Annotated in this window: 55 protein-coding genes; 41 read left to right on the forward strand and 14 right to left on the reverse strand. The window is 43.6% G+C overall.

The window, feature by feature from the left end:
- Window positions 1-189 precede the first annotated feature (189 nt).
- Both JOC95_RS19430 and JOC95_RS19435 read right to left on the reverse strand, forming a co-directional pair.
- Window positions 190-1,545 (reverse strand): MFS transporter, encoded by a 1,356-nt coding sequence (locus JOC95_RS19430; RefSeq protein WP_204419555.1) that lies wholly within the window; start codon window positions 1,543-1,545, stop codon window positions 190-192.
- Window positions 1,546-1,564: 19 nt separating this feature from the next.
- Window positions 1,565-2,410 (reverse strand): patatin-like phospholipase family protein, encoded by an 846-nt coding sequence (locus JOC95_RS19435; RefSeq protein ID WP_204419403.1) that lies wholly within the window; start codon window positions 2,408-2,410, stop codon window positions 1,565-1,567.
- Between the two features lie 189 nt (window positions 2,411-2,599).
- Between JOC95_RS19435 and ilvA the strand changes: the two genes are divergently transcribed.
- The 11 genes from ilvA to JOC95_RS19490 all read left to right on the forward strand — a co-directional run bounded on the left by ilvA (window position 2,600) and on the right by JOC95_RS19490 (window position 15,951).
- On the forward strand, window positions 2,600-3,859 hold the full coding sequence (gene ilvA, locus JOC95_RS19440) for a threonine ammonia-lyase IlvA (RefSeq protein ID WP_204419405.1): 1,260 nt from the start codon (window positions 2,600-2,602) through the stop codon (window positions 3,857-3,859).
- Between the two features lie 529 nt (window positions 3,860-4,388).
- Window positions 4,389-5,333 (forward strand): branched-chain-amino-acid transaminase, encoded by a 945-nt coding sequence (gene ilvE, locus JOC95_RS19445; protein ID WP_204419407.1) that lies wholly within the window; start codon window positions 4,389-4,391, stop codon window positions 5,331-5,333.
- Between the two features lie 55 nt (window positions 5,334-5,388).
- Entirely contained in the window at window positions 5,389-7,056 is a 1,668-nt protein-coding gene (ilvD, locus tag JOC95_RS19450; protein ID WP_204419409.1) for a dihydroxy-acid dehydratase, read from the forward strand.
- 21 nt (window positions 7,057-7,077) lie between these two features.
- Window positions 7,078-8,793 (forward strand): biosynthetic-type acetolactate synthase large subunit, encoded by a 1,716-nt coding sequence (gene ilvB, locus JOC95_RS19455; RefSeq protein WP_204419412.1) that lies wholly within the window; start codon window positions 7,078-7,080, stop codon window positions 8,791-8,793.
- Complete coding sequence (gene ilvN / locus JOC95_RS19460; protein WP_204419415.1) at window positions 8,790-9,047, forward strand: acetolactate synthase small subunit; 258 nt, start codon at window positions 8,790-8,792, stop codon at window positions 9,045-9,047. Before ilvB ends, ilvN begins: the two co-directional genes overlap by 4 nt.
- Before the next feature lie 29 nt (window positions 9,048-9,076).
- Window positions 9,077-10,102: a ketol-acid reductoisomerase gene (gene ilvC, locus JOC95_RS19465; RefSeq protein WP_204419417.1), complete on the forward strand. Its 1,026-nt coding sequence runs from the start codon at window positions 9,077-9,079 to the stop codon at window positions 10,100-10,102.
- The gene (locus JOC95_RS19470; RefSeq protein WP_204419419.1) at window positions 10,089-11,639 is read left to right on the forward strand and encodes a 2-isopropylmalate synthase; all 1,551 of its coding nucleotides are present in this window, start codon (window positions 10,089-10,091) and stop codon (window positions 11,637-11,639) included. Before ilvC ends, JOC95_RS19470 begins: the two co-directional genes overlap by 14 nt.
- Window positions 11,636-12,727 (forward strand): 3-isopropylmalate dehydrogenase, encoded by a 1,092-nt coding sequence (gene leuB / locus JOC95_RS19475; protein ID WP_204419421.1) that lies wholly within the window; start codon window positions 11,636-11,638, stop codon window positions 12,725-12,727. Before JOC95_RS19470 ends, leuB begins: the two co-directional genes overlap by 4 nt.
- 37 nt (window positions 12,728-12,764) lie before the next feature.
- Window positions 12,765-14,186 (forward strand): 3-isopropylmalate dehydratase large subunit, encoded by a 1,422-nt coding sequence (leuC, locus tag JOC95_RS19480; protein WP_204419423.1) that lies wholly within the window; start codon window positions 12,765-12,767, stop codon window positions 14,184-14,186.
- Window positions 14,186-14,797 (forward strand): 3-isopropylmalate dehydratase small subunit, encoded by a 612-nt coding sequence (gene leuD, locus JOC95_RS19485; protein WP_204419425.1) that lies wholly within the window; start codon window positions 14,186-14,188, stop codon window positions 14,795-14,797. Before leuC ends, leuD begins: the two co-directional genes overlap by 1 nt.
- Window positions 14,798-15,015: 218 nt before the next feature.
- Entirely contained in the window at window positions 15,016-15,951 is a 936-nt protein-coding gene (locus tag JOC95_RS19490) for a DUF6612 family protein (protein ID WP_204419427.1), read from the forward strand.
- 46 nt (window positions 15,952-15,997) lie between these two features.
- Here JOC95_RS19490 and JOC95_RS19495 read toward each other — a convergent pair whose 3' ends face one another.
- Window positions 15,998-16,552: a hypothetical protein gene (locus tag JOC95_RS19495; protein ID WP_204419429.1), complete on the reverse strand. Its 555-nt coding sequence runs from the start codon at window positions 16,550-16,552 to the stop codon at window positions 15,998-16,000.
- A gap of 115 nt (window positions 16,553-16,667) precedes the next feature.
- Between JOC95_RS19495 and JOC95_RS19500 the strand changes: the two genes are divergently transcribed.
- From JOC95_RS19500 to JOC95_RS19510, 3 genes are all read left to right on the forward strand, one after another.
- Window positions 16,668-17,588: a phosphatidate cytidylyltransferase gene (locus JOC95_RS19500; RefSeq protein ID WP_204419431.1), complete on the forward strand. Its 921-nt coding sequence runs from the start codon at window positions 16,668-16,670 to the stop codon at window positions 17,586-17,588.
- A gap of 53 nt (window positions 17,589-17,641) precedes the next feature.
- On the forward strand, window positions 17,642-18,205 hold the full coding sequence (locus tag JOC95_RS19505) for a maltose acetyltransferase domain-containing protein (protein WP_204419433.1): 564 nt from the start codon (window positions 17,642-17,644) through the stop codon (window positions 18,203-18,205).
- A 136-nt stretch (window positions 18,206-18,341) separates the two neighbouring features.
- A complete protein-coding gene (locus tag JOC95_RS19510; RefSeq protein ID WP_204419435.1) occupies window positions 18,342-18,740 on the forward strand; it encodes a hypothetical protein in 399 nt (132 codons plus the stop codon).
- A gap of 62 nt (window positions 18,741-18,802) precedes the next feature.
- On the opposite strand, the gene JOC95_RS19515 is transcribed toward JOC95_RS19510, so the two are convergent.
- Together JOC95_RS19515 and JOC95_RS19520 are read right to left on the reverse strand one after the other, a co-directional pair.
- Window positions 18,803-19,945: a glycosyltransferase family 2 protein gene (locus tag JOC95_RS19515; protein ID WP_204419438.1), complete on the reverse strand. Its 1,143-nt coding sequence runs from the start codon at window positions 19,943-19,945 to the stop codon at window positions 18,803-18,805.
- Between the two features lie 366 nt (window positions 19,946-20,311).
- Window positions 20,312-20,749 carry a cell wall hydrolase gene (locus JOC95_RS19520; RefSeq protein WP_204419440.1) on the reverse strand — a complete coding sequence of 146 codons (438 nt, stop codon included), beginning with the start codon at window positions 20,747-20,749 and terminating at the stop codon, window positions 20,312-20,314.
- Between the two features lie 197 nt (window positions 20,750-20,946).
- On the opposite strand from JOC95_RS19520, the gene JOC95_RS19525 reads away from it, so the two are divergent.
- The 9 genes from JOC95_RS19525 to JOC95_RS19565 all read left to right on the forward strand — a co-directional run bounded on the left by JOC95_RS19525 (window position 20,947) and on the right by JOC95_RS19565 (window position 28,778).
- On the forward strand, window positions 20,947-21,864 hold the full coding sequence (locus tag JOC95_RS19525) for an ABC transporter permease subunit (RefSeq protein ID WP_204419442.1): 918 nt from the start codon (window positions 20,947-20,949) through the stop codon (window positions 21,862-21,864).
- Window positions 21,865-21,867: 3 nt separating this feature from the next.
- Entirely contained in the window at window positions 21,868-22,764 is an 897-nt protein-coding gene (locus JOC95_RS19530) for an ABC transporter permease (RefSeq protein WP_239583032.1), read from the forward strand.
- A 142-nt stretch (window positions 22,765-22,906) separates the two neighbouring features.
- Window positions 22,907-23,551 (forward strand): SDR family oxidoreductase, encoded by a 645-nt coding sequence (locus tag JOC95_RS19535; protein ID WP_204419444.1) that lies wholly within the window; start codon window positions 22,907-22,909, stop codon window positions 23,549-23,551.
- 67 nt (window positions 23,552-23,618) lie between these two features.
- Complete coding sequence (locus JOC95_RS19540) at window positions 23,619-24,194, forward strand: YdcF family protein (RefSeq protein ID WP_204419445.1); 576 nt, start codon at window positions 23,619-23,621, stop codon at window positions 24,192-24,194.
- An 87-nt stretch (window positions 24,195-24,281) separates the two neighbouring features.
- Window positions 24,282-24,794 carry a threonine/serine exporter family protein gene (locus JOC95_RS19545; RefSeq protein ID WP_275580594.1) on the forward strand — a complete coding sequence of 171 codons (513 nt, stop codon included), beginning with the start codon at window positions 24,282-24,284 and terminating at the stop codon, window positions 24,792-24,794.
- On the forward strand, window positions 24,791-25,543 hold the full coding sequence (locus tag JOC95_RS19550; RefSeq protein ID WP_204419450.1) for a threonine/serine exporter family protein: 753 nt from the start codon (window positions 24,791-24,793) through the stop codon (window positions 25,541-25,543). Before JOC95_RS19545 ends, JOC95_RS19550 begins: the two co-directional genes overlap by 4 nt.
- A gap of 305 nt (window positions 25,544-25,848) precedes the next feature.
- Window positions 25,849-26,805, forward strand: coding sequence for a nuclease-related domain-containing protein (locus JOC95_RS19555; protein WP_204419452.1), 957 nt, complete (start codon window positions 25,849-25,851; stop codon window positions 26,803-26,805).
- Between the two features lie 131 nt (window positions 26,806-26,936).
- Complete coding sequence (safA, locus tag JOC95_RS19560; RefSeq protein WP_204419453.1) at window positions 26,937-27,557, forward strand: SafA/ExsA family spore coat assembly protein; 621 nt, start codon at window positions 26,937-26,939, stop codon at window positions 27,555-27,557.
- A gap of 225 nt (window positions 27,558-27,782) precedes the next feature.
- Window positions 27,783-28,778 carry a phosphotransferase enzyme family protein gene (locus tag JOC95_RS19565; RefSeq protein ID WP_204419455.1) on the forward strand — a complete coding sequence of 332 codons (996 nt, stop codon included), beginning with the start codon at window positions 27,783-27,785 and terminating at the stop codon, window positions 28,776-28,778.
- A 52-nt stretch (window positions 28,779-28,830) separates the two neighbouring features.
- Here the strand turns inward: JOC95_RS19565 and phnF are convergent, their stop codons facing one another.
- From phnF to nagA, 3 genes are read right to left on the reverse strand one after another with little or no spacing between them, the layout of a single operon-like run.
- Window positions 28,831-29,553: a phosphonate metabolism transcriptional regulator PhnF gene (phnF, locus tag JOC95_RS19570; protein WP_338083127.1), complete on the reverse strand. Its 723-nt coding sequence runs from the start codon at window positions 29,551-29,553 to the stop codon at window positions 28,831-28,833.
- Window positions 29,554-29,569: 16 nt separating this feature from the next.
- Entirely contained in the window at window positions 29,570-30,307 is a 738-nt protein-coding gene (gene nagB, locus JOC95_RS19575; protein WP_204419461.1) for a glucosamine-6-phosphate deaminase, read from the reverse strand.
- A complete protein-coding gene (nagA, locus tag JOC95_RS19580) occupies window positions 30,298-31,488 on the reverse strand; it encodes an N-acetylglucosamine-6-phosphate deacetylase (RefSeq protein WP_204419470.1) in 1,191 nt (396 codons plus the stop codon). Before nagA ends, nagB begins: the two co-directional genes overlap by 10 nt.
- A 168-nt stretch (window positions 31,489-31,656) precedes the next feature.
- Between nagA and JOC95_RS19585 the strand changes: the two genes are divergently transcribed.
- From JOC95_RS19585 to JOC95_RS19595, 3 genes are read left to right on the forward strand one after another with little or no spacing between them, the layout of a single operon-like run.
- Complete coding sequence (locus JOC95_RS19585; protein ID WP_204419474.1) at window positions 31,657-32,166, forward strand: GNAT family N-acetyltransferase; 510 nt, start codon at window positions 31,657-31,659, stop codon at window positions 32,164-32,166.
- A gap of 17 nt (window positions 32,167-32,183) precedes the next feature.
- Window positions 32,184-32,522, forward strand: a complete 339-nt coding sequence (locus JOC95_RS19590; protein ID WP_204419476.1) for a hypothetical protein — start codon at window positions 32,184-32,186, stop codon at window positions 32,520-32,522.
- 10 nt (window positions 32,523-32,532) lie between these two features.
- Entirely contained in the window at window positions 32,533-33,084 is a 552-nt protein-coding gene (locus tag JOC95_RS19595) for a GNAT family N-acetyltransferase (RefSeq protein ID WP_204419478.1), read from the forward strand.
- Window positions 33,085-33,175: 91 nt separating this feature from the next.
- Here JOC95_RS19595 and map read toward each other — a convergent pair whose 3' ends face one another.
- Entirely contained in the window at window positions 33,176-33,928 is a 753-nt protein-coding gene (gene map, locus JOC95_RS19600; protein ID WP_204419480.1) for a type I methionyl aminopeptidase, read from the reverse strand.
- 159 nt (window positions 33,929-34,087) lie between these two features.
- Here map and JOC95_RS19605 point away from each other — a divergent pair, with 159 nt between their 5' ends.
- From JOC95_RS19605 to JOC95_RS19640, 8 genes are all read left to right on the forward strand, one after another.
- Window positions 34,088-34,711 (forward strand): TetR/AcrR family transcriptional regulator, encoded by a 624-nt coding sequence (locus JOC95_RS19605; RefSeq protein WP_204419483.1) that lies wholly within the window; start codon window positions 34,088-34,090, stop codon window positions 34,709-34,711.
- Between the two features lie 284 nt (window positions 34,712-34,995).
- Entirely contained in the window at window positions 34,996-35,886 is an 891-nt protein-coding gene (locus tag JOC95_RS19610) for a GNAT family N-acetyltransferase (RefSeq protein WP_204419485.1), read from the forward strand.
- Between the two features lies 1 nt (window position 35,887).
- Entirely contained in the window at window positions 35,888-37,135 is a 1,248-nt protein-coding gene (locus tag JOC95_RS21640) for a GNAT family N-acetyltransferase (protein WP_204419487.1), read from the forward strand.
- A gap of 16 nt (window positions 37,136-37,151) precedes the next feature.
- The gene (locus tag JOC95_RS19620) at window positions 37,152-38,744 is read left to right on the forward strand and encodes a M2 family metallopeptidase (protein ID WP_204419489.1); all 1,593 of its coding nucleotides are present in this window, start codon (window positions 37,152-37,154) and stop codon (window positions 38,742-38,744) included.
- 208 nt (window positions 38,745-38,952) lie between these two features.
- Window positions 38,953-40,197: a D-alanyl-D-alanine carboxypeptidase family protein gene (locus JOC95_RS19625; protein WP_204419491.1), complete on the forward strand. Its 1,245-nt coding sequence runs from the start codon at window positions 38,953-38,955 to the stop codon at window positions 40,195-40,197.
- A 350-nt stretch (window positions 40,198-40,547) separates the two neighbouring features.
- A complete protein-coding gene (locus JOC95_RS19630) occupies window positions 40,548-40,994 on the forward strand; it encodes a PNPOx family protein (RefSeq protein ID WP_204419494.1) in 447 nt (148 codons plus the stop codon).
- A 141-nt stretch (window positions 40,995-41,135) separates the two neighbouring features.
- Window positions 41,136-41,996, forward strand: coding sequence for a GNAT family N-acetyltransferase (locus JOC95_RS19635; RefSeq protein ID WP_204419497.1), 861 nt, complete (start codon window positions 41,136-41,138; stop codon window positions 41,994-41,996).
- Between the two features lie 42 nt (window positions 41,997-42,038).
- Window positions 42,039-42,797 carry a hypothetical protein gene (locus tag JOC95_RS19640; RefSeq protein WP_204419499.1) on the forward strand — a complete coding sequence of 253 codons (759 nt, stop codon included), beginning with the start codon at window positions 42,039-42,041 and terminating at the stop codon, window positions 42,795-42,797.
- Window positions 42,798-42,876: 79 nt separating this feature from the next.
- On the opposite strand, the gene JOC95_RS19645 is transcribed toward JOC95_RS19640, so the two are convergent.
- The 5 genes from JOC95_RS19645 to JOC95_RS19665 form a co-directional block, all read right to left on the reverse strand.
- Window positions 42,877-43,830 (reverse strand): ABC transporter ATP-binding protein, encoded by a 954-nt coding sequence (locus JOC95_RS19645; RefSeq protein WP_204419507.1) that lies wholly within the window; start codon window positions 43,828-43,830, stop codon window positions 42,877-42,879.
- 11 nt (window positions 43,831-43,841) lie between these two features.
- Window positions 43,842-44,840: an ABC transporter ATP-binding protein gene (locus JOC95_RS19650; RefSeq protein ID WP_204419510.1), complete on the reverse strand. Its 999-nt coding sequence runs from the start codon at window positions 44,838-44,840 to the stop codon at window positions 43,842-43,844.
- Between the two features lie 14 nt (window positions 44,841-44,854).
- Window positions 44,855-45,754 (reverse strand): ABC transporter permease, encoded by a 900-nt coding sequence (locus JOC95_RS19655; RefSeq protein ID WP_239583035.1) that lies wholly within the window; start codon window positions 45,752-45,754, stop codon window positions 44,855-44,857.
- A gap of 35 nt (window positions 45,755-45,789) precedes the next feature.
- Window positions 45,790-46,722 carry an ABC transporter permease gene (locus tag JOC95_RS19660; RefSeq protein WP_204419514.1) on the reverse strand — a complete coding sequence of 311 codons (933 nt, stop codon included), beginning with the start codon at window positions 46,720-46,722 and terminating at the stop codon, window positions 45,790-45,792.
- Between the two features lie 80 nt (window positions 46,723-46,802).
- Entirely contained in the window at window positions 46,803-48,491 is a 1,689-nt protein-coding gene (locus tag JOC95_RS19665) for a peptide ABC transporter substrate-binding protein (protein WP_338083126.1), read from the reverse strand.
- A gap of 270 nt (window positions 48,492-48,761) precedes the next feature.
- Between JOC95_RS19665 and JOC95_RS19670 the strand changes: the two genes are divergently transcribed.
- The 7 genes from JOC95_RS19670 (at window position 48,762) to JOC95_RS19700 (ending at window position 57,005) form a co-directional block, all read left to right on the forward strand.
- The gene (locus JOC95_RS19670) at window positions 48,762-49,928 is read left to right on the forward strand and encodes an acyl-CoA dehydrogenase family protein (protein ID WP_204419516.1); all 1,167 of its coding nucleotides are present in this window, start codon (window positions 48,762-48,764) and stop codon (window positions 49,926-49,928) included.
- Between the two features lie 29 nt (window positions 49,929-49,957).
- Complete coding sequence (locus tag JOC95_RS21645; RefSeq protein WP_204419524.1) at window positions 49,958-51,070, forward strand: diguanylate cyclase; 1,113 nt, start codon at window positions 49,958-49,960, stop codon at window positions 51,068-51,070.
- Window positions 51,057-51,350, forward strand: a complete 294-nt coding sequence (locus JOC95_RS19680) for a YhdT family protein (RefSeq protein WP_204419526.1) — start codon at window positions 51,057-51,059, stop codon at window positions 51,348-51,350. Before JOC95_RS21645 ends, JOC95_RS19680 begins: the two co-directional genes overlap by 14 nt.
- Window positions 51,347-52,810, forward strand: coding sequence for a sodium/pantothenate symporter (panF, locus tag JOC95_RS19685; RefSeq protein WP_204419528.1), 1,464 nt, complete (start codon window positions 51,347-51,349; stop codon window positions 52,808-52,810). Before JOC95_RS19680 ends, panF begins: the two co-directional genes overlap by 4 nt.
- Before the next feature lie 34 nt (window positions 52,811-52,844).
- On the forward strand, window positions 52,845-55,067 hold the full coding sequence (locus JOC95_RS19690) for an alpha/beta hydrolase family protein (RefSeq protein WP_204419530.1): 2,223 nt from the start codon (window positions 52,845-52,847) through the stop codon (window positions 55,065-55,067).
- Window positions 55,068-55,157: 90 nt separating this feature from the next.
- Window positions 55,158-56,447, forward strand: coding sequence for an MBL fold metallo-hydrolase (locus JOC95_RS19695; protein WP_204419532.1), 1,290 nt, complete (start codon window positions 55,158-55,160; stop codon window positions 56,445-56,447).
- Between the two features lie 78 nt (window positions 56,448-56,525).
- Window positions 56,526-57,005, forward strand: coding sequence for a hypothetical protein (locus JOC95_RS19700; protein ID WP_204419534.1), 480 nt, complete (start codon window positions 56,526-56,528; stop codon window positions 57,003-57,005).
- Window positions 57,006-57,671: the final 666 nt, after the last annotated feature.

The raw sequence follows: 57,671 nt of genomic DNA on the forward strand, positions 1-57,671 counted from the left end.
TAATGGCTTTTTTGAACGATTCCTCCAATGAAAAAGCCAATAGCGGCGTGCTAATGGCTTTTATAAACGATTCCTCCAATGAAAAGGCCAATAGCAGCATACTAAGCTAAGGTCTTTCTATCACATTCTCCCTAATAGAAAGGCCACTAGCCTCATGCTAATGGCTTTTCAAACAAGTTACCTTTTCCATTAAATACCTTTGCTTTTCCTATAGTGCCAAAATACAGCAAGGGTAGCCGATAATAGGACGGTCAGTCCAATGAAGATGTTGCGGTATGCTGCATCCACCGATATACCGGATTGCCATACTAGAAGCAGCCCGGTTAATGCGACCCCGAATGCCCCTCCGAAAAACTGGACAAGCTGGGCGATACCCATTCCTGCACCAAGTTGCTTTTTGTCGAGGATCCTCGAGATTTCATTGGAAATGCTTGAGGTCAATGCCGAAAATCCGGTGCTCATGAACATATAGGTAAATAAAATGGCGTAAGGAGACAGTCCCCCGAAAAACGCAAAGGACACTGTTGCAACAATCAAAAATCCCTCACCAAACAATATCAGCGGTATATTCCCGAATCGATCGATCAATCTCCCTATGAATTGAGCCGCAATTGCTGACAGGATTGCACCTGGGAATATTAATAATCCGATGGTGGCCGGCTCTTTTTCAAAAAGGACCGAAAGCATGATCGGCATCAGGAAGAGTGATGAGAAATGGGTGACAAAAGCGCCGAACCCGATAAAGAGAAGCTTTGTAAATTGCCTGTTCTTTAAAAGTGCCGGTTGTATGAAAGGCATTGGAATCCGGTGGATATGCAACCAGAGCCAACCAAGTATCAATATGCTACCAATTAAAATGGGAAGGGAAAAGCTCGATAGATAGAGGAGAAGGCCTGTCACACCAAGTCCGATCAAGATGCTGCCGAGTATATCGAATTTTCCTTTCTGTACCTCCTCATATGGCAATAACCGCCTGAATATTGGAAGTAGGAGCAATACAAAGCCTGTCACCATGAAAAGGTAGTGCCATCCTAAATATTGCGTAATAAGCCCGCCGATAACGGGACCAAGGCCAAAGCCCAAGCTTGCTGCAGAAGAAATGAAAGCCATCGCCTTCCCTCTGCGGGAGATGGGGATATATCTACCCGCAAGCACCATTGCAAGGCCAGGTACTGCCCCCGCACCTCCAGCCTGCAAAAGCCTTGCAGCCAAAAGCATATAAAAATTAGACGAGATAAATCCAATGATAGAGGAAATCGCCAATAAGCTTAATCCGATAGTCAATAGCCGCCTGATAGGGATGAAGTCGGATAACCGGCTATAAGTCAAGGTTGCAATCGCAAATACAATTGAATAACCTGACACTATCCAGGAAGCAGTGGAAGAGGAAAGTGACAACTCCTTAAGTACACTTGGAAGTGCAACATTGAACATTGTTGTATTCATGACCACCAGCCAGACGGTGATGCTCCAGAAGATGATCACTTTGCTTTCTTGAAGTACAGGCTCTTCTACTGCCTGTGTATGGGCCGAATCCATCGACATTGCGATCACCAAGTTTCTCTTATTTTTCTATAAAAGCGAGAAGCTGCTCATAATTGTTTTTTGCATCCTGCCATCCAAGCTCATATAGGTCTATCAGCCTCTGCTGATTCTTTTCAATCCGGCTCACCTGAAGCGTCTTGCTTGGTTGGATCAGAAAAGTGGTACCTTGATCTTTTTCTTTTTCAATATAGTCCAGGGTGTCGTTATAAAGCTGATAACGAGTCTGCAGCTTTTCAGAAATGATCGGATATTGCTTGTATTTGAAAAGAGAGGAAAAGCGGCTTGCTTTCTTTTTATAGCCAACGGGCTTGGTCATGATGACAACATTCTTTTGGAAACCATCCAGTTGCGCTTTTCTTATGGGGATGGGATCGATGATTCCTCCATCGAGCAAAAATTTATCCTGATAGGCCACAGTTGGTGCCACAAAAGGGAGTGAGCTGGATGCACGGATCAATTGCAGCATGTTTTCCCCATGCTCATCCATATGATAATAAATGGGCTCCCCTGTCATGCAATCCGTTGTCACCACGACAAATTGCTCGGTTCTTTGCAGGAATGTTTCATAATCATACGGCACAAGCTTGTTGGGAATCTCATCAAAAACGAAATCCATATCGAAAAGCTGTTTCTTCTTCCAATAGTTTCGATAGGATAAGTAACGCGGATCTTTCACGAAATCGATATTCACTTGTCTGTTCCGGCCTTTTTGCCTTGAAAGGTAAGAGGCTGCCATACAAGCGCCGGCTGATACGCCTATCACATATGGAAAATAAAGATCCTTTTCCATGAAGTATTCCAGAACGCCTGCAGTATATACGCCTCTCATTCCGCCGCCTTCCAATACAAGTCCACTATTCAGCATATGATACCCCTCTTTTTTTAATAAGTGTTATTGTACCAAAACATGTTCCGACTTGTCAGAATGGATGCTCGAAAATTTTTTTGCCGTTTCAAAAGGTGGATTTTGAAAATTCGGGTAGTGACAGCAACCTTCAAGCTGTTGTACAATGATTCACAATATTCCGATAGGCTTGAAAGGAGAGTGCAAGTTATGAAAGTGCTACATAATGGGGTACGGGTAGAAGGTATTGAACATGCCAGGGAGGTGTTGCGGGATGTTGTGGTACGGACTCCCCTGCAGTTGGATCCCATTTTATCCGAGCGTTATCAGTGCAAGGTCTATTTGAAAAGGGAGGATCTTCAGGTTGTGCGTTCTTTTAAAATCAGGGGAGCCTATTATCTTGTTCAGAGCCTCACGGATGAACAAAGGGCAAGGGGCGTTGTTTGTGCGAGCGCGGGAAATCATGCACAAGGTGTGGCTTATGCATGTAAAAAGCTTGGCATCAAGGGGAAAATCTATATGCCGACAACCACACCGCGGCAAAAGGTTTCACGGGTTGAGTTTTTTGGCGGTGAGTTTACGGAAGTCGTCCTGACTGGGGACACATATGATGACTCCTACCAAAAAGCCTGGGAGGTCTGTGAACGGGAAGGCATGAAATTCGTGCATCCATTTGATGACCCTCTCACCATAACCGGACAAGGAACGGTTGGTCTGGAAGTGATGGAGCAGCTTGACGAGGAATGTTCCCATGTGTTCATGGGGATCGGGGGTGGCGGCTTGGTATCCGGAGTTGGATCCTATTTTAAAAGTGTTGCCCCCCAAACAAAAATCATCGGGGTAGAACCGATGGGTGCGCCCGGAATGAAACAATCCATCACCATGAATGAAGTGGTCATCCTAGAGGAAATTGACAGCTTTGTGGACGGTGCTGCAGTAAAACAGGTAGGGCAGCTCTCTTTTGAAATGGCAAAAGAAATTGTGGATGATATCATCCTTGTTCCGGAAGGGAAGGTATGTACCACGATCCTTAACCTATATAACGAAAATGCGATCATAGCAGAACCAGCCGGAGCCCTTTCAATTGCCGCACTTGATTTCTACAAAGAGGAAATCAGGGGAAAGGCGGTTGTCTGTGTGGTGAGCGGAGGGAACAATGACTTGGATCGGATGCAGGAAATGAAGGAGCGATCCCTTATCTATGAGGGATTGAAGCACTATTTTATCGTCAATTTCCCTCAAAGGGCGGGTGCGTTGCGTGAATTCATGGAGGACGTCCTTGGAGAGACAGATGATATTACCCGTTTTGAATATACAAAAAAGAATAACAGGGACAAAGGTCCTGTTCTCGTTGGGGTGGAGCTCAGGGTGCCACAAGATTATTTCTCCCTGATCGAACGGATGAAAAAGAAAGGTTTCACTTATCTGGAAATCAATAAGGATAAGCAGCTATTTAATTTATTGATATAATTTGAACGGGGGAATGAAAAGGACGGGATATCCCGTTCTTTTTTCTGTTTATACACAAGAAAAAGAGGGTATGTAAATTTTTTTTACAAGGTTTTTGTAACCGTTTTCTTTGTTGATGGGACAAAAATGAAAGCGCTTTAAAATAGTCAGTAAAATTAGAATTATCTGAATTTAGGTGTTGACCTAGTGTATGGACGGTATTAAAATAACAACAACTCAAACAAACATTGAGTAAGGATATAACAATTCCCTTATCAGGAGGGTATCTAGGGTTCCGGTGTTTTCAGGAAAATAAAGTGGTAAAAAAACGAAACAATATCTCGTTTTTACAACTGGATTTCTTGAGGCATGACTGGTCCAAGCGATACCAGCATCATCTTGTACGATGGTGTACACCGTGAGGAAAAAAGCCTCTACGGATAGGTTCTGATTGACGCACAACGTTTATTCAACCTGTCTAAGGGGCAACTTTTTAACATTTATTTATCAGAATATTCCAATAATAAAACAAAGAAAGAGGAGATTAGCTATGTGTAGATACATCTATATGAATGGCCAATTAGTAGAAAAAGAGAAGGCAGTTGTATCTGTATATGATCACGGGTTCCTATATGGAGATGGTATCTTTGAAGGAATCCGAATGTACGACGGAAATGTTTTCCGCCTTCGTGAACATCTTGAAAGACTTTATGACTCTGCAAGATCCATTCTCTTAAACATCCCCTATACCATGTCTGAGCTAGAGGATATTATCGTCGAGACCCTGAGGAAGAACAAGCTGTATGACACAGCCTACATTCGATTGGTCGTTTCCAGGGGAGTCGGCGATCTCGGTTTAGATCCCACAAAATGCAAAACTCCAAATCTGATTGTCATTGCCGAACAGTTGGCATTATTCCCAAAAGAACTGTATGACGTTGGTATCAGCATGGTTACCGTCCCAACCAGACGTAACCGACCTGATATCCTGAGTCCAAAAGTGAAATCCCTCAATTATTTAAATAACATCATGGTAAAAGCAGAAGCCAACATGGCAGGCGCGAATGAAGCCCTGACCTTGAATACGGAAGGCTATGTTGCAGAGGGATCAGGACAGAACATCTTTATCGTGAAAGGGAAAAAGCTTCTGACTCCACCAAGCTATGTGGGAGCGCTGGAGGGAATCACCCGAAACGCCATCATCGACCTAGCGAGGGACCTTGGCTATGATGTTCGCGAGGAGCCGTTCACAAGACATGACGTATATGTGGCTGACGAAGTATTCCTGACAGGTACTGCAGCGGAGGTCATTCCTGTAGTGAGCCTGGACGCCCGGATGATTGCAGATGGAAAACCGGGAAAAGAAACACACAATCTACTAAATCATTTCCGGAAACTAGTAGTGGAAGATGGACTGAAAGTATATCCGGAAAAAAACCAGGTTGGATGGGAAATCAGCGGAGGCGTTTTGTTAGGTGAAGCGCTGAATCACTAAAGAGGGGCCTGACCCCAATCTTACAAAGCAGCAATGAAGGAGGTAATCGACTACCATGAGAAGTAACACTATCAAAAGAGGAATCGACCGTGCCCCGCACCGCAGCTTGCTGCGGGCGGCAGGAGTGAAGGATGAAGATATGGATAAGCCGTTCATCGGCGTTTGCAATTCCTATGTGGATATCATCCCGGGACATATGCACTTGAATAAATTTGCAGAAGTGGTGAAAGAGGCGATCCGGGATGCCGGAGGGGTGCCTTTTGAATTTAATACTATCGGAGTGGATGACGGAATCGCGATGGGGCATATCGGAATGCGTTACTCGCTTCCGAGCAGGGAGTTGATTGCAGATTCTGCAGAAACGGTAATCAATGCCCACTGGTTTGATGGGGTATTCTATATTCCCAACTGTGACAAAATCACTCCTGGAATGCTGATGGCGGCAGCGAGAACCAATGTACCGGCCGTTTTCGTATCCGGAGGTCCGATGGAGGCTGGCCGGACAAAGGATGGTGCCCCATTGTCCCTTGTGTCTGTATTTGAAGGGGTCGGAAGCGTGCTTTCCGGTAAAATGAGCCGTGAAGAGCTTCTGGAAATCGAATCAAGCGCATGTCCGACCTGTGGCTCCTGCTCAGGGATGTTTACGGCAAATTCGATGAATACCTTGATGGAAATGCTGGGAGTGGCACTCCCTGGGAACGGTACCATGGTCGCCACTTCAGAAGGCAGACACGAGCTGATCAGGGATGCTGCCAAGCACCTGATGAGACAAATCGAAGAAGATGTGAGGCCGCGCGACATTATTACAAAAGAAGCAATCGATGATGCTTTTGCTTTGGATATGGCAATGGGGGGCTCAACGAATACTGTCCTACATACACTTGCCATTGCCCATGAGGCTGGGATTGATTATAGGCTCGAAGACATCAATAAAATCGCAGAGCGAGTGCCTTACCTTTGCAAAGTCAGTCCCGCTTCAGACTATAGCATGGAAGACGTCCATGAAGCAGGCGGGGTCAGTGCCATCATCAAGGAGCTTTGCCAGATTGAAGGAGCCATCCATCCAGGGCGCTTGACGATTTCAGGACAAAGCATCCAGGAAGTAGTCGACCATGCCCAGATAGTCAATGACAGGGTGATCAGAAGGAAAGACAATCCATACAGTCCGGTTGGCGGGCTTAGCATACTATTTGGGAATTTGGCCCCAAATGGAGGGGTAATCAAGGTTGGAGCAGTGGATCCTTCCATCAAGACCTTTACCGGGGAAGCGATCATCTATGAATCCCAGGAAGAGGCACAAAAGGGAATCGATAGTGGCCAGGTCAGGGAAGGGCATGTCGTAGTCATCCGTTATGAGGGGCCAAAAGGCGGGCCGGGAATGCCCGAGATGCTGGCACCGACATCATCCATTGCCGGCAGAGGACTATCAACAAAGGTAGCATTGATCACGGATGGAAGGTTTTCAGGAGCTACAAGGGGGATATCTATTGGTCACATTTCTCCCGAAGCTGCAGAAGGAGGACCCATTGCATTTGTAGAGAATGGGGATACCATTCAGATAGATTTAGAGAAACGCACCATTTACCTGCTTGTGGAAAAAGAAGAGCTGGCAGCCCGAAAAAGCAATTGGCAGCCTCCTGAGCCGAAAGTGAAAAGCGGATATTTGGCAAGATATGCAGCACTCGTCACTTCTGCCAATACAGGCGGTGTATTGAAAGTATAAAAATAAGGAGGTGGAGAACAAATGAGTACAGCAGAAACTACTGGCACAAAGGTTGCGCAAAAGATACTGACAGGATCCCGCATGATAGTGGAGGCCTTGAAGGAAGAGAAGGTGGAGGTGATCTTCGGCTATCCTGGGGGTGCAGTGCTTAATATTTATGACGCATTATATGATGGAGGCATTCCTCATCTTTTGACAAGGCATGAGCAGGGAGCGATACATGCAGCAGAAGGATATGCCCGCATTACAGGCAAGCCCGGGGTTGTGATCGCAACCTCTGGCCCAGGCGCCACGAATATCGTAACTGGCCTTGCGGATGCAATGATAGATTCGTTGCCGCTTGTAGTCATTACGGGTCAGGTCAATTCCCAGGTTCTTGGATCGGATGCTTTCCAGGAGGCACCGATTCTTGGGATTTCCATGCCGATCACCAAACATAATTTCCAGGTCCAGGATGTAAAGGAATTGCCTCGAATCTTTAAGGAAGCTTTCCATATTGCATCAACTGGCAGGCCTGGACCGGTGCTGATCGACGTCCCAAAAGACATAACTGCTACCTCGGGAATCTATGATTATTCCAAACAGGTCCATCTGCCTGGATACAAATTACAGACAGATCCAGATCCCGACGCGATCAAAAAGGTGGCGCAGGCCATCCAAAAAGCCAACAAGCCTGTCATTCTTGCCGGCGCAGGAGTTCTCCACAGTAAAGCAAGCAATCTGCTAAAAGAACTGGTTGCCAAAACGACCATTCCTGTGGCCAATACCTTGCTCGGACTGGGAAGTTTCCCGCACAATCATCCGCTTTTCCTCGGAATGGCAGGGATGCATGGAACCTATACGGCTAATATGGCTCTATATGAAGCCGATCTGATCATCAATATCGGGGCAAGATTTGACGACAGGCTGACAGGCAACCTGCAGGAGTTTGCCAAGTTTGCAAAAGTGGTCCATTTTGATATCGATCCATCGGAAATCGGAAAAAATGTCCCGACAGATTATCCGGTAGTAGGGGATGCCTCAAAATCTCTTAAACTCTTATTGAATGAAGCATTGGAAACTGGTGATAAAGGGGAATGGTTGGAACGCTTGCTTCAATCAAAGGAAGAATTTCCACTATGGTATGTGGAAGATGGAGCGACATTCAAACCTCAGCGATTATTGGAACTGGTACATGAGTTATCCAAAGGGGAAGCAATCATCACAACTGATGTAGGACAGCATCAAATGTGGACTGCACAGTTCCATGGTTTCACACAGCCCGACAAATGGGTGACTTCCGGCGGGTTGGGGACGATGGGATTTGGCTTGCCAGCGGCAATTGGTGCCCAAGTAGCCGATAAGGATGCAGCAGTCATAGCAGTCCTTGGGGATGCAGGATTCCAGATGACTCTTCAGGAGCTGGCAGTTTTGAAGGAATATAAGCTCCCGGTTAAAGTGGTGCTTGTCAATAATCAATCGATGGGAATGGTACGCCAGTGGCAGCAACTTTTCTATCAGGAAAGATATTCAGAATCCCTTTTGCCAAATCAGCCGGATTATGTAAAACTATCGGATGCTTTTGGAATCAAAGCGGCCGTAGTAGAGAACGAAGAGGAGTTCCGGGCGGCTTTTACAGAAGCACTTGCAACGGACGAACCTTATCTCTTGGACTGCCGGGTGACACAGGCGGAAAACGTCTATCCGATGATTGCCCCTGGAAAAGGAATTCAACAAATGGAAGGTGTGAAGCCATGAAGCGGACGCTCTCACTGCTTGTAAACAATCAACTTGGCGTATTGAACAGATTGACCAACCTCTTTTTACGAAAAGGATTGAATATTGAAAGCCTGGCGGTTGCACCTGTCAATGAGTCTTCCATCTCCCTTATGACCATTGTCGTCAATGTGGTGGAGGAGCAGGAAGTCGAAAGGATAAAACTCCAGCTGGATAAGCAGATCGATGTTATTCAAATTACAGACATTTCCGAGCAGATTGCTCTTTCTAATTAACTGAATTTTACAAAAAAGGAGGAAGTAAGATGACAGCTAAAATGTATTATAACGATGACATTTCACAAACGGCATTAAACGGGAAAACAGTAGCAGTGGTGGGGTATGGTTCCCAAGGTCATGCACATGCCCAGAATCTAAGGGACAGCGGAGTGGAAGTGGTAGTGGGTGTCCGACCCGGGGGATCCTGGCAAAAGGCCCAGGAGGATGGTTTTCAAGTATCTTCTGTAGCCGAGGCAGTGGCTAAGGCGGATGTCGTGATGGTCCTGCTCCCGGATGAAAGGCAGCCGGAAGTGTTCAAACAGGAAATCGAGCCACACCTGACTGCAGGAAAGGCGTTGGCATTTGCACATGGGTTCAATGTCCATTTCCATCAGGTTGTACCGCCGAATGATGTCGATGTATTCTTGGTCGCACCTAAGGGACCGGGCCATCTGGTAAGACGTGTTTTTGAAGAAGGTGGAGGAGTACCAGCCCTTTTTGCGGTCCATCAGGATGCATCAGGTGAAGCAAAGGAAGTTGCATTGGCATATAGCAAAGCGGTTGGAGCCGGCAGAGCGGCAGTCATGGAAACGACGTTTAAGGAAGAAACGGAAACAGACCTATTCGGTGAACAGGCTGTACTTTGCGGCGGGACGACTGCGCTCGTGAAAGCAGGTTTCGAGACACTCGTGGAAGCGGGATACCAGCCGGAAGTCGCATATTTTGAGTGTTTGCACGAGCTGAAGTTGATCGTGGATCTATTATATGAGTCCGGTTTGGAAGGCATGAGATACAGCATCTCAGACACTGCTCAATGGGGCGACTTTACAGCAGGGCCCCGTGTAGTAAATGATGGGACAAAAGAAGAAATGAGAAAGATCCTATCCGAAATCCAATCCGGTCAGTTCGCAAAAGGCTGGGTGCTCGAGAACCAGGCAAACCGTCCGATGTTCCACGCAATCAATGAACAGGAAAAACATCACCCACTCGAAGTGGTAGGAAGGGAGCTCCGCGCTAAGATGCCATTCATCCAATCGAAGAAGAAGGGAGTGGTCGGCAGTGCGAAAGGTTGACATTTTTGATACCACATTAAGGGACGGGGAACAGTCAGCAGGAGTGAATCTTCATCCCCATGAAAAGCTTGAGATCGCCCTTCAATTGGAAAGGTATGGCGTAGATGTGATGGAGGCAGGTTTTCCTGCTTCCTCCTATGGGGATTTCCAGGCTGTCCAGAGAATAGCCAGAACAATAAAGAAAGCTACAGTGGTTGGACTGGCAAGGGCAGTAAAGTCTGATATTGATGCAGTCTATGAAGCAGTGAAAGATGCAGCTAAACCTGGGATACATGTTTTCCTGGCAACGTCCCCCATTCATATGGAATATAAGCTGAAGAAAAAGCCGAAGGAAGTGGTGGAAGCAGCTGTTCAGGCAGTGGAATATGCTTCCCGATTTTTTTCACATGTGCAATGGTCGGCAGAGGATGCAACGAGGAGTGAATGGCCATTTTTGGCACATATCATTGAAAAGGTCATTGATGCAGGGGCGACTGTCATCAATCTTCCGGACACGGTTGGCTATACAACTCCAGTTGAATATGCTCAGTTAATCACATACATTAAAGATCATGTTCCCAACATCAGTAAAGTGAAACTCTCGGCTCATTGCCATGATGACCTGGGGATGGCCGTCTCCAACTCCTTATCTGCCATTCAAAGTGGTGTCGATCAGATCGAAGGGACCATAAATGGGATCGGAGAGAGGGCCGGCAACGCTTCCCTGGAGGAAATCATCGTTGCACTGCAAATCAGAAAAGATGTCTACAGAGTGGAAACGAATATAGATCTGACCCAGACAGTCAGAACAAGTAATCTTGTCAGTAAACTTACAGGAATGATTGTTCCGCAAAATAAAGCGGTAGTGGGGGCCAATGCATTCGCTCATGAATCCGGAATCCACCAGGATGGAGTCTTGAAAAACAAGAGTACCTATGAAGTGATCAATCCTGAGATGGTAGGTCTCCACTCAAACAAGATGGTCTTAGGTAAACACTCCGGAAGCCATGCCTTCAAGCAAAGGTGCGAGGAACTTGGTCTCTATTTAAATGAAGAAGAAGGCAAGAAACTATTCAAGGCGTTCAAGGATCTGACGTTAAAAAAGAAAGAAGTCACAGAGGACGACATATTCGCCCTTATGATGGATTCTTCAGTAAAGGGCTTGTTTCCGCACTATCGAATGGAAACCCTGCAGATCTCCTATGGTTCGAATATCATTCCTACCACCACCATTGTCATCCAGACGGAAGAAGGAGAAGTCCTGCAGGAATCGGCTACCGGAAAAGGGAGCGTCGAATCGGTCTATAACACGATTTCCAGAATCCTTCAAAAAGATATATCCTTACTGGATTACCGGATCCAATCTACAACATATGGCAGCGATGCCCTCGCTGAAGTATACGTGAAAATAAAATGTGATGGCGAAGTGAGCAGCGGGAGAGGCATCGAACATGATGTGTTGGAAGCATCCGCAAAAGCATATTTGGATGCAGTGAACCGGCTCTCCATCAAAGAAAAGTTTGCAAGGTATTCAGCCAAAGGAGTGGAGGTCAGTTGAGCAACTATAAAATTGCCGTGTTACCTGGTGACGGAATCGGTCCTGATGTGGTCAAGGAAGCAGTCCAGTTACTTGAAGAAATCGGAAATCAATATAATCATCAGTTTGAATTTGTGTATGGGAAAATAGGAGGAGTTGCCGTGGATGAAGCGGGAACTCCTCTTCCTGAAAAAACGGTTGAAATTTGTAAGGAAAGTGATGCAGTTCTTTTGGGAGCGGTTGGTGGTCCGAAGTGGGACAATGAATCACCGGAACTAAAGCCGGAGACCGGATTGCTTGGCATCAGGAAAGCTTTACAGCTATATGCCAACCTGCGACCTGTTACCCTATTTTCCTCCTTGATCCACAGCTCCCCCCTCAAAAGGGAGGTAGTCCTGGACACTGATATCTTGATAGTCCGTGAGCTTACTGGCGGAATCTACTTCGGGTCTCCGAGAGAGCGAAGAGTCGGGGAAAAGGGAGTGGAAGTGATAGATACACTCTTTTATACGGAAGCGGAAATGGAACGCATAATCCGGAAAGGCTTTGAACTGGCACAAACCCGTAAAAGGAAGCTCACTTCTGTGGATAAAGCGAATGTATTGGAAAGCAGCAGGCTCTGGAGGGAAGTGGCGAACCGGGTTTCCTGTGATTATCCGGACGTCGCCCTGACACATATGCTTGTCGATAATGCAGCGATGCAACTGATCCGCAATCCAAGGCAATTTGATGTCATTGTGACGGAAAACATGTTTGGTGACATCTTGAGCGACGAAGCATCGATGCTGACAGGGTCACTTGGCATGCTGCCCTCAGCAAGTCTGGGAGTGGAAGGTCCGGGTCTTTATGAACCTATTCATGGTTCGGCACCTGATATTGCAGGAAAGGATGTGGCCAATCCACTTGCCACCATATTATCGGCAGCCTTGCTTTTAAGGCATTCACTGGGACTCTCAGAGGAAGCGTATGCGGTGGAAAAAGCCGTGGAACAAGCCCTCGAACAGGGATTTCGGACGCATGACATAGGCGGGGAATGGGAGAGGGTGCTGAGTACCACGCAAATGGGGGAAGTGGTGAGAGGCAATCTGAAGGCACCCATCATTAGCTGATTGAAGAAATGAGAATATAATGCGGAAGGTGAGTGACATGCAGCCGAGAACATTATTCGAAAAGATTTGGGACCAGCATACGGTCGTGAAAGAAGATAATAAGCCCAACTTAATATATATTGATCTGCATCTCGTGCATGAGGTAACATCTCCTCAGGCATTTGAAGGATTACGATTGAACGGCAGAAAGGTCAGGCAGCCGGAACTGACTTTTGCCACCATGGACCATAATGTGCCGACGATTGATCCTTTTGATGTTAAGGATGAGATTGCTGCGAAACAGATGAGTACTTTAGAAAAAAACTGCAAGGAATTCGGGATCCGATTGGCTGACCTGAAAAGTGCCGATCAGGGGATTGTCCATGTAATCGGCCCCGAATTGGGTCTGACCCTTCCCGGGAAAACGATTGTTTGCGGTGATAGCCATACCTCTACACATGGGGCATTCGGTGCATTGGCTTTTGGAATCGGCACAAGCGAAGTGGAGCATGTCCTTGCAACGCAATGCCTATGGCAATCCAAACCGAAGACGTTGAAGATCGATTTCCAAGGACTCCGGCCACTAGGGGTTGCAGCAAAAGATATTATCCTGGCTGTAATCGCAAAATACGGGACGTCTTTCGGAACAGGATACGTCCTCGAATTTACAGGAAAAGTCATCGAAGACATGAGCATGGAGGAAAGGATGACATTATGCAATATGGCAATTGAAGCTGGCGCACGGGCAGGTCTTGTTGCCCCGGATGAAACAACCTTCTCCTATCTGAAAGGAAGAAAATATGCACCTGTCGGGGAAGAACGGGACCGTGCCGAGGTGGAATGGTTCAATTTAAGGTCTGATGCAGGTGCAGTGTATGATAAAGTGATTGAATTCGATATCACCAACCTGGAACCACAGGTGACATGGGGGACCAATCCTTCGATGGGGACGTCTATCAGTGGGTTGGTGCCAAATCCTGCTGACATACAAAATGAAACAGAGAAAAAATCTGTTGCACAGGCAATTGAATATATGGGCTTGCAGCCTGGAATGAAAATAACAGATATCACGATAGATTATGTATTTATAGGCTCATGCACCAATTCACGTATAGAAGACCTGCGCCAGGCAGCTGAAGTTGTCAATGGAAGAAAGGTTTCTCCAAACGTGACAGCACTGGTGGTTCCAGGGTCTAAAAAGGTTAAATTGCAAGCCGAGGCAGAAGGCTTACATGAAGTGTTTTTAAGTGCAGGATTTGAGTGGAGAGAAGCAGGATGCAGTATGTGTCTCAGCATGAATCCGGATGTTGTTCCAGCCGGAAAACGTTGTGCCTCCACCTCTAACAGGAATTTTGAAGGCAGGCAGGGCAGGGGTGCCCGCACGCATCTTGTCAGTCCTGCCATGGCGGCCGCTGCGGCAATAAAAGGACGCTTTGTTCATTTGAATGAGTCAACGTTCGAAAAAGAGGGGGTTGTGTAATGGAGCCACTTGTCACTCATACAGGAAAAGTCATCCCCTTGGATAAAGCGAATGTCGACACCGATCAGATCATCCCGAAACAGTTTTTAAAAAGAATTGAACGTACAGGCTTTGGGCAATTCCTATTCTACGATTGGAGATTTGACGAAAAGGGACAGCCGAATAAAGGTTTTGTGATGAATCAAGCAGCATACGCCGGGGCATCCATCCTGATGGCACGCAACAATTTTGGCTGCGGATCCTCCAGGGAGCATGCTCCATGGGCCTTATTGGATTACGGGATCAAAGTGGTGATTGCCCCGTCATTTGCAGATATCTTCTATAATAACTGTTTTAAAAATGGGATATTGCCTATCTGTTTATCTGAAGAGCAGGTAGAGGAACTTTTTAATAATGCAGAAACAGGCAACATGAACCTTACAGTAGATTTAGAGTTTCAAGAACTTACCACAAGTGAAGGTAATACCTACTCCTTTGAAACAGATCCTTATCGAAAAAAGTTGTTGCTAAAAGGTCTTGATGATATCGGCTTGACGGAGATGTATGCCGATCGGATTGCTGAGTATGAAAATAAGAGACCATCAAATAGATTTGTGGAAATCAGAAACTGAACGTTATCTATTAAATTATGTATTGTTAAAATGACCCTGAAATCGTAACAGGGTCATTTTTTTCTGTGAAAAATAAATAATAGATGAAACTTTTAGGCAAGTAAGGCGTAAATAAACTGTCGGCTAATAGTGGTATATTGAAAAAATGTTATATTTACCCTATTTCAGGGTAAGAAGTAGGGTGGACACAAAAGTAAACGGGAACAGGAGAGGATCTAGTGAGAGTATTGAAAATGTGGATGATTGGAATTCTGGCAGTACTGATGTTGGCTGCGTGTGGAAATTCAACGACCGGAAACGGTGAAGACGGTAACAGCAATAAAGAGGCCAACAATGAAGCAGATGCACAAGAGCAGGATGATTCTGAAAACGGATCCATGACAGCCGATGATGTTCTACAAAAATCAATAGCAGCAATGTCAGCATTAAAGAGCTATAGCATGGAAATGACTTCAGATCAGCAAATCACGATGGCAGGGGAAGAACCAATCAATATGGTCACCTCCACAAAAACGGACATGACACTCGATCCTATGGCAATGTATCAAGTAACCTCTATGGAAGATGCAGAAAATATGATGGAGGGCATGGAGTCGGAATCTTACTTTACTGAAGACGGATTTTTCATCTTTGACCAGATGGCAGGGCAATGGTTTAAGATGCCAGATGAGTTTGTTTCAGATCTGAGCTCCTTGTCTGACATGCAGGCAGATCCATCCCAGCAGCTTGAGATGCTGAAGGGCTATTCAGAAGAAATGAAACTGACCGAAGAGGGGGATGTGTATATTCTTAACTTCTCTGGCTCCGGTGAGCAATACAATGATATGATTTCCGCGTTCGGCAATATGATGGGTGAGGGAATGGGAGGCATGATGGAGGAAATGATGTCCATGATGTCGATCAATCAGTTGGACTATGAACTTCATATAGACAAACAGACCTTCTACCAAACGAAAATCGTGATGATGATGGATATGGAAATGGATATCGAAGGGGAAAAAGTCTCGAGCATCCAGAACATGGATTCTACCCTCTCGAACTTCGATGAGGTCGGCGATATCAAAGTTCCACAGGAAGTGCTGGATACAGCTGAAGAAATTTCCCTTGAGGATATGCAACAGATGGAAAACACCGGTCAGGATGGCGGTGTGTAAGCCTCGAACGAAGGACGAAGAGCTCGTATCTGCTCTCCGTCCTTTTTCATTTCACCCGTGATTTTACAGGCTCATAATCATACAGTTTACCTTCATATATCCATTCCAGGCGATCGCTCTGGCGAAAATCATCAGGTGTGACAAGGGAAGGGAGTTTATCCCACAGCCTGATGCCGCTTCTGTGCAGTACATCTGATACAAACTGAGAACAGAAATAGGTGGAGTCGATTTCAACAGGTTCATTGATGGAAACCCCCAGCACACCCAAAAGGTTATAGAACCACTTCTTTTCCTTCTTCTGAAAGACCCCTATGATGCGCCTCATTTTTTCTACCTCTCTTGCAGTTACGGGCAGTTTGTATATGACACAAGTAGTGCCAGGATAATTTCGGTAGGTTCCGAACTCCACATCCTCTCTGACAAATCCGCCATTCAAAGGATTACTCGGTTTCTTGCGTCCGAAACTGTATAGCTCCATCAAACCCGGATCAAACGATAAAGATACATGGTTATAGGGTGCCTTTGTATATTTTTTTATGGAACGCGTGAAAAGGGTTCCGGTATCCGTCAGTAAAATATAAACATATGCTTGATTCATCATTAATCAAACCCCAGACTTATAGAATGATAGAAAGAATTCTCCCTCTTATTATACAATTTCCCTTGACCAAAATTAACCATTAATTTAATAATAAAGGGGAGATAGGGGGAAAAACATGTTTGAAATAGAAGCGGTCATTACTTTGCTGGTCATTGCTTCAGGACTGATTATTTTCAGCCTTGCTTTATTTATTGTGAAAAAGAAGAATCCATCAAAGGATTTCTCGGATCTTTCTGTCCGGTCCAAAACCTGGTGGGGGATGCTAGTCGTCTTTAGCATTGCCACACTCTTTCATCCTATGGTTTCATTATTTGCCCTGATGTTTTTATGTTTCTTTTCATTAAAAGAGTATTTTTCCATCTTAAAAACCCGGAAGGTGGATCGACAGTTGTTCCTATGGGCATATCTTTCGATACCTCTTCAATTTTATTGGATCTATATAGGCTGGTATGGAATGTTCATTGTGTTTATCCCTGTGTATGTATTTCTCTTCTTGCCCCTGCCTCGGATCCTCGGAAAAGGGACAGTCGGTTTTCTTCGTTCGGTGAGTTCGACTCAATGGGGCTTGATGCTGATGGTGTTCGGATTGAGTCATCTGGCATTCTATCAGACGGCATCACCGGAATACGGTGCCAACCTCGTACTCTTTTTGGTAGTCCTTACACAGCTTCATGACGTAGTCCAATTCCTTGTTTCCGTCTTTATCGGCAAAAAGAAAGTCGTACCTTCCTCCAACCCGAATATAACCTGGGAAGGATTTATAGTTTCCACCTTTGTTACCACAGGGGTATCCTATAATCTCTACTCCTATTTGACCCCCCTTGATGAACTCTTCGGAATATTGTCCGGTTTGATTATCAGTGTGGCATGCTTTGGAGGGAGTTTGGCTGTATCCGTTTTGAAGCGTGATCTACTGATCGGGGAAAATGAAAAGGCTTTTGTCCTTAAGAAAAGCTATCTGACACGTGTGGACAGTATGGCATATTCGGCACCGATATTCTTCCATGTGATCCGTTATTATTTTGACTTCATGTAGGATTCAATCATGCTAAAATAGATGCATATTTAAGCTTTGGAGGGATAATCGCCATGAAAACAGAAAAAGAAAAAATGCTCGACGGAGAATTATATGAACCTTGGGATGAACAGCTTCAGGCTGAAAGAATCGAAGCGAGAAGGCTTGTAAGGTTAATAAATGAAACAACAGAAACAGAAGGCGACAAAAGGGTGCAGCTCTTGAAGCAGCTTTTCGGTTCAACTGGGGAGAATGTATTTCTCGAGCCGAGTTTCCGCTGTGACTACGGCTACAATATCCATGTGGGGGAAAACTTTTTTGCCAACTTTGAATGTGTCATTTTGGACGTATGCAAAGTGGAGTTCGGCGATAACTGCATGCTTGCGCCTGGTGTACATATCTATACAGCTACCCACCCGATCGATCCTGTGGAAAGAAGCAGGGGACCTGAATATGGCAAGCCCGTCAAGATCGGGCATAATGTGTGGCTTGGAGGCTCATCCGTCATCAACCCTGGAGTGACAATAGGTGATAATGTCGTGGTAGCGTCAGGGGCAGTCGTGACGAAGGATGTACCCGCAAATGTGATTGTTGGGGGAAATCCTGCACGGATCATCAAAGAGATCGAAGTAAAATAAAGAATATATCATGAATCAGGGGAATCGCTGCATATAATGTAACGATTCTTCTTTTTTATGCCATTAAGAGCAAAAGGAATTTCACCAGTACTTATCGAAACATACATACTAGGAGATTTGGAGCGGGAGGGACGAGTTGTTGGAAAAAGAGGAGCATTCAATATTTGATCAGCCGGTCATCGCTTTCGGTTTACCCATATTAATCATGCTTTTCGGCGTTTTTCTGCTTGTGGAAGCCCATAGTTCCGGAAAGCTCAAATACATACCTGTCGTCTTCATTCTGCTTGGCTTCTCAGAGATCATCCGGGCCATCATGCGACGCCACTACCGGCCAACCAAGAAGAAGCGTGCTGAAATCAATCAGAAAAGTGGACATGTTGCCTATATACTGATGGCTACAAGTGTAGTTTTTTCCGTGCTCCTATTGATAATGGAAAAAATATCGGTGGAAATGGTCCTGTATGTGCAGCTTTCCATGGCGATTGTGGTATATCCGCTATTGAAGCTGATTCTGCTTGTTCGCCATTTTGACTGATAAAAAAGAAATCCATATAAACCGCCGCCTGCGGGTATATGGATTTCTTTTTTGTATAAGCTCTATTTTTTTAATTCTTCCAATGAATAGAAGGTGCCCCTCCAGATGATTCCACCCCGTTTGGCTGTCAGGATGGTTGCTCTTATAATACTGTAAATAAAGAGGACAGCTGTGAATGGGAGGGAGATAAAATACTTGTTGGCGCCCTTCGTCATTTTATCGGCAGTCTGATTATAGGACAAAAACAACGTCACGATGCTGATTGCGTATAAAACCCTTGTAGATCCGTCTGTCAAGAACAGCGCCAGATAAGGCCAGACTTGTGAAATGAAAAGACCGCAAACCGCAATCAGGACCATCAGGTAGCTATAGAATAGACCGGCAAATGTATTCTTTTCAAGTCCTATCAATGCCGACTTCAAGGACGGATACCATTCCACGGACAAATTCGCTTGTGCAAGCGCCAGGTGTTGTTTTTTGCCTGCCCGTTTTATTTCCTGACCGAGAATAAGATCATCATCCGGGCGCATTTTCAACTGTTCATGTGTGCCAGCATGTAGATAGGCTTCCCGGGTCAGGAGATTAAAGGCGCCGATCCCGATAGCCGTTTTACTTTTAGGGTCATTTGATTTCCAGGGTCTTTTGAAATAGGAAAAACCAAAAAGGAAAAAGGCAACAAATGCATTCGTCCAGTAACCTTTCCCTTTCAGGTTAGGTGCCAAGGTCAAATGATCAAGCTTTTCTTGGTGCAGGTAGCTGAGTGCTTTGGTTATCGTGTCCTTCTCATAATAAATGTCTGCATCAGTAAAAAGAATGAGTTCACCTCTGCTTGCTAGAAATCCCTGCAAAAGGGCGTGGTTTTTGCCTAGCCAGCCTGAAGGAAGAGATGAAACGTGTATCACGTTCATCCTGGGCTCTGTTCTTGCCATCTGATCAAGTATGATTTTTGTTTTATCTGTAGAACGATCGTTGACGACAATCCATTCAATATTAGGGTAGGACTGTGAAAATTGAGACTGAAGGCTGGCCTTGATATGCTCCTCTTCATCTCTTGCAGCGACAATAATGGAAAGCAGTGGTCCATTTTCTAAGATATTACGGTCAATAGGAACCTGTTCAAGCTTGGTGATTTTATTCATGCCGATGCTTGCATCGACCCATACAATTAACCAGAATAAGCAGGTGAAAGCCGCTAAGTAGATCATCCTTCCACTCCCCCTTGTCCATCTATCATAGCAAATGAAAGAGGCAGCAACAAAATCCTAGGTTTTTATGGTAGAATATAGAAAAAGGTATAGGCGGGATTTCAATGATTTGGATATTTTTTCTCACATTTACTTTGCTTGTTGCCATTTTCTTTTATTTTTTGGATTTATCATTAAGGAAACATCATGAAATATATGGATCGAAATTCATTCGTCCTTCCATGTGTGTGGCATGCGGAAAAGAGTTTTTTAATGGCAGCTCCAATTTTTGTGATTCCTGTAAAAGAAAAAGGTCCATATAAAAAGGGAACGCCTGCATGATAAACAGGTAGTTCCCTTTTTGTTCGCTCAAATGTTATATTCTGCTTATTTATATACGCTGGCACAGGTTCCAGGTTTTGGTTCGTAATAGCAGTGTTGTTTGAATTGGCCTGCAAAAGGCTGATCATACCATGTTGGAGGACAAGGTGCATAAGGATTGAAATACCATAGTGCATATTTCCCTGGATGCTGTCTCCAGAAATCCAAATTCTTTTTAGCCAGTCTTTTTTCAACACCTCTTGCTCTGTTATAAAAAACATTACCCTTTTGGACCGCTTCAAATGAATAATTCCCGCCTTGTACTTGATAGATTACTTGTGGAATTGTCCTCACTTTTGTAAAATCCAAACAATCCGCTACTGCCCTGTTAACAATTACATTCCCAACATACAGCATTCCTTGCTTTCCTTCACCCTCTGCTTCCGCACGCATCATCCTTGCCATTAAAGCCACGTCAGAATCGGTATATTTTACTCTTGCCATTTATCTCACCCCACCCATATTGTATGAAAAATGCTTAAATTGATGTCTGTATTAAAGCATTTTTACAATATATGCATCCATTTTGAACCCGTTATCGTTGAAGCTTTTATTGTAATTAAGAATTTTAAGACAATTGATTGTCTTAAAATGGTACAATATTCATAAAAATGGATAAGCATTACAAATGGAGGGGAATTATGGAATTAAAAAAAGAAGCCTTGAGGCTATTATCAGCTGTCATCATTGCCGTTGTACTTTTGATATTGATGGTATTCTTTCCAAGGACACAGGAAGTGATGGTATTTGGACCTGCAGGGACGCTGGATTTTGGATATAGATTGGACGTACACCAGTATAAGGCAGACATCGTCCAATACTTTCAAATGGTCTGGCAGGAAAAAACCTTGGGTGGGACAATGTTTCAGACTGTCAGTGTGGAGGATGAGATTGCCCGTTATTACCCTAAAAGTCTCCTGATAATCTGTATCTCCTTCTTATTAAGCATCGGTTTTGGGGTATGGAAGGGGATTTTCGACTATAGGAATATGAATACAAAAAAAAATCTACTTGGTAATGGCACAACGTGGGCGTTTCAATCGATCCCGGATTTCTTTGTCGTGTTCGTCTTCTTTTGCATATCTTTTTATTTTCTCCCCCATGAAAGGATTTTCAGTAACAGCAATTGGTATAGCTTCCTGGCGCCCGCCCTTCTCGTAAGCATCTATCCGATCATGTATGTGGCAAGGATCACTTGCGTGTCCCTGCTGAATCAGGATGGACAAGATTATATCCGGACCGCATTTTCCAAAGGCTTTAAAGCCAAACAGGTCATCTATAAGCATATCTTGAAAAATAGTTTGATAGATATGGTTGGCAACCTTCCTACCATCATGATAGTCATTGTCTCCAACTTGTTGATGGTTGAGTACCTGACAGGATTTGAGGGAGCTGCAAACAGGCTGTTCGTAGCAATGGGAGGCAGACAGATATCAGGCTTTACAGCTCCTATAGAAGCAGAGCTTGTTCTGGGTCTGGCATTCTGCTTTATGCTCACGGTCCTTGCTGTACATATCCTTAAGCTGGCATTATTGGCTAAACTGGTGAAAAAGGGGTGAGGTATGATGTTTCATAATAGATATTTGTTTGCAGGTACATGTTTATTGTTAAGTCTGTTTGTCATGGCAGTGGCCGGACCTTTTATCCCTTATGTAAAAGATGGGATAGAAGGCTCAAGGGTGCTTTTTCCAGAGCGTGGGGTGATTGAGACTGCCCCATTTCCACCCTCGGCAGATTTCCCGACAGGTTCTGATCGTGAAGGTAGAAATCTAATCAGTGTACTTGTCATGGGGGCAAAGGATACACTGACTGTCATCTTCTGCATCGCACTAATCAGATACACCTTTGGAATAATTTTAGGGACGATCGCTTCGTTCAAAGGAAGGTTCCTTTCCAATCTTCTTAATATTTGGGACCAGACCTTTTCAAGCCTTCCGGTCATCTTTTTCACGATTCTTTTTCTCAATCTCCCATTTTTGATATTTTTAGAGACCCGCTTTTGGGTCGTCATCATCAGTATCGCATTGGTGGAGGTAGGAAGGGTGGGAGTGCTGATCAGGGATCAGCTCATCCAGATAAAAGGGACTCCGTATGTGGAGGCAGGGATCGTAGTGGGGCTTAAGCCAATCGGCCTGGCGAAAAACTATTACCTTCCCAATCTACTGCCTACCCTTATAGTGAATTTCTGCTTTGATGTGGGCAGGGTCGCATTGATTATCGGCCAGCTTGGAATTTTCTCGATATTTGTGACCCAGGAATTTGTACAACTTGGAGCAGGGTGGGGAGAAATCAGGAATACAAGCTTCAATTGGCCAACCATCCTTGGTGAAGCGAGAAAGGACATCTACACAGCCATCTGGATTCCCATAAACGCCGCAGTTGCTATCATGTTTGTAGTGTTCACTTTCAACATCCTTGGTGAAGGGCTGAGAAAATACTTCCATCGACTAGGTGCATAACCTTAGCAATGCTCTTGTAAGTGCATGTTTTCCGATCTATAGGGTAAATATGAGAGAAGGATGATAACCTGAGCAGTTTTTTTGCATCTGGTTGTCTCGTCTGAAATAATGGCTAATAAATCTTGCAAGGAGTGTGATAGGGATGAGAATACTAGTCGTCGGTGCTAATGGGCAAATAGGTTCCAAGCTGGTGAAGATGCTCAAGGAAGATGATAGATATACGCCTGTTGCCATGGTAAGAAAAGAAGAGCAGTCGGAGAAGTTCCAAAGTGAAGGCATTGAAGCGGTTCTTGCCGATCTGGAGGGACCGGTAGGAGACCTCGAAAATGCAGTGAAAGGCAATGACGCCATCATTTTTGCAGCGGGATCAGGCGGCAGTACGGGATTGGACAAAACCTTGCTGATTGACCTTGATGGTGCAGTAAAGGTGATGGAGGCAGCAGAAAATTCAAATGTCAACCGGTTCATTCTAGTAAGTGCCCTGCAGGCCCACAATAGGGAGAACTGGAACGAAGAAATAAGACCATACTATGTAGCAAAGCATTATGCGGATAAAATGCTGGAAGCAAGCAGCCTCGATTATACAATCGTCCGTCCGGGGGGGCTTTTGAACGAACCTGGTATGGGCAGGATCCAACTGGGCCTGAACTTGGAAAGAGGCTCCATTCCACGTGAAGATGTTGCAAGGACTTTATTGGAGATCATTTCAGCGGAAAACAGCTATCGTACTGCGTTTGATCTCATTTCAGGTGAAGTGGAGATCCAAAAGGCGGTAAAAGAAATTTAATTTTTTGAAACTAAAGGCCCTGTTCAATCGTTAAAGTAATAGACGGATGAATAGGGGTTTTTTATGCATGAAAAAGAAAAAATGGAAAAAGTGGCTATTAGCATGCGGTTCTGTACTCGCCTTATATATTTTGATTGTCCACTTCTTCATCTATCAGGCTGCAAAAGAACAGCCGCCAAGTGACCTGGATTATTTGATTGTACTTGGTGCTAGGGTGAGAGGGGAACAGATGACTTTGGCTTTGCGATTTCGCGTCGAAGCCGCCCTGAAATATCTTGAAGAAAATCCTGACACGAAAGTCATTGTCTCAGGAGGGCAGGGACCAGGGGAAGATATCACTGAAGCCGAAGCGATGGAGCGTTTTTTCCTTGAGAATGGTGTGAGTCAGGAGCGGATCATCAAAGAGGGCCTTTCTACGACCACCTATGAAAACCTGAGCTATTCCAAGCAATTTTTAGAGGAAGGTAACTCTGTTGCCATCGTAAGCAACGACTTCCATCTATTCCGGGCAAGCATCATCGCTGAGCGCCTCGGTTTCGAAGAGGTATATACCCTTCCTGGCAAAACGCCAAGAATAGCCATATTCAAGCTTTGGACAAGGGAGTATTTTGCAGTTGCGAAGACGTGGTTGGTGGATCGATAGGGAGGGGAAGGCAAGACTCTTTTATCATCCGCCATATCTTGACATCAGGATCAATTTGCCTGATGTTTTTTTGGGTCTTTTAAAGATTTGCTTTATAATAGGCTTTATCATATAAGTAGGGGTGAAGCAATGGAGTATCTACTTTCACAAGTCATTTTCAGTTTTATTGCTTCGGCCGGGTTCGGAGTCATCTTTAATGCACCTCGAAATTCCTTGATCCATTGCGGGTTTGTTGGAATGGTCGGGTGGATTTCGTACATACTTTTAGCAGATTCGGGAGTGGATCCCGTCATCGCTTCCTTTGTAGGAGCTTTTGCAGTGGCATTGGTCGGCCATATCATGGCGAAAAGATTCCGGATGCCCATGATCATTTTCAGCGTGGCAGGAATCATCCCCCTTGTCCCTGGTGGACTAGCATACAATGCGATGAGACAGGTTGCGGAAAACGATTATCTTGGAGCGATTCCCCTTGCCGCCAAAGCATTTATGATTTCAGGTGCGATAGCAATGGGACTTGTTTTTGCCGAGGTTTTGGTGCAGATTGTTATGAAGGCTTTCAGAAAACAGAGTGTAGCTGCTGGTAACGAGGTGGGAAAATGAAAGAAGTCGTGGGACAAAGTGAAGAAAAAGTACTGAAGGTTTGCCTTCTTGCCGGCAGGATCATGATGGAAAGCGGTGCAGAGACATACAGGGTGGAGGATACGATGACACGCATTGCCGCAGCTTATGGCATCACCGAGGCACACAGCTTTGTCACTCCCACTGGAATAATAGTTTCCTTACAGGGAGTAAGTCCGACTCAACTGGTGAGGATCAGTAATCGTACCACTGATCTGGAAAAAGTGGCAAGGGTGAATGCTATTTCCAGGAGGATAGCTGATGGAAGCCTCGACGTGGATGAAGCTTTTGTTTTATTAAAAGAGCTGGAATCAGCACACTTGTTTTTTTCGAATTGGCTGCAGATTGCAGCTGCTTCACTGTTAAGCGGATCGTTCCTCATTATGTTCAAAGGTGTCTGGACAGACTTTTTCCCGGCTTTGCTTGTAGGTGGAGTCGGATACTCGGGCTTGTTGGCCATTCAACATTATACAAAAGTAAAATTCTTTGCGGAGTTCATTTCCTCATTGATTATCGGCATTATAGCGTTCGGGCTTGTCGGGATCGGGTTAGGGCATGAACTGGACAAAATAATCATTGCATCCGTCATGCCACTTGTACCGGGACTCCTGATTACCAACGCCGTCCGTGACCTGATGGCTGGTCACTTCGTATCAGGACTGTCGAAGGGAGCGGAAGCGTTTCTTACCGCGTTTGCAATTGGTGCGGGTGTAGCGGTGGTGTTTTTGTGAGAGGAAGCTTGGGGCTTCCTTTTTTTTGTTGTAGGTTTTGAGCCGGGTTTGGTTTAGGAGCCGGAGTGCACAATTTGTCGGATTGTGCGTTTTATCGATATCTTGGGTGTTTTCGTTGATATCCGAAAATTCTCGTTGATAAAAAGATATTTTCATCGATATCGCGTACTGAATCATTGATATATTAATATTTTCGTTGATATCTCAAATCGACGCTAAAAGTAACAGTCTTTTTTTGGGAAACTAGCAGGACTTTATGCCTATTTTCGAGAAATACACCAATAGAAACAGAAAGGTGTGAGCAAATGATAAAAAAAGTGAGAGAAAAATCGATCAGACTCTTAACAATGGAGGCAGGAGGAAGGCGAGTGTACAAAAACCACCCGGTGTATGCACAGATTGAAAGGGAGCTGGGTAGGCAGACGGCAGGCTATAAGGGTGAGTGTGCATTAGACTACTATTTAACGTTTCTACCAGATGATAAGTATTTTATCTTCCATGGTTTGCGCCTAGAGGATCCTAAAAATAGACATTTTCAGATGGATACCTTCTTGTTTTCCCTTTCACATGGCCTAATACTGGAGTCGAAATACATATCAGGCGAGTTGGAGTTCGATGAGAAAACCTCCCAGCTGATAAGAAAAGTTCCAGAAGGACACGAAACGATGGGAGATCCCATTTCGCAGGTGGAAAGACATAAAGAGCAGCTGAGAAGCTGGATGGAAAAACATTTGGGTAAAGTGGTCCCGATCACTGGACAGGTGGTACTAACCAACAAAAATGCAATTCTCCTAAATGCCTCTCCTTCAATAATGAAGAAAGTCACCTTTCTAACAAACCTTCCAAATAGAATGAAGTCCATTAATGAAAATTTACCAAACCCTATTTTATCTGAAAAGGAACTGCGTAAAGCTGCAAGAATGCTCAACCAAAAACATGCGCCTGACCAGTTTGATTTTATGGGATATTTCAAGCTCTCACAAAAAGAAATAATTACAGGAGTCATTTGCCCTGAATGCTCACACTCACCCATGATAAGGAAAAGTGCAAATTGGATATGTCTGGAGTGTGGATGTAAGTCCAAAAATGCACATATAGAAGCTCTGCAAGATTACGCACTTTTATGTGGTAAGTCCATTTCGAATAAGCAGGCAAAAGAATTTTTACACCTTTCCTCAAGTTCTGTTACTTTTCAAATTCTCCAATCCATGAACCTCCGCCACACAGGCACAAAAAAAGGTAGGGTATACTTCTTGGATTAAAATACAATTACCGACGCCTTCCACACTCCAAAACTTCCCATTACAAATAATACGTACATTTCATAGGTGTTTATACTATTTTACAATAATTTCATCTTTAAAATTTACGTGTTTCATATTACTGTAATAGTATGAAAACTTTACAGAAAGTCCTCATAACCTTGTCGATTGTCGCTATAGTCTTAGGTGGAAATACTGCAGCACTTGCCGCAACTACCCATACGGTACAGGCCGGTGATACGATGTGGAAGATTGCAGTGAAATATCAGGTAGGAGTATCGGAAGTGATTCAAGCCAATCCGGCGGTCAAAAATCCGAATTTGATCTATCCTGGTCAGAAGCTTAATATTCCAGAATTAGGAGAGGTGAAATCAGCAGAAGAGCAGGTTGCAGCTTTGGTGAATCAAGAGCGCAGCAAGTATGGGCTCCAGCCATTAAAGCTGAACTGGGAGTTATCAAGAGTAGCAAGATATAAGTCTCAGGATATGATTGATAAGAACTATTTCAGCCACACTTCGCCAACATACGGATCTCCATTTACGATGATGAAGAACTTTGGTATTTCTTACCGAGCAGCAGGAGAAAATATTGCTGCTGGGCAAAAAACACCACAAGAGGTCATGAATGCTTGGATGAACAGTGAAGGTCATAGAAAAAATATCCTTTCAAGCCAATACACTGAAATCGGTGTTGGATATGCGAAAGGCGGCTCTTACGGCCATTACTGGACACAAATGTTTATCTCAAAATAATGTTTAAAGCAGCGAAGCGAGTTGAGCTTCGTTGCTTTTTTTTATGGAAAAATCTGTTTTATATTTCCGAAATACTATAAAATATTATTATCTTATCTGGAAGGGGTGATGACAGGATGGCAGGTTGTTTCAAAAAGCAGGGTCATGCCTTGTCCCACCAGTTGTTAAACCTAAATTAGTAGGCAAGTGCATGTCCCCGCATATAACAAAAAGGGGATGTTGTTGATGATGAAATTGAGCACAATGAAAAAGGTCGCGGATACTGTATGTGAGGATTGGCGCAGTCCGGTCGCCGTGCAGATCATGAAAAATTGGGAATACGATGAAGGTGAACTATACTACTTTCGTGCCAGTGCCAATTTTGTGTTTCTATTCAAAAAAGAGGGGCAAGTTTACTATTTGCGTTTTCACGAAGCCACTGAGAAACCTATCAGCCAACTTGAATCAGAAATGAACGTACTTCACTTTCTGAATGATGGCCCCGTTAAGGTTGCGCAGCCATTATTATCTAAAAATGACCGGTATATCGAAATAGTGGAAACAGACGTTGGGATTTTTTCTGCAATGGTTTTTGAAGGAATTCCAGGTAAACAGATGGAAACAGAGGAATTGGTAGAAAAGCAGTTTTACATTTGGGGAAGAACCCTTGGAATGCTGCATGAAAAATTGAAAATGTTACCTTTGGAGTATAGTTCCAAAAGACCAAGCTACACGGATCACTTGCACTGGATCGACTCTCATCTTCCAAAAGATGATCTGCCAGCAAGGGAAGAGCTGTCAAGAATAAAAGAATGGGCCTCTACCTTACGGAAAACTCAAGGGAATTTCGGTATCATCCATTTTGACTTTGAAGTGGACAATCTGCGGTGGAATGGGGATAGGATTGGTGCATTTGACTTTGACGAAAGTGCAGGGTATTGGTATGTGGCTGATATTGTATTTGCGCTGCGGGATGTCCTTTCGAATAAGGAAGACATCAAGAAACCACAAGTGAGAAATTTCTTAAGTGGGTATAGGTCAGCAACAAAACTGGATGAAGATGACCTCCAACAAATAGATGGATTTCTTCGGATGCATCAATTGTATACGTATACGAGAATCCATCGGTCTGCAGATATTCCGAAATCCAATGATACTCCTGAATGGTTGAGTACCCTAAGCGGAAAATTGGATATAAAGTTATCATTCTATCGTTCCAGATTATGTCGCTTGAAGAATTAGTATAGAAGAGAGGAGCCGGGAGCAAACAACTCCCGGCTTTTTTTCTGCAACTCTAGCGTTCCATCTCCACAAAAAACTTGTAGCGGTCACCCCTGTATCGGGAAAAAACCAGTTCCAGTGGGGTCCCATCGGATAGATAGGTGTTCCTTTGGATAAAAAGCATCGGATGGTCTTTTGGGATTTGAAGTAATTTAGCTTCTTCCTTTGATGCCTTTGTAGCCTCAATTAACTGATCGGCACGTGTAATTTGGAAACCGAGATTTTCTTCAATATAGGAATAGATCGATGCTTGTACAATCTCTTCTGACAATCCTTTAACCAGGCTCTCGGAAAGATAATTCGTTTCAAGGGCCATCGGGACATTGTCGGCAAGACGGATACGTTTGATTTCATATACTGAATCCCCGTCACGTATCCCGAGCTGATTGGCAATAAACGAAGTGGCAGGGACCACTTCAAATTGGAGCAGGGAAGAGCTTGGAGACATGCCTCTTTTTTTCATATCCTCAGTGAAGCTCGTCAGGCCTTGGAGTGGTTGTTCAATTTTCCTTTCAGAAACGAAAGTGCCGCTTCCTTTTTTTCGATACAGGAGACCTTCATTCACCAATGAATTGATTGCCTGTCTGACAGTCATTCTGCTGATTTGATAGGTTTCGGCATATTCTCTTTCTGATGGGATGGTGTCCCCGGGACTTAAGGCTCCCTGTTCAATCAACCCTTTAATGTGAGATTCCAGTTGATAGTAGATGGGAAGAGGTGAGTTTTTATTGATGATCATGTTCCTTCCCCCTTCACGCAATGATATTGGTGCGACTATAGGCACTTTTATCGGCAATTATCTTTACTTTCGGATGCTTCTTTAAGATGGAGGCAGGGAAATCCTCTGAAACCGGACCGTCGAGTAATCGTTCCAGAGCATTTTTCTTGTTTTTTCCTGACACAAGAAGAAGGATTTCCTTTGCTTTCATGATGGACTTTATTCCCATTGTGACAGCATGTGTCGGGACTTCATCCATGCTTCCAAAAAACCTGGCATTTGCATGACGTGTGGATTCTGTCAGGCGGACTATATGTGTTTCACTTTCAAAGGAGGTGCCAGGTTCGTTGAAACCGATATGGCCATTTTCCCCCAACCCGAGAACTTGAAGGTCGATTGGGCCCATATCTTGCAAAAGCTGGTCGTAACGGGCACATTCTTTCTCAAGGCTTTCTGCTATCCCATTCGGAATGAAGGTGTGTTGTTGTTGGATGTCCAAATGCATGAATAAGGTCTGATTCATGTAAGAAAAATAACTATTTGGATGATCCTTCTTCAATCCTGCATATTCATCCAAATTAAAAGAAGTCACGTTCTTGTAGCTGGTATGATGGGCCAGATGGTCTTTGATTAATAGTTCATACATCTTTGTCGGTGTACCACCGGTTGCAAGTCCCAGAACCGAATGGGGATTAAGCTTAACCAGATCAATAATTTGATTTGCAGCAGCCTCGCTCATCGCCTCATATGAAGGTGCAGTAATTATATCCATTCCTTTTCCACCTCATTTCTATAAGTTACAACTCCTTTGCAGATGGTGAGATGAACATTCAGCTGCTCATCCAGAATGACTATATCTGCATCTTTTCCAACATGGATGCTCCCCTTTCTGTCCCAGACATTTAACTGTCTGGCGGGGTTGGAGCTTGCCATCTGAACCAGTTCAGGTAGGCTGCAGTTGGTGAATTCTTTCATGTTTCTTAAAGCTTCATTCATTTTCAATAAGCTTCCAGCAAGGGTTCCATCCTCAAGTAGGGCAGTATTGTCGGAAACGGTGACCTTTTGACCGCCAAGTTCATATTCTCCATCTTCCAGCCATTTTGCGCGCATCGAATCGGTGATGAGGATAATGCGGTCCGCACCTTTAGTGTGGTAAGTAGCTTTTATTACTGCAGGATGAACATGAATTCCGTCTGCAATCAGTTCAACGAACAGCTCTTCGTGTGCGAGGCCTGCACCAACCACTCCTGGTTCACGGTGATGGATACCCCTCATCCCATTATAGAAATGGGTAACATGAGTTGCGCCCGCCTGTATCGCTTCTTCCATCACAGGATAGAGAGCGTCTGAATGCCCTATTGAAGCTATCACTCCGGTTTCATTCAAATGCTTCACTAGCTGGATGCCGCCTCTTTCTTCCGGAGCCAAGGTCACTACTTTAATCAGGTTCCCGCTTATTTCCTGCCACTTCATGAAGGTATCCTTATCTGGCTCCATGATATGTGCAACCGGTTGGGCTCCGGCTCTTTTTGGGGAAATGAAAGGACCTTCAAGATGGATTCCCAGCAGTTCAGCGCCGTTTGCTATGGTCTTGCTATACTGATTCACATTTTGAAGGGCTGCTTCAATTTCAACCGGGTCCTGAGTTATGGTAGTCGCCAGAAAGCTTGTCGTTCCTTCCTGAGGCAGGGTTACTGTCATATTTTCGATCGCTTTTGAGGAAGCATCCATGACATCCGAGCCGTTGAGACCATGAATATGGATATCGATGAATCCCGGTGAAGCAAATAGTTTCGAGGGAAGGCGCACCTCCTTGAAATCTTCATTTTTTTGGTATTCACTCATCGTACCGACTTCTGTGATCTTTCCATCTGAAATCTTAATATAGGAATCTTCCATCACCGTCTTATCCAGGATGGCTTTCATTCCCATTAGTACAAAATTATTTGTCATGGGGAGGAACTCCTTTACCACTGTATTATTAACTAAATAATACCATGTTACTTGTATAGTTGTATAGACCACTTTAGCGGAAAGAAAAATAAACTATATCCCATTTTCCCGTAACATATTATACTAATACCAGAATAAAAGCATAGAATACTAGAAAGGTGAATCAGCATGGAAAATTCACATTTAATAATCAGAAATGCGGAGGAAAAAGACCTTCCTGCCATTGTGGCCATATATAACTCGACCATTGAAAGCAAAATGGTCACAGCCGACACGAATCCAGTAGCAGTGGAGGACAAGCTGGCCTGGTACCACGATCATAATGAGGTGAACAGGCCTTTATGGGTTGTTGTAGACAAGGAGAAAAATGAAATCTGTGCATGGTTGAGCTTTCAATCCTTTTATGGTAGGCCGGCATATCAGGCAACGGCAGAGGTAAGCATCTATCTGCATGAAAGTACCAGAGGCAAGGGGCTTGGTGCCTATCTGCTGAATTACGCATTGGAAGCCTGCCCAGGTCTTGGGATTGAAAATCTGCTTGGGTTCATTTTTGCACACAATCTCCCAAGTATTGGACTGTTTCAGAAATTCGGTTTTGAAAAATGGGGCTTTTTGCCGAAAGTGGCAGAACTGGAGGGAATAAAAAGGGATTTAGTAATCTTGGGTAGAAAAATATAGAAGCAAAGGTGAAGTGAATGAAAATAAAATGGCCATTACTGATCGTTGCAGGTGTATTGTTGGTTACTGGTATTCTTCTATCATTTAATGAGAATGTGAGAGGTGCTGTTAAACTTGCAATTTTGAGAAAGGAAGTCGTGACCATCTCCACTGAAAATGAGACAATAACTGTAATGGCCAGGATGGAAGAAGGGGCAGGTTTTCAGGAGGTCCTTTCGCTCATTGAGACGGAAGGCTGGCTGCTTACAGATCAACTTGGCTCCACTTTCGTTTTTACAAGAGGGGAAGAAAGCCTCGTTTTGATGCTTAAAATGTGGACAAACAACTATATTATTGCAGAGATGACAGAAGGGTAGGGGAGACTTTTTGAAGCCAGTACCGATGCTCAGGACAGAGCGCCTGCAATTGCGCAGCCTGTCTTTGAAAGATTCTGATACGATTTACAGCTATTTTTCCAATCCGGAGATGACGAAGTATTATGGGATGGAGCCATTCCAGTCAAGGTTGGAGGCGGATAAGTTCATCAAAGATTTCCTGGACGATTATAATATGCTATTCCGATGGGGCATTGTGGAGAAGAGTACCAATAAACTCATTGGTACTTGCGGATTCCATGCCATTTCTGAAAAGCACCTGCGTGCCGAGATCGGCTATGAGATAGAAGTGGGGCACTGGGGGAAGGGCTATGCTACTGAGGCAATCCGGGCGCTAGTGCATTATGGCTTTGATACCATGAAATTTCAGCGCATTGGTGCAAATGTATATCCGGAAAATGTAGGATCCAGGAAAGTGTTGGAAAAGGTAGGATTCACGCATGAGGGAATGCTTCGCAGTTACCTGTTTCAAGGAGGAAGCTTCCATGATGCCAATGTTTTCTCCATTTTGAAAAAGGAAATGCTTGAAAATCGGGAACAGTAATCCACGGGTTACTGTTTTTTTTATGAAATTATATATTCCTGCTGAAAGTAAAAGCAGCGGCCAATATATATTGGCCGCAAAAAGAATGTCATCAATCATCCTGTGATGTCAAGATCAATGGCCCATCCTTTGTGATGGCGATGGTATGTTCATATTGTGCAGAGAGCTTGCCATCGGCTGTTCTCGCTGTCCATCCGTTTTCATCCATCAAAGAAAACCATTCCCCGACATTGACCATCGGCTCGATCGTTATTACCATTCCTTCTCTTAGGCGAATTCCCCTGCCTTTTGTTCCATAATGAAAGATTTGCGGCTCCTCGTGTATGTTCCTGCCAATCCCATGGCCGGTGAAGTCCCGTACGATCGAATAGTTCTTTCCTTCCACATACTCCTGGATTGCATGACCTATATCGCCGGTCCTGTTTCCTGCAATGGCCTGAGCGATGCCTATATGGAGAGCTTCCTTTGTAACAGTGAGTAATTTTTTGGCATCATTGCTTATTTTCCCGACAGGATAGGACCAAGCTGAGTCTGCAAGCGCTCCATTCAGATTGACCACGCAGTCGATAGTCACGATATCACCTGCTTTTAAAGGTTCCGCCCGAGGGAAACCATGACATATTTCATCATTGATGGAAGCGCAAGTGGAATAAGGGTAACCCCTGTATCCCTTTTGTTCCGGGGTTGCCCCATGGTCTGTTAAATATTCCTCGACAAATCGATCAATTTCAAGAGTAGTGATCCCAGGTTTTATTTTATTTCTCAATAACTTATGGCAAGAGGCCAACAGTTTCCCCGCTTCGTGCATCATGGTAATTTCACGGTGACTTTTTATCGTTATCACACAGTTTCCTCCTTTCCTTCCTTCATTATAGGAAGCACATATTCAAGAGGTTCTACCATCAGAGAATTTTCTTTCTCTTTAGAATTTACTGATATCAGCAGATGATGTATGATTGGAATAATAAACCGACTAGTCGTTTATATAAAGGAGGGAATGGAGATGCCGCCAGCAGTTTCCGAAGAGTATAAAGAAAAGAAGAGAAAATTGATCCTGGAAAGTGCGCTTGCTTGTTTTGCGGAGAAAGGATTCCAGGTCGCGACCATAGACGATATTGTGAAACACTCCGGAATGAGTAAAGGGGCGATTTACAATTATTTTAAAAGTAAGGATGACATATATATTGAGCTGATGAACGTCAATTCCAATCAAAGCTTTGATGTACTTCGCGAAAAGCTGGAAAGGTTGCCGACAGCAAAGGAGAGACTGGCCCATTTTTTCGAAGTATTCCGCTCACAGGTAAAAGTGAATCCCAACTGGGAAAATACAAGCAGGGTCCATATTGAGTTTTGGCTGAGTTCTGTTCGCAATGAGTCAACTAAGGATTTCATGTACAATCGCTACCAGATGGTTTACAAAAAGATACTGACGGATATCATTCAATTTGGAGTGGATAGAGGGGAATTCCCAACCACGATTGACGTAGATTTTATCGGCAATGTTTTTTGGAGCACCTTCGATGGAATATGCTTCTATCAATGTGTAATGGAAAATGATGAGCTTTATGTAAGGCTGGTCAACCAACTCGAACGCGTAATAAACTCCTTGGTGACAACGGTAGAATAAAAGGATAAATCGAGAGGAATTTGTCGAAAAGATTAAATTGAAGTTTTTGAAAATTCGTGCTTAAATGAAAATAAACTGAGTGGTCGGTTTGCTTCCGCCTTTTTTTACTCTCAAAATAGACTGTCTGGTCAGTTTTAAATTTTATAAAAGAATCTGACAAGGTAGGGGATCACCCATGTGGATTATCCGTATAAAAGGCTATCTGATCATTATTGAGTGACGAAGAAAGTTGGCGTATAAAGAAATAAAAGAGTAGCGCTTGACTTACAAAAGGGGGAAAAACATTGTTTACCATCAAAAAATTGAGTGAGTGCAAATTGGAAGAAGCTGTAGCTGCATGGAACACCGGCTTTCAAGGCTATTTTTTTGATGCAACGATGGATGTAGACCGTTTTACAACTAGACTTGGGCTTGAAAACCTATCAGCCTCATTATCCATTGTGGCATTTGATCAACAAAAGCCGATCGGGATCCTGTTAAGCGGGGTCAAAACCGTCGATGGGAAAAAAGTTGCCTGGAACGGTGGAACAGGAGTGGCAACTGAATACAGAAGAAAAGGTATAGGGAAGCTATTGATCGATAAAGCACTGGAGATCTATGAGGAAGCTAATGTGGAAGTAAGCACCCTTGAAGCAATAACTGAAAACACAAAGGCAATCAGTTTGTATGAAAAAAAGGGATATAAAATTGTAGACGAAGTGGTGCACTTACGTTGTGAGGAAATGCCTGAATTTTATGGGGCATTGGACTACCAGGCTGTTTTTACATCTGCACAAGAAGCGCAGTATCTACCCATTTATAAGCATGATACCCCATGGCAAAGCCAGTGGTTTTCCATGAAGGAGGGTCAGGCACTTCAGTTGGTGGATAATGACGGGGAAACAGTTGCATATGGACTTTTCAAAAGGGAGTTTGATGAGGACGGGACTTTGAAATCCGTCACAGTCACGCATTGTTATATACAGGAGGGAAAAGGAAATCCTGATTACTTGATCGATTCCTTGTTTTCCTATTTGTTTCCACCATCTTCAGTTAATTATGTTTGTACGGTGGCATTCTTCGCAACCTCCAACAAACGGGTTCATCAATTCTTGCTTGATAAGGGCTTTACTAAAAGAGTTGGGCAGGTCTGGATGAAAAAAGCAATAAAAGAAGGTGTCCAAGGAGGGGTTTAGAGTGGGAAGGATACGATCATTATCAAGGAGTGATATTCCTTCCTTTGTAGAGGTTGCAAGCCTTGCATATCCCGGTATGGGTATCTTTACACCTGAAGATAAACAAAAGCTTATTGAGCGGCTTGAAAAGCAGACAGAATCTGGTGCCAAAAATCTTTTTGGTGCATATTCGGGTCCAACGCTTTTGGGGGGCATGCTTTTACATGATTTCAGGGTGAATTTCCTTTCAAATCAACTTGATTTAGGTGGAGTAGGATTTGTGTGTGTAGACTTGCTTCACAAAAAAGAAAAAATCGCCAAGGAATTGATTACTTATTTTGAACAGTATTATCGGGAAAAGGGAACTGCCATTGCAGCTTTATACCCGTTTCGTCCAGACTTCTACAGGAAGATGGGCTATGGCTATGGAAGCAAGATGAATCAATACCGCTTCGCCCCGAAAGAATTGCCAAAAGGAGCATCCAAACAGAACGTCAAACGACTTTGTGAAAAAAATAAGGGTGAACTTCATCAATGCTATACCCGGTTTGCATTAAAGAACCATGGCATGATAGAAAGGTCCGAAGAGGATATGAAGAGACTTTTCCAGGATCCGAAGAATAATATTTTTGGAGTCTGGCAAGAAGACGTATGCAAGGGGTATTGTGTATTCTCTTTTGAAAATAGTAAGGCTGATAATTTCATCTCCAATCATATCCTGATGAAAGAATTTGTCTGGGAAACAAGGGAGGCATTGATGGAGCTTTGCACATTTATACACTCACAGCAGGATCAAATCCATCAGGTTATCTGGAATACTCAGCAGGAGGCCTTCCATCACCTGCTGATTGACCCAAGGAATGGCTCGGATAATCTGATGCCACATGTGTACCATGAATGCAACGCATCAGGTGTGGGACTCATGTATAAGGTATTGGATATCCGAGGATTGTTCGAACAGACAGATACGATGTCCTTCGGGTTGGGAAGCTTGAAAGTCAAATGGTGTGTGACGGATTCTTTTGCAAATAAGTATCATGAAGTTTTGGTTCAATTCCATGAAGGGTATGCGGCCGTAAGGGACGATATGGAACCTGACGTGACTGTAAGTCTATCAATCAGTGAATTTTCCTCATTGATCATGGGTGCCATCTCCATCACAAGTTTATATCGTTTTGGATTGGTTCAGCTTTCGGATGACCACCATCTACAAACATTACATCAGATTTTTTCGGCATTACCAACACCAATATGTATGACAGGATTTTAATCGGGAGGGAAAATTAATGAATGTAGAGCAATTTTTAAAACAACAGAATGAACAATTTCAGATCCTATTGAAAAAATCATCCTATGCAGGATGGATGGCACAAACGACAGGGGAGAAAAAGTGGGCAGAGGAAGCAGGAAAAGCTTCCAGTGAGTTCAGCCTTTATTATTCAGACAGTGAGCGATTTGAAAAAGTGAAAGAACTGCTTTCCAAAGAAAATCTCAGTCCAGAACAGCAGCGTCAATTGGAGCTATTGGAAACGGAAATGAAAGAAAATCAAATGTCCAAGGAAACGATCGAAGAGCTCGCTTCCATGTCTTCAGAATTGAACTATCTCTTTAATACGTATATGCCCCAAGTGGATGGCAGGAAGCTTTCAGCAAACAGTATCCGTGATATTCTGGTTAACAGCACAGATAATGTAGAACGGGAGAAGGCATGGAAGGCCAGTAAGGAGGTTGGTGCAGAAGTATCGACCAAACTGATTGAGCTTGTTAAAAAACGCAATGAAGCTGCCAGAAACCTGGGATACGAAAACTATTATAAAATGGCCTTTGCCAACCAGGAATTGGATTTGGAAGAGATCTTTACGATATTCTCCAATCTTGTGGAGCAGTCGGATGAGACCTTCCGTAAGCTGAAAAGCGAATTGGATGCGTCTCTTGCAGAGAAATTCAAAATAGATGTAAAAGATCTTCGTCCTTGGCACTACTCAGACCCATTCTTTCAGGAAGCGCCAGCCAACGAGGATGCAAACCTGGACCCATTTTTTAAAGGGCAAAACTTAGAAACCTTGACTGCCGAAACATTCAATTCAATGGATATGCCGATAGATGGGCTATATGCGTCCTCTGATTTGAATCCGCGAGATGGTAAAAATCCGACTGCATTCTGCATGGATATGGATCGTGAAGGGGACATCCGGGTATTATGCAATAATGTTGATAATACATACTGGATGGGGACGATGCTTCATGAATTTGGCCATGCAGCCTACAATAAATATACCAATCGTGACCTGCCTGCGTTGCTACGCAGTCCAGCGCATATCCTGACAACAGAAGCCATCGCGATGCTATTTGGAAAGATGACAGAGAATAGGGAATGGTTATCAAAATTCCTGAAGCTTGATGAGGCTACTTTGGATAAATTAGCTCCAAGCCTTGAAAAGCATGAGCAACTAAAGATGCTCATATCTGCAAGGTGGATCATCACTTTCGTTTTCTTTGAAAAGGCGCTTTATGAAAATCCAGACCAGGATCTGAATGCATTATGGTGGGAAACAGTAGAAAAGATTCAGCTTGTCAATCCTCCGGAGAATCGAACCAACCCTGATTGGGCTGCGAAGATCCACTTCACATTGGCACCAGTGTACTATCAGAATTACCTGTTGGGGGAACTGACTTCCGCACAGCTTCATCAATATATATTGAACAATATTTCAGAAGAATTCTTCACTCCGCAAGTCGGTGCCTATATCCGTGATGAATTCCTTGCGCCAGGCAGCTCCTACCACTGGAATAAGAAAATTGAAATGGTCACTGGCGAACCATTGAATCCGGCATTCTTTGTTAAGGCCTATTGTGAAAAAACACCAGTAAAACGATAATCAAAGAGAAGAAAACCAAGAGCATCATTGGTTTTCTTCTTTTTTTATGCCTATTAATTTTTCATTACAATTTTTACAAAAATGATATTTACTATGAAAATAGTCTCATTTTACGTTACACTATTCAATATGGAGTTTTTTCGAGTTTTTTTGACAAATGTTATTTAAGAAGAATACTAGACTTCAAGTAGAAAGGTATGTCTCCTTCATGATAAAAAAATGTAAAAATCTTTTGCTGATAGCCATTGTGCTAGTACTAGGGCTTCCTATTCATCATACAAATGCAAATTCTAATCAGAATATAGAACTATTCAGTGAATCGGCCATACTGATAGACACCGAAACCGGGGATGTCCTCTATGAAAAGGACCGTGATAAAATCATGTATCCGGCAAGTATCACCAAAATTGTCACTGCCATCATTGCCATAGAAGAGGGGAATCTCGAGGATATTGTAACCGTCAGTGAAAAGGCGCGTAATCAAGATGGCTCTAGAGTTTATCTGTTAGAGGGCGAGAAGGTTACACTTCAAAAGCTCGTACAAGGTTTATTGATCAATTCAGGTAATGATGCAGGAACTGCCATAGCAGAGCATATGAACGGCAGTGAAAAAGAGTTTGCGAAACGGATGACAGCGTTTGTCGAAAAAGAAATAGGCACTGAAAACACCACGTTCAAAAATCCTCATGGACTGTTTGATCCGGAACACGTGACTACAGCCGAGGATATGGGAAAAATTGCCCGATATGCCATGAAAAACGAAACGTTCCGTGAAATTGTCGGGACAAAAGAAATGGAGTGGATCGGCGAGGGCTGGGAAACCACCCTATACAATCATCATCGTCTTTTATGGGATTATGAGGGTGCGACCGGGGTGAAAAACGGATATGTGCCTGAATCAGGCCATACACTTGTTACTACAGCGGAGCGGAATGGAAAAGAACTGCTTGTGGTGACATTAAAAGCGGCTTCCAAATATTATTCATATAAGGATACGATGAATCTCCTGGATTATGGGTTTCTCAATTTTGAAACCGTGACGGTTGAAAAAGGTAAAATGATCAGTGATGCTGCGGGCAGGGATTTTATGCTGACAAAGGATATACAAGTTTCCAAAAAGTCGGATGAGGAAATCAGCCTTGCAGTAAACAATGCAGATCAGCTTATCGTGAAGACAGGTGACCGGGAAAATATTAAAGAAGGCGTCATAGTGGAACAGGTGAAAAACGAAATCACCCCATTGGCTTCTACCGAAAAAACAGACAAGCATGAGTCTGCCAACCAGGCTGAAAATCAGAAAAGCAGTTTCTTTTCCATGGGCATTTTTCTTGTTATCCTATTTTTCATCGTTTGGATTTTAGGATGGAATCAAAAGCGCCGCAGAAGAAAAAAGAATCAAGGAAGATTTTCAGAATCCGTAAGCTATGCCAGAAGAAGTAAATATTATCACTAAAAGCCACGACACACCAACTATCAGAAGGTGTGTCGTTTTTTTATGGTTCCTTTTTTATTTTTTATATAGCAAATAATATCTAACCCGTGAGGTGATTGTAGCGGAGGACACTTGACTCCTGCGGGAACGTAGAGGGCATGGGAGACCCCGAAGGCGAAGAGCCGAGGAGGCTCCCATCCGTCCCCGCGGAAAGCAAGGGTCAGGAGCGGAAATCAACGGACTTCATTTGATGTATACATTTCTCAATAATAGCTTTATTATTTCTAAAATAGGGTAATGAAAGTAATATTTGGATTAGTAACCATTCCATGTATATAATATGAATATGTATTTTAGAGGAGGTTTTCATAATGGCAAGAGTAGAAGAAACACTTAAACAGGAACTTATCGACTTATTGCAGGGTGAAAAAATTGTATCATTGATCACGACGGATAAGAAAACGAAGAAACCGAACCTGAGCATCGTTTCTTGGCTGGTGGCACATCAGGATGGGAAGACCATAAAATTTGCATTGGGTCATAAAGCGGAAAGCGCGTTTAACATTGAAGAAACACCGGACCTTTTATTGGGAGTGGTCGGAGCAGGCAGCTGCTATTCCATTAGCGGAAAAGGGACAGTTTCAGACGTGATTGATAAAACGATGAAGTATCGTATTGTAACTGTGGATGTAGAGTCTGTCGAAGATGTCATCTTCTATGGTGGACAAATCACGCAGGAGCCGGATTATATTAAAACATATGATGCGGAGCTTGCGAAGAAGTTGGATGAAGAAGTATACGAAATGCTGAAGAAATAATTGTAGAAGGGACGTATCCTAATCGGAACGTCCCATTTTTTATGAGTCGGAAAAATCTTAATGGCTTTTCACTTCAAAAAATTTCCTTGTTAATGGTAGAATATAGATTAGTAAAACTTGACTATAGGAGGGTTTACAGTAATGGATATCGTTTTCACCGACCGAGTAAATCGGATTCTCGAAATGGCGACTGATAAAGTGGATGTTCATCAAGCTCTTACTCCTCTTCACCTGTTCCTCGCAATGTGTGAGGAGAATAGCGGGGTATGTGGAGAATTGTCCTCCTATTTAATAAAGCAATATGGATTTAGTTTTTTGCATGATTTTTCTAAAAATCTTCAACCGTTCCATCCCGCTCCTATAACTTTACCATGCTGTTCTGTGCCGGTTTCTCCTGAGGTGGAGACTTTATTTACTTACGCGGCAGGCAGGATGCACAGATACAATCAGATTCGCTTGAATGAGGGGCATCTCATGCAGGCAATACTTAAATTTGAACCCACCGTCCACTCTCTTCTGACAGAAAACGACATAGCATTCGTTGAAAAATCAGTTTGCGCATCCCGGGATATGCTCGTTGCAATGGATCACTACCGGTCACCAGATAGTGTTGGGGAATCATCCTACATACGAAGAGCAATTAGTACAGACCTACCGGCTTTAATGGAGCTGGTGGAGGAGCAGTTTGGTTCAGGTTGGATAGAGACCGTTCAAAACGGCTTTAATAAAGATGAGATATCCATCTTTCTAGCAAAAGATAATGATAGAATTATAGGATTTGCATGCTATGAGTCCTTTGAAAATAAAAAAGGAACCTTTGGACCGATGGGGGTTGTCAAAGGGGAGAGAACCAAGGGAATTGGGGCACTCTTGCTGCACCATAGCTTGTCTGAGTTGAAGAAAAAGGATTATCGATATGTAGTGATAGAGGGAGCAGGGCCCATAGAGTTTTATGAAAAAGAGTGTAAGGCAGTGTTGATACCAATCTATGAATCTAGATAGAAGCAATGAATAGGGAAAATACTTCTGAGGGGAAGAAATAATGTGAACGCGCCAAAGAACATTCTGGAGGTTTGGAGAAAATTTGATGATGTAGGGATGGATACCATCACTAAAGCATTCTTTTATGATAAGAGGAAAAAGAGGCAGCGTACAGTCGCTGAAATGAAGGAGCATTATGAGGGTTTTGGAGCTGGTGGCAATTGCTTTGATTTGGCAATTTGGCTTCTTGCTGAATTGAACGAGGCTGGCATTGAGGCCTATCCGATAGGTCATGATTTCTTTGATGAAAAGGCACATGTAGCCTTGATTGCATTGGGAGAAGATGGTGAAAAGTACTATTGCGATCTTGGGGACCAATGGATTCAACCCATCCTTATAGAGAAAAATGATAGGTTTATCGAAGGGAAGTTGGCGGGCTTTTTTCCAGGAGCATACGTAAAAGTAGAAACGAAAGAAAAAGAGTTCAATATATCCTATATAAGGAATAATGGGAAAATTTCAATGCAGACATTTCCTTTAACTCGATATACTAATGAAGATTTACTCAGAGCTGGTGAATTGTCCCAAGCTAGGATATGGAAAGCTTTATGTGAAAAGAGGGTTAGAAGGGAAGGGACGGATGAAGTTACCCATTGGGAATTTTATAACTGGAAAAGCTTTGAAAGCAGTCTTTCCGGCTTGAACAAAGAGCCTGAGCTTTCTTCAAAAGACGAATGGGCAGAGAGGATAGCATTGAACATGGGTATGGACCTTGAATTTGTGAAAGCAGCACTTTCCAAGTTTGAGTACATCGAAAAATGATAGACTCTTGACTTAAAAAAAGAGCCTTGATTGAAAGGCTCTTTTATATTGCTTAGAATATTTTTGGAAATGGAGAAGGCTATTCATACAGGTGACAGGCAACAAAATGTGCCGGCTTTACTTCCTGCCATTTCGGCTTCACCACTCTGCATGTATCCATGGCTTGCGGGCATCTTGTATGGAATACACAGCCTCCGGGAGGGTTCATAGGACTTGGAACATCTCCCTCCAAAACAATCCTCTCCCGTCTCCCATTAGGTGATGGTGTCGGTACTGCGGACAACAAAGCTTGTGTATAGGGATGCAAAGGCTCTTTGCATAGCTCATCGCTATCTGCCAGCTCGACCATCTGCCCCAGGTACATAACAAGTATACGATCTGATATGTAGCGCACCATTGAAAGGTCATGAGCGATGAATAAATAGGTTAAATTAAATCGGTCCTGCAATTCCTTAAGCAGATTGACTACTTGAGCCTGGATTGAAACATCCAACGCGGAAATCGGTTCATCGCAGACGATGAATTTCGGTTGAAGGGCAAGGGCCCTGGCTATCCCGATACGCTGCCTTTGGCCTCCTGAAAACTCGTGTGGGAACCTTTGCATGTGGTCCTCGTTCAATCCTACTAATCTCAGCAATTCTTTGATCCGATCCTTTCTTGCTTTGCCCTTTAATGTTTGATGGATATCAAGGGGTTCACCTATAATCGATTCAATGGTCATCCGTGGATTGAGCGATGCATAAGGGTCCTGGAAAATGATTTGTACCTCTTTGCGCAACGCCTTCATTTCCCTCGGTGATAAAGAGAAGATGTTCTTTCCTTCGAAAAGCACTTCACCGGCAGTGGCCTCTAGTAATCTAATCGCTGTTTTGCCAATGGTAGACTTGCCGCAACCGCTTTCCCCGACAAGTCCCACTGTTTCCCCCTGGTGGATGGTGAGATCGACCCCGTCCACCGCTTTGACCGTTCCACCATTGATAGAAAAGTATTTTTGTAATTTCTTTATCTCTACTAAAGCATTACTTCCAGCCATTCACAGACCTCCTAGCTTTCCTTGTACATACGCTTGGCAATGGGGTGGTGTAACCAGCATCTAGCCAGTTGCTTGTTTTCTATTTCCAAAAGTTCCGGTGTCTCTGACTGACATATCTTCATGGCATATGGACAGCGGGCAAAAAATGCACATCCCTTTGGCGGATCCAACAGGTCTGGTGGAGTCCCGGGTATCGGTTCCAAGGTTTGCTTTCTGTCCAAGTCTATTCTTGGTATCGTTTTTAAGAGACCTTGCGTATATGGGTGAAGGGGGGTGTTGAAAATATCCTCCACTTTACCTGTTTCCACCACCTGGCCGGCATACATGACTACGACCCGTTCACATGTTTCTGCAACAACCCCCAGGTCATGAGTAATCAAAACAAGGGAAGTCCCAAGCTTTTGCTGCAGTTCCTTCAATAGTTCCAGGATTTGAGCCTGAATCGTGACATCCAAAGCGGTGGTCGGTTCGTCAGCAAGCAATAGCTTTGGTTGACAGGCAAGTGCAATGGCAATCATCGCACGTTGTCTCATTCCACCTGAAAATTCATGAGGATATTGCCGGACCCTTCTTTCCGGTTCCGGGATTCCTACCATCCTCAGCAGTTCAACCGCTTGTACATCAGCTTTTTTTGATGATATTTTATTGTGCTTCATAAGCCCTTCTGCTATCTGATCACCGATTTTCATAGTAGGATTCAAGGAAGTCATTGGATCCTGGAAAATCATGCTCATTTCTTTTCCTCTGTATAATTGCATCTTTTTCTCGGATAGATTAAGCAGATTCGATGAATTGAAGGTAATATCCCCTTCTTTTATATCCGTAATCCCAGGTGGGAGCAGCCGCATGATCGCTTTGGCAGTCACACTTTTGCCGCAGCCGGATTCGCCGACTATGGCCACTGCCTCTCCCTCCTTGATCGAGAAGGAAACGCCTCTGACTGCTTGAACCTCCCCGGCGTATGTGTGAAAGGATACATGTAAATTTTCAACCTCTAATAGTTTTGCCAAAAAAGATTCCTCCTTTATTTCCGCAAGCGTGGATCTAGTGCGTCACGAAGCCCGTCTCCAAAGACGTTAAACGCAAACATGGTTAACGAGATGAGGATGGCAGGAACTAGAAGTTGGTAAAAATTCCCTATCAGGATGCTTCCGAGCGCATCACTGGCCATCGTACCCCAGCTTGCTTTTGGTGCGGGGATTCCCAATCCCAGGAAGCTAAGTGTAGCTTCAGCAAAGATGGCGGTCGGCACAGTCAATGTCATATTGACCAATATGGGACCCATTGTGTTCGGGATCATATGTTTACGCAATTTCCAGCCTGTTGTCCCCCCCATCGCATTTGCCGCCTGGACAAATTCATACTCCTTCAATTGAAGCATCTGTCCCCGTACCAGTCTGGCCATTGGAATCCATCCGGTTATTGTCAGGGCAATGATGATGGATAGGAGGCCCCGGTCCAAGATGACCATCATCAGTATTGCCATTAATAGAAACGGTATGGCATAAAGCACTTCAGCAACCCTCATCATGATGTTGTCCAATCTGCCACCCTTCAAGGCGGAAACCCCTCCGTATAATACTCCGAAAACGAAGTCGATCAAGGCAGCCATCAGTCCTATCAGCAAGGAATAACGGGCTCCATACCATGCCCGGGTAAATAGATCGCGGCCTGAAGAGTCGGTGCCGAACCAATGCTCACTGTTTGGGCGGAGGTTCTTTTTGGTGAAATCCTGTTCGAAATAGGAATAGCCGCTTATAGATGGTCCGATTATAGCCATCACAATCATCCCGATAATAAGGAAGAATCCGATCATGGCAAGTTTGTTCTCTTTTAATCGTATCCAGGCATCCTTCCAGTACGATATGCTTGGACCTGCAATTTTTTCCTGTTCGGAAGGGGAATGCTCGATACGTTCGAACATAGCTTCAAATTCTTTCGAATATTGTCTTTCTCCCATCATCTATTGCCTCCTGTCACCTTAATTCTTGGGTCAATCCAGGTATAAGCAACATCCACTACAAATATAAGGAAGATTAAAATGGCACTGTAGAAGATGGTGGATCCGAGAATGACAGGGTAATCCCGGTTGAATATTCCATTTACAAACATATCTCCCATGCCTGGAATTCCAAATATGCTTTCTACAATGAAGCTGCCTGTCACAAGGTTTGCTGCAATGATTCCGATTACAGTTACAACAGGAAGGATTGCATTGCGTATCGCATGCTTCACTACAATTGTATTTTTGGACAATCCTTTTGCCGTTGCTGTCAGAATATAATCCTGCCCCATCACTTCGAGCATGCTCGAACGCATCAATCTTGCGATATATGCCATCGGCAGCATTGCAAGGGAGATGGAAGGGAGGATTGTATGAGACCAGGATTTCCATGTGGCAACAGGGAGAAGCCTCCATTCAACAGCGAAATAGTTGATGAGGATGGTCGCAAGGATAAAGCTTGGTACTGATACGCCTATAATGGCAAGGATCATTGCCAGATAATCCGGCCACTTGTTTCGGTTGAGTGATGCGATGATGCCCAATACCAGGCCGAATGAAATGGCGATGATAAGAGATTGTATGCCAAGATGAAAGGATACCGGAAAGCCTTTACTGATATAATCATTGACTGATAGTGTAGAGGATTTTAAGGATGGTCCAAAATCCAGATCTATTACAACGCTTTTTAAGTAAAGTCCGTATTGAACGATTTTCGGTTTATCCAAATTATAATAGCGATTTAAATTTTCCCTGACGGACTCAGGCATGGTCCCTTCCCTGGCAAATGGGTCCCCAGGGACACTATGCATCAGGATGAAGGTAAGGGTAATGATGGCCCATAAAGTCAGGATTGCCCATCCCAGCCGCTTTAACGTATATTTCAGCATGAATTGTGACCCCCATATACTTGCTTTTTAAAAAAGGAAGGGAGGGACTCCGAGAAGTCCACTCTCTTCCACTCTCATCCTTACTTTATGTCGGCATATTTGAATTGTGGATAGCTGTTGATCGGATCATAGATGCCTGTTACGGACGGCTTTAATACATAAGGTTTTGTATAGAAATAAATAGGGATGATCGGCATTTCATCCATTAGGATCTTTTCTGCCGCGTGCATCGCTTCCATGCGTTCCGCTTGGTCCAACGTGGATTTAGCTGTTGAAATAAGCTTGTCATATTCGCTGTTTTTGAAGCGGGCATCATTGTATGGCCCATCACTTACCCAAAGATCAAGGAATGTCATCGGATCTACATAGTCTCCAACCCAACCTGCACGGGAAACGGTGTAGTCACCGGCTTGCTCGCTGTCCAATTTAACTTGGAATTCAACGTTTTCAAGAGTTGTTTCCACGCCAAGGTTTTTACGCCACATTTCCTGAACTGCCTCGGCAATGGCTTTATGTCCCTCGGAAGTGTTATAGAGATACTCAAAGGAAGGAAGCTTATCCAGTCCTTCTTCTTCTAAACCTTCAGCAAGAAGCTTTTTGGCTTCTTCTACATTTTCCTCGAATAACTTACCCGTATTTTCCTGATAGTCTCCGTTTACATCAGGAATTCCTGGAGGAACGATGCTGTAGGCAGGTGTTTGACCGCCTTGTGCGACATGTTCCACGATTGTCTGGCGATCGATGGACAAGGAAAGTGCTTTTCTGATTTTTGCGTTATTGAACGGCTTTTCCGTATTGTTGATATTAAAATAGTAGACTGCAAGGTCAGGTCCGATATGGAATTCAGCGTCGTCGCTTGCCATTAATTGACCTTGTACATCCTGTGGCAATGGATACACAAGATCAAGTTCATCAGCCTGATACATTTGCCAAGCTGTATTCTCATCATCAATAATGACAAACTGAACCTCATCAAGCTTGATCATGTCTTTTTCATAATATTTATCATTCTTCTTGATTGCGATGCTTTCTTTATGCTTCCAGTCAGCCAAGTAGAATGGACCGTTTGAAACATGCGTTTCCGCTTCCAATGCCCAATCCTTGTTTGCTTCCTGAACTTTTTTGTTTACTGGATAGTAAGTATAGAAGGAAGTAAGGTCCAGGAAGTAAGGAGTAGGCTGTGCCAGTGTCACTTCCAAAGTCTTGCTGTCTACAGCGTTTACCCCTACTTCAGCTTCCAATGCTGCTAGATCTGCACCTTCTTCGGCAGAGTTATAAGCTTCTGCGCCTTTTAAGTAATAGAGCTGATAGGAGTATTGGGCTGCAGTAGCAGGATTCAATACATGCTTCCAAGCGTACTCGAAATCCTCAGCAGTTACAGGGTCACCGTTGGACCAGTAGACATCATCCTTCAATGTGAACGTCCAGGTTACGCCGTCCTCGGTATTCCATTCCTTTGCCATACCAGGTTGAATATCACCTTCAGCGTTCTTTTTGGTCAACCCCTCGAAAGTGTGCTCAAGGATCCAGGAATCGTGCGTTCCCTGTGCCAATGCAGGATGAAGGGAACCGGGTTCTGATCCATTGTTAAGGCGAAGCACCTTTGGAGAGGAGTCCTCTTCATCAGTGGTGCCCTCATTTTCAGAATCAGCAGGACTCTCTGCTTCGTTGTTGTTATTATTGCTCGTGCTTTCGCTAAAGCTGCAAGCAGACAATAAAAGTGCAACAACTAACAGTAAAGCGGAAAAAAGATAAAACTTGCTCTTCACAAAAAAACCCCCTTGTTATTTACAAAAATAGAAATCTATGAAGATTTCATTTTTTATTGTACTACTGAAGATTGAAAAAAAACATAGTAACTGAAAAATAATTCTCTATATTTAAAATATTTCGACATCTAATGTGTTTTTTCTACAAATATCTGTTTTCTAGTAATATCCGACTAAATGGAAGGGAATAGGATGGCAGTGCTAAATTATGAAAGGATTTCATTGTCTTTGTGATAAAATGATAGAAATAATAAAAAAGGGGAATTGAGCATGAATTACCTTCCTACTTTTGAAATGAATCGGTCACAGAAGGATCTTCTTGAATCAGCCAAGAATTTATCCGCTTCTTTTGCAAATCGTGCTGCTGATTACGATCGGCAAGCAAATTTTCCTTTTGAAAATTTCAATGATATTAAAAAGGCCGGCCTTCTGGCTGCAACCATACCTGAATCCTATGGAGGCAAAGGATTCGGACTATACGACTTCATTCTTCTTCAGGAAACGATCGCACAGGGTGATGGTCCTACAGCCCTCAGCCTTGGCTGGCATCTGGGGACCATGATGAATATATCAACATACCGAAGCTGGCCTGAGGAGACTTTTAAAAATATCTGTACATCTATCACTACAGAAAATAAAATCATCAATTCGGCACATTCAGAAGCCGGTACAGGCAGCCCGGCAAGAGGGGGACTTCCAGAAACCTCCGCGAAAAAAACGGATAATGCGGGATGGGTCCTTAATGGAAGAAAAACATTCACTTCCATGGCACCGATACTTGATTATTTCATTGTTTCAGCGACGATAACAGATACTGGTGAAGTGGGGGAGTTCCTATTACCAAGGGAATCGAAGGGTCTCTCGATTTCTGAAACATGGAACTCTGTGAGTATGCGTGCTACAAGAAGCGACGATTTAATCCTGGATAATGTTAGAATTGATCGGGACGGCCTGCTCTACATAAAAAAAAGAAAAAGTGCGCCAAAACCTCAAGGCTGGCTATTGCATATCCCTGCCTGCTATCTGGGGATTGCCATAGCTGCACGGAACGAGGCGGTCCATTTTGCAGAAACATATCAGCCAAACAGTCTGCCCCATCCTATATGCCAAGTCCCAAAAGTGCGTGAGCAGATCGGCAGGATGGATATTGATTTAACAGCTGCAAGACATTTTTTATATAGTGTTGCCAGGAAATGGGACGAATCAATTGACTCTCGAAATGAGCTGGTGGAGGAACTTGCTGCCGTAAAATATATTGCGACAAATACGGCATTATCGGTGGTGGATGAAGCGATGAGGGTGGTAGGTGCCCAAAGCCTTCATGAGGGACATCCGCTTCAACGCCACTACAGGGATGTGCGTGCAGGCCTGCATAATCCTCCGGCAGACGACCTGACTGTGGAAATGATGGCCAAAAGGGCTTTTGATTCAAAGTAAATAGATGAAATTAGTGAGGCGTGGGATAAGTGAACAGTACTATCAGAAAATCGGATCATCATTTAGAAATCAGCTTTTTTCTCTTGCGCTGGCTATTTTTAATATCGGCGCCAATTGTTTTTTATTTTTTACATCAAGATGCACCAGCGTTTTATGATTGGTCCATGTTTGGGGTGCTATGGCTATTCGGATTCATTTATATGGCGGTAACTCAAGCGATCCTGCATAAGTCCAAGCAGGGGACTTCCCTCTATTTCTGGAATACAAAAGGAGGAGTCATTTTTGACTTTGTGGCATTTATTTGGTTGATTGCCATAACTGGTGGAGTCTACTCTCCTCTGTTTCCCATTGCGTATCTCATCATTTTGCACGTAGCTATTTATTGGGAGTTAAAAGGAGCTGTATTGTTTTCTTTCCTATTAAGTATAGGGACCACTTTCATCACAATAATAGGAGGAACGCCATTTTCGACTAACCTTTGGCTTGTTTATAGCATGAACCAACTATTCATGCTGTTAATGGGTCTATTGGGAGGCTTTCTGGTTACGAGGGAAAGAAAGCATTATTTCGAAAAGAGGGCTTTGGAGGAAGTGGCGAAGATGGACTATTTGACAAATCTGAGAAACCATCGTTCCTTTCAGGAAACCTTGCAAAACTATCTACATACCAATCAGCATTTCTGGTTGGTACTTGCTGATTTAGATAGATTCAAATGCGTGAATGATAAATATGGACATGAAATGGGAGATCAGGTACTGGCAAAAGTGGGTTCCGTATTGGACTATGGTGTGGAAGGTTATTCAGGCACTGCATTCCGTTACGGAGGAGAAGAGTTCTCCATTCTTTTCAAATCAACCGATCGAGATCAAGTGGCAGCAGCCTTGAAAGAGTTGAAGGACAAAATCGAAAACCTCCGTTTCCTCGCAAATGAAAATGAATTCAGTATTTCCATGAGCTTTGGTTGTGTGGAGTGTACGGAAACGGAATCTTCCAATTTAGTGAAAATGGCCGATGATAGATTGTATGAGGCGAAACGGGCCGGGAGAAACACGATCATCATGAACAAAACATGGATAGGGACCGAGCAAAGCCATCTTGAAAGAGAATATAGTGAGGGAGAGTATCGAGTTGAAGGGAAATGAAGATAAGAAGATAGAAAAGGATTGGCGATATCCTGTGGCGCACAAGGAGGCTTGGATCGGAGTAGGTTTGGCTGTCTTCCATTTTATCTGGTGGTATGGCTTCGGTTATGGACTCGGTTCAAGGCCTGTGGAATCCTATACATATATACTGGGCTTTCCGGACTGGTTCTTTTATAGTTGTATCCTGGGCTTTATCGTTATTGTCGCAATTGTCATAGCTGTAGTGAAACATGTATTCCATGAACTTCCGCTGGAATCTGAGAAAGGAGAGAAAGGATGAATATAGGGGTGATTTTACCACTAATTGTTTTCTTGATTCTCATTTTCCTTATCGGAATCGTGGCGTCAAGAAGTCTCTCCAATTCCAATTCATTCGTTCAGGATTATTTTCTTGGAGGGCGGGAGCTTGGGGGACTGCTTTTGGCCATGACGATGGTTGCTACATATGGAAGCGCATCAAGTTTCATAGGCGGCCCGGGTATCGCCTACCATATGGGACTCGGGTGGGTCATGCTTGCGATGATTCAAGTGGTGACAGGTTATTTTGTACTGACCATACTCGGGAAGAAGTTTGCTATCATGACGAGGAAGATGAGAGCAATCACCTTGATTGATTTCCTGAAGGAACGGTATCAGAATAGGTGGGTGGTCATTCTGTCCGCTGCAAGTATCATCATTTTTCTATTTTCCGCCATGACAGCTCAATGGATTGGCGGTGCCATCCTCATTGAATCGATTACAGGCCTTTCTTATACAACCGCGCTTTTCATCTTTGCAGTTTCTGTCTTAATCTATGTCATCATCGGAGGCTTTAGGGCGGTAGCCTTAACGGATGGAATACAGGGTGTGGTGATGGTGATAGGGACGGTGATCATTTTAGCCGGGACAATTTACGCTGGTGGGGGAATCTCCACCATAATGGGAGAACTCTCTGCAGAAAACCCAAACCTGATCACTCCATTTGGTGCTGATGGGACGCTTACCCCTCTTTACGTTTCCTCCTTTTGGATTTTGGTGGGAGTGGGGGTAGTGGGATTGCCGCAAGTCGCAGTAAGGGCAATGTCCTATAAAAATTCAAAAGCCATGCATATTGCCTTGATTATAGGTACTATTGTGGTCGGATTCATCATGCTTGGAATGCATTTGACAGGAGTTTTTGGAAGAGCGGTGCTCCCAGGTCTTACAACACCTGACACAGTGATGCCTCTCCTCGCCATGGAGGTGCTTCCACCTTGGCTTGCGGGCAACGTATTGGCTGCACCCATGGCTGCTATCATGTCTACTGTAGACTCGCTTCTTTTGATCGTCAGTTCTTCCATTGTGAAGGACATCTATCTGAACTACATAAATCCTGCTGCCCCAGAAAAGAAGATTCGCCATATGAGCCTTGGAGTCACTGGCGTCGTCGGCATTCTAGTGTTTTTTATGGCAATCAGCCCCCCTGACTTCCTTATCACTTTAAATTTATTTGCATTCGGGGGTCTTGAGGCTGCATTCATTTGGCCTGTTGTACTCGGTTTGTACTGGAAAAAAGGGAATGCTTATGGAGCACTTGGTTCCATCATCGTCGGTGTACTATCCTACATCTTGATTGTAACCTTTAAGGATGGAATCTTCGGCATGCATAGTGTAGTGCTGCCAGTCATACTTTCCTTGTTGGCATACCTCCTTTTAAGTCTATTAGGAAAAGACAAAAATAGTGAAGGGCAAAGACAGATTATAGAAAAGTATATGATATGAATGAATTCACTCAAATTAAATTAGGGGACTATAAATGAACGCATTAAAAAGGGCATTATCAATCTTTGAAAAAACGGTGGTCGGCTTTTTTGAAAACAATTGGAGAGCGAGTGTCATTGGATCATTTGCCTATATACTGGCATTGGTGCTCACAATGGGCTTTTTCTTCTATACCGGGGCTGGAAAATGGTTTGATTATTCTTTTACACTCATTACTGCAGTCCTTGGCATCCTGTTGGGATTTATTATTAGCTTGTTTGTTTTTAAGATTTTGTTTTTGCTGCCAAAATATTTTGTCGCTTGTATTGTAGGGGCGGTTGTAGGGATTTATGCTCTTGGAACATACTTAGGCCCGTTTTTTACAATGCTTGGGATTGGCACCATGATACTTGGTGCGTGGACAGGACTTTCTATTAAACTTGTGAAAAATGAAAGGAAAAGAAGGGGGCTCCTTATTGCGGCTCTAGGAATGATCACTATCATCACCCATGGTCTTTTTCTTTTCCCCATTTTTTCAGAAGGGGATCAAGGGGCCTGGAGCCTGGAATTGACAGAAGAATCGATCAATTCACCCCTAGTCAATCCTGCATCAGACGGCGGGAACGCCATTCAAAATTTTACATATGGAAGCGGGGAGGACCTGAGGAGGGAAGAATACCGTGATGTTGCATATAAAACGAATGCTGTGAATATGTCTTCATTTGTTGTTCACCCCAAAGGCTTCAACAAGTGGTACCGAGATTGGTTTTGGGGCTTTGATTTAAATCGGGCTCCATTGAACGGTAGGGTATGGATGCCAGAGGAATCTTCTGAAGGTCCCTTTCCATTAATATTAATGGTTCATGGAAATCATAATATGGCAGATTTCTCGGACGGTGGATATGAGTATCTCGGCGAACTTTTGGCGAGTAAGGGATACATTGCCGTATCTATTGACCAAAACTTCCTTAACTCAGGTAAATCGGGACATATAGGATGGGATAATGCAGGAAGGGCATGGATGTTCCTGAAGCACCTGGACCAATGGGGGAAATGGAATAATGATAAGCAGCATCCCCTTTACGGAAAAGTGGATATGGAAAATATCGGATTGATCGGCCATTCACGCGGAGGGGAGGCTGTCAGTCTGGCTGCATTGATGAATGAGCTGGATCGATTGCCAAACAATGCGAAGGTAACCCTTAATTTTGATTTTTCCATTAAAGCTTTAATCGGTCTCTCGCCAGGTGACGGTAGGTTCAAGCTTGGTGACCAGCCAGTAGAATTGAAAGATATCAACTATCTTACCATTCAGGGGGCTAACGATACAGACCACACCAATAATTACGGAGTCAGACAATATGAGAGGGTCAGTTTCTCGGATGATTTCGATGGCTTCAAAAGCAGCATTTACCTTTATGGAGCCAATCATGGGCAATTCAATTCCGATTGGGAGGTGGACCAGCCTTCCCCATATTGGTGGTTCATGAATCAGAAAGAAATCATGGAGCCCGAGCTTCAGCGTGATATGACAAAGCTATACGTAGCAGCCTTTCTCGATGCAACATTAAAAGATAAAGAGGAGTACCGTCAAATCTTCTCCAAAAAGGAAACCGCCTCGTCGTGGATTCCTACCGATCCTGTCAGGTTGAAATACGAGGCTAGTACATTTACTCCACTTGCAACCTACGAGGAGGATGTGGATGTAACCACCATGACTCTTGATGAGGGAGAACTCCATGGCTATAACCTGCAGGTCTGGAAAGAGGTAAACCTGACCTTGAGGAATAATGAGCCACAGGGGAATGAAGCGGTAAAATTGGGGTGGCGCGGGTCGAGCGGAAGATATACGGTTAAGATTCCGGACAAAGTCGCACAAAGCCTCAGTCCCGATAGTGTCCTGAGTTTTGATGCAGTGCAGCTGCATCAGAGTCTTTATGACTTCTACGGAATCCGTGTTCCAAAGGGATACGAAGAAAAAGCGATCCCCATCACTGTCATGCTAAAACCAAAAGGTACGATAAAGCTTGATGGCCGCAATGGTACTTCAGTGGAAATCGAACCGACCTATTCATCAAAGCTTTACAAATTCGGGTGGTGGAATGAAAGATTCGGTAATGATTACGAGCATATGCTTCAGACGTATGAAGTGCCATTGGCATTCTTGCAGGATAACAATCCAAATATAAATTATCAGGATATTGAAGAAATCATATTCGAATTCAATCAAACCGGAAGCGGCTTGATTTTCTTGGACAACGTAGGTTTCCAAAAATGACCCAAAAGCTTTAAGAAGAACGAATAATATAGCAGCTTCTCCCTCATAGTAACAATACTTAGGTAAATGTTCGAGGGGGGAGAAGTTTTCATGAAGAAGGTCATTTTGACACTTATGGTTTTAATTACATTTTTATACAGCGATAGACCTTTAGATGTATTTGCTGCAGAACTATCTGCCAACATTCAAATACAACCCCATAGCAGCTCTCCCGTTTATACGACTACATACCCTCAAAAATCGATTGCAACCGACAAGACGCTACCTGCATTGAAGGTGCACTATATTGATATCGGACAGGGTGATGCCATACTCCTTCAGACGCCCAATGGCACCCAGGTAATGATAGATACCGGCCCTAGGGAGTCGGCTCCAAAATTGATCAGTTACCTGAAGGAGCTTTCCGTAGACGCCATCGACCTGCTTGTCATCACACATCCGGATTATGACCATATAGGCGGGATTCCGGCATTACTTGAAGAAATACCTGTGAAAAAAATCCTTGATAGCGGAAAAGCGCATTCCACCCTGTCCTTTATCCAATACAAGCAGTATGTTTGGAACAATATTGTCCCTGTCCAATATGCAAAGGAAAAAATGAAGCTAGAATTTGACCCGGATTTAAAAGTGAAAGTGCTGAACAGCGGTGCCGGTAAAAAGGAAACAAATGACGCCTCCATCGTCCTCCAGGTGGCCTACGGGGATATCAAATTCCTCTTTATGGGGGACACAGAGGAGATGGAAGAAAAAAGGCTTAGCAGGAAATATAATCTTGAATCAACCATTCTTAAAGTGGCTCACCATGGTTCCAACAGTTCCTCTACAGCTGCATTCCTGAAGGATGTAAAACCGAAAATAGCAGTTATTTCCGCAGGAAGAAATAATGATTTTGGACATCCACACCAGCCGGTCCTGAATCGGCTGATTGAAAGTGGCGCAGATATCTATAATACGGCAGAAGCAGGGGATATTGTGTTCTCAACGGATGGAACATTGTTGTTTGTCAATGATCGACCATGGCTGTATGCAAACAGCAACGAAAGAACCAAGACAAATACCATAACCATTACAGATCTCGATGTAAGAGAGGAAACAGTAACCTTGCAGAACCAAGGGACAGAAACAATCGACCTGACAGATTGGAAGCTCATCAGCCAGAAGGGATATCAAACATTTGATTTTCCTAAGAATTACAAGCTTGCCCCAGGTGAAATGATGTATATTACTTCTGGAGCCCAAAAGAAGCACTTAAAAAAATATATCCATTGGTTGAGCGATCATCTATGGAACAACAAAGGGGACAAAGCACAACTTTTTAATGAAAAAGGAGAGCTTGTCGATGAGATGGAAAATTTCGAAGAAGCTGAAAATGAAGAATGATGTTTAAATTGATGTGTATAGTGATATGTAAAAGGGAGGTTATAGTGAATAAGCCATAGAGTTGGGAGCGATACCTTAATGAAACTGCGTAAGCCATTTCGAATTTTACTTACTCTTATTATTTTTTCCCTTTTGTTTATTGCGTACATTCATTTTACAAAAGATAAAATCGTTACCGCAGCTGTACTCGATAAAACAAATGATGCAGTTTCAGTAAACATCCAGAACCCGTTTGTTGTTCCCATTACCATCTACCATTCAAAAGTGGTCGATCAGGAAGATAGGGAAATGCCTGCAACCTCTTATAATATCGTGATGAATGGTTCCTTTGGCAGTCTGGGATCGACTGTCGATCAAGCAATGATTTCCCGGAAAACGGATGTGTTCGAGGAATTGAAGGAGGTTGTCATCCCGGGCTCAAGCAGCAAGAAGGAGAAAAACTACACGTTGTATATGAGAGAAGAAGAGAGAAAGTCGGATATGGATACTGCCAAGGAAGTATCGATTTCATTTAAGGTATTTTCCTTCCTTCCTTTCCATACTAAAGTAAAACTGTGAACGGACGCTGACTGAAAAGCGTCTTTTTTTGTGTGGATTTGTTAAAGAATGTTGTTGATAAATCACGTTGAAAAGGTCTTCATCTGGGTTATGAAGACCTCTTCTCTACATAATGGCCGGAGTCTTGGTCTTCATCTGGGTTATGAAGACCTTATTTCTCCGCAATGACAAGCGTCTTGGTCTTCATTTGGGTTATGAAGACCTTTTATCTATACAAAGGCCGTCATTTTAGTCTTCATTTGGGTTATGAAGACCTTTTATCTATACAAAGGCCGTCATTTTAGTCTTCATCTGGGTTATGAAGACCTCTTCTCTACATAATGGCCGTCATTTTAGTCTTCATCTGGGTTATGAAGACCTCTTCTCTACATAATGGCCGGCGTTTTGGTCTTCATCTGGGTTATGAAGACCTTATCTCTCCACAATGACCGACGTTTTGGTCTTCATCCGGGTTATGAAGACCTTATCTCTCCTCAATGACCAGCGTTTTAGTCTTCATTCTGTTTATTGAAACATTCTTTCCCCATCCATAGTGTCGATCCCCTTAATTCTGGAAGATGTAGTGGTTGGTGGAGAATTAGCGAGACAAAGTCCGATCCAGAAATCAACAGGGGGATTTAACAGATCATTTTGTTTATATGAAAGTATAAACGTCTCTAAGAGTAA

Source organism: Sutcliffiella tianshenii (assembly GCF_016908565.1).
GTDB lineage: Bacteria > Bacillota > Bacilli > Bacillales > Bacillaceae_I > Sutcliffiella_A > Sutcliffiella_A tianshenii.

What these genes read in the sequence shown, in the direction of transcription:
- JOC95_RS19430 (WP_204419555.1), bottom strand. Translation starts at nt 1,545, where the DNA reads ATGTCGATGGATTCGGCCCATACACAGGCAGTAGAAGAGCCTGTACTT.
- JOC95_RS19435 (WP_204419403.1), bottom strand. Translation starts at nt 2,410, where the DNA reads ATGCTGAATAGTGGACTTGTATTGGAAGGCGGCGGAATGAGAGGCGTA.
- ilvA (WP_204419405.1), top strand. Translation starts at nt 2,600, where the DNA reads ATGAAAGTGCTACATAATGGGGTACGGGTAGAAGGTATTGAACATGCC.
- ilvE (WP_204419407.1), top strand. Translation starts at nt 4,389, where the DNA reads ATGTGTAGATACATCTATATGAATGGCCAATTAGTAGAAAAAGAGAAG.
- ilvD (WP_204419409.1), top strand. Translation starts at nt 5,389, where the DNA reads ATGAGAAGTAACACTATCAAAAGAGGAATCGACCGTGCCCCGCACCGC.
- ilvB (WP_204419412.1), top strand. Translation starts at nt 7,078, where the DNA reads ATGAGTACAGCAGAAACTACTGGCACAAAGGTTGCGCAAAAGATACTG.
- ilvN (WP_204419415.1), top strand. Translation starts at nt 8,790, where the DNA reads ATGAAGCGGACGCTCTCACTGCTTGTAAACAATCAACTTGGCGTATTG.
- ilvC (WP_204419417.1), top strand. Translation starts at nt 9,077, where the DNA reads ATGACAGCTAAAATGTATTATAACGATGACATTTCACAAACGGCATTA.
- leuC (WP_204419423.1), top strand. Translation starts at nt 12,765, where the DNA reads ATGCAGCCGAGAACATTATTCGAAAAGATTTGGGACCAGCATACGGTC.
- leuD (WP_204419425.1), top strand. Translation starts at nt 14,186, where the DNA reads ATGGAGCCACTTGTCACTCATACAGGAAAAGTCATCCCCTTGGATAAA.
- JOC95_RS19495 (WP_204419429.1), bottom strand. Translation starts at nt 16,552, where the DNA reads ATGATGAATCAAGCATATGTTTATATTTTACTGACGGATACCGGAACC.
- JOC95_RS19500 (WP_204419431.1), top strand. Translation starts at nt 16,668, where the DNA reads ATGTTTGAAATAGAAGCGGTCATTACTTTGCTGGTCATTGCTTCAGGA.
- JOC95_RS19505 (WP_204419433.1), top strand. Translation starts at nt 17,642, where the DNA reads ATGAAAACAGAAAAAGAAAAAATGCTCGACGGAGAATTATATGAACCT.
- JOC95_RS19515 (WP_204419438.1), bottom strand. Translation starts at nt 19,945, where the DNA reads ATGATCTACTTAGCGGCTTTCACCTGCTTATTCTGGTTAATTGTATGG.
- JOC95_RS19520 (WP_204419440.1), bottom strand. Translation starts at nt 20,749, where the DNA reads ATGGCAAGAGTAAAATATACCGATTCTGACGTGGCTTTAATGGCAAGG.
- JOC95_RS19525 (WP_204419442.1), top strand. Translation starts at nt 20,947, where the DNA reads ATGGAATTAAAAAAAGAAGCCTTGAGGCTATTATCAGCTGTCATCATT.
- JOC95_RS19530 (WP_239583032.1), top strand. Translation starts at nt 21,868, where the DNA reads ATGATGTTTCATAATAGATATTTGTTTGCAGGTACATGTTTATTGTTA.
- JOC95_RS19535 (WP_204419444.1), top strand. Translation starts at nt 22,907, where the DNA reads ATGAGAATACTAGTCGTCGGTGCTAATGGGCAAATAGGTTCCAAGCTG.
- JOC95_RS19540 (WP_204419445.1), top strand. Translation starts at nt 23,619, where the DNA reads ATGAAAAAGAAAAAATGGAAAAAGTGGCTATTAGCATGCGGTTCTGTA.
- JOC95_RS19550 (WP_204419450.1), top strand. Translation starts at nt 24,791, where the DNA reads ATGAAAGAAGTCGTGGGACAAAGTGAAGAAAAAGTACTGAAGGTTTGC.
- JOC95_RS19555 (WP_204419452.1), top strand. Translation starts at nt 25,849, where the DNA reads ATGATAAAAAAAGTGAGAGAAAAATCGATCAGACTCTTAACAATGGAG.
- safA (WP_204419453.1), top strand. Translation starts at nt 26,937, where the DNA reads ATGAAAACTTTACAGAAAGTCCTCATAACCTTGTCGATTGTCGCTATA.
- JOC95_RS19565 (WP_204419455.1), top strand. Translation starts at nt 27,783, where the DNA reads ATGATGAAATTGAGCACAATGAAAAAGGTCGCGGATACTGTATGTGAG.
- nagB (WP_204419461.1), bottom strand. Translation starts at nt 30,307, where the DNA reads ATGGATATAATTACTGCACCTTCATATGAGGCGATGAGCGAGGCTGCT.
- nagA (WP_204419470.1), bottom strand. Translation starts at nt 31,488, where the DNA reads ATGACAAATAATTTTGTACTAATGGGAATGAAAGCCATCCTGGATAAG.
- JOC95_RS19585 (WP_204419474.1), top strand. Translation starts at nt 31,657, where the DNA reads ATGGAAAATTCACATTTAATAATCAGAAATGCGGAGGAAAAAGACCTT.
- JOC95_RS19590 (WP_204419476.1), top strand. Translation starts at nt 32,184, where the DNA reads ATGAAAATAAAATGGCCATTACTGATCGTTGCAGGTGTATTGTTGGTT.
- JOC95_RS19605 (WP_204419483.1), top strand. Translation starts at nt 34,088, where the DNA reads ATGCCGCCAGCAGTTTCCGAAGAGTATAAAGAAAAGAAGAGAAAATTG.
- JOC95_RS19620 (WP_204419489.1), top strand. Translation starts at nt 37,152, where the DNA reads ATGAATGTAGAGCAATTTTTAAAACAACAGAATGAACAATTTCAGATC.
- JOC95_RS19625 (WP_204419491.1), top strand. Translation starts at nt 38,953, where the DNA reads ATGATAAAAAAATGTAAAAATCTTTTGCTGATAGCCATTGTGCTAGTA.
- JOC95_RS19630 (WP_204419494.1), top strand. Translation starts at nt 40,548, where the DNA reads ATGGCAAGAGTAGAAGAAACACTTAAACAGGAACTTATCGACTTATTG.
- JOC95_RS19635 (WP_204419497.1), top strand. Translation starts at nt 41,136, where the DNA reads ATGGATATCGTTTTCACCGACCGAGTAAATCGGATTCTCGAAATGGCG.
- JOC95_RS19645 (WP_204419507.1), bottom strand. Translation starts at nt 43,830, where the DNA reads ATGGCTGGAAGTAATGCTTTAGTAGAGATAAAGAAATTACAAAAATAC.
- JOC95_RS19655 (WP_239583035.1), bottom strand. Translation starts at nt 45,754, where the DNA reads ATGTTCGAACGTATCGAGCATTCCCCTTCCGAACAGGAAAAAATTGCA.
- JOC95_RS19660 (WP_204419514.1), bottom strand. Translation starts at nt 46,722, where the DNA reads ATGCTGAAATATACGTTAAAGCGGCTGGGATGGGCAATCCTGACTTTA.
- JOC95_RS19670 (WP_204419516.1), top strand. Translation starts at nt 48,762, where the DNA reads ATGAATTACCTTCCTACTTTTGAAATGAATCGGTCACAGAAGGATCTT.
- panF (WP_204419528.1), top strand. Translation starts at nt 51,347, where the DNA reads ATGAATATAGGGGTGATTTTACCACTAATTGTTTTCTTGATTCTCATT.
- JOC95_RS19690 (WP_204419530.1), top strand. Translation starts at nt 52,845, where the DNA reads ATGAACGCATTAAAAAGGGCATTATCAATCTTTGAAAAAACGGTGGTC.
- JOC95_RS19695 (WP_204419532.1), top strand. Translation starts at nt 55,158, where the DNA reads ATGAAGAAGGTCATTTTGACACTTATGGTTTTAATTACATTTTTATAC.
- JOC95_RS19700 (WP_204419534.1), top strand. Translation starts at nt 56,526, where the DNA reads ATGAAACTGCGTAAGCCATTTCGAATTTTACTTACTCTTATTATTTTT.